This window comes from Paenibacillus gyeongsangnamensis, from assembly GCF_027533625.1.
Classification (GTDB): domain Bacteria; phylum Bacillota; class Bacilli; order Paenibacillales; family NBRC-103111; genus Paenibacillus_G; species Paenibacillus_G gyeongsangnamensis.
In genome coordinates this window covers 230,685-288,355 of the sequence record NZ_JAQAGZ010000007.1, presented here as the reverse complement: position 1 = coordinate 288,355, position 57,671 = coordinate 230,685, and the positions used below count along the sequence as shown (strand labels likewise).

The 57,671-nt window shown below is 57.3% G+C and carries 53 protein-coding genes, 1 riboswitch and 1 other annotated feature (2 of these 55 cut by a window edge); of the genes, 8 read left to right on the top strand and 45 right to left on the bottom strand.

Features of this window, described 5'->3' with window-relative positions; genetic code table 11:
- A protein-coding gene (locus tag O9H85_RS13255) for a BofC C-terminal domain-containing protein (RefSeq protein WP_269881873.1) crosses the window boundary here: on the bottom strand, positions 1-673 show its 5' portion. It extends 29 nt beyond the left edge of the window; 673 of the gene's 702 nt are visible here — the first part of the coding sequence; it begins with the start codon at positions 671-673; its stop codon lies beyond the left edge, outside the window.
- A gap of 135 nt (positions 674-808) precedes the next feature.
- On the opposite strand from O9H85_RS13255, the gene lepB reads away from it, so the two are divergent.
- The gene (gene lepB / locus O9H85_RS13250; RefSeq protein WP_269881872.1) at positions 809-1,357 is read left to right on the top strand and encodes a signal peptidase I; all 549 of its coding nucleotides are present in this window, start codon (positions 809-811) and stop codon (positions 1,355-1,357) included.
- Positions 1,358-1,434: 77 nt separating this feature from the next.
- Here lepB and O9H85_RS13245 read toward each other — a convergent pair whose 3' ends face one another.
- Complete coding sequence (locus O9H85_RS13245; protein ID WP_269881871.1) at positions 1,435-3,165, bottom strand: LysM peptidoglycan-binding domain-containing protein; 1,731 nt, start codon at positions 3,163-3,165, stop codon at positions 1,435-1,437.
- Between the two features lie 279 nt (positions 3,166-3,444).
- Positions 3,445-3,617, top strand: a riboswitch (M-box (ykoK) riboswitch).
- 412 nt (positions 3,618-4,029) lie between these two features.
- On the opposite strand from O9H85_RS13245, the gene mgtA reads away from it, so the two are divergent.
- Positions 4,030-6,624, top strand: a complete 2,595-nt coding sequence (gene mgtA, locus O9H85_RS13240; protein WP_409348138.1) for a magnesium-translocating P-type ATPase — start codon at positions 4,030-4,032, stop codon at positions 6,622-6,624.
- A 367-nt stretch (positions 6,625-6,991) separates the two neighbouring features.
- Here the strand turns inward: mgtA and ilvE are convergent, their stop codons facing one another.
- Complete coding sequence (ilvE, locus tag O9H85_RS13235; RefSeq protein ID WP_269881870.1) at positions 6,992-7,870, bottom strand: branched-chain-amino-acid transaminase; 879 nt, start codon at positions 7,868-7,870, stop codon at positions 6,992-6,994.
- 6 nt (positions 7,871-7,876) lie between these two features.
- On the bottom strand, positions 7,877-8,752 hold the full coding sequence (pheA, locus tag O9H85_RS13230) for a prephenate dehydratase (RefSeq protein WP_269881869.1): 876 nt from the start codon (positions 8,750-8,752) through the stop codon (positions 7,877-7,879).
- A gap of 208 nt (positions 8,753-8,960) precedes the next feature.
- Here pheA and O9H85_RS13225 point away from each other — a divergent pair, with 208 nt between their 5' ends.
- On the top strand, positions 8,961-9,185 hold the full coding sequence (locus tag O9H85_RS13225; protein ID WP_269881868.1) for a spore germination protein: 225 nt from the start codon (positions 8,961-8,963) through the stop codon (positions 9,183-9,185).
- A 77-nt stretch (positions 9,186-9,262) separates the two neighbouring features.
- Here O9H85_RS13225 and thrB read toward each other — a convergent pair whose 3' ends face one another.
- The 4 genes from thrB to O9H85_RS13205 all read right to left on the bottom strand — a co-directional run bounded on the left by thrB (position 9,263) and on the right by O9H85_RS13205 (position 13,195).
- Complete coding sequence (gene thrB / locus O9H85_RS13220) at positions 9,263-10,243, bottom strand: homoserine kinase (protein WP_269881867.1); 981 nt, start codon at positions 10,241-10,243, stop codon at positions 9,263-9,265.
- 16 nt (positions 10,244-10,259) lie between these two features.
- Positions 10,260-11,321: a threonine synthase gene (gene thrC, locus O9H85_RS13215; protein WP_269881866.1), complete on the bottom strand. Its 1,062-nt coding sequence runs from the start codon at positions 11,319-11,321 to the stop codon at positions 10,260-10,262.
- A gap of 6 nt (positions 11,322-11,327) precedes the next feature.
- Entirely contained in the window at positions 11,328-12,614 is a 1,287-nt protein-coding gene (locus O9H85_RS13210; RefSeq protein WP_269881865.1) for a homoserine dehydrogenase, read from the bottom strand.
- 107 nt (positions 12,615-12,721) lie between these two features.
- Positions 12,722-13,195, bottom strand: a complete 474-nt coding sequence (locus tag O9H85_RS13205) for an ACT domain-containing protein (RefSeq protein ID WP_269881864.1) — start codon at positions 13,193-13,195, stop codon at positions 12,722-12,724.
- A gap of 225 nt (positions 13,196-13,420) precedes the next feature.
- Between O9H85_RS13205 and O9H85_RS13200 the strand changes: the two genes are divergently transcribed.
- On the top strand, positions 13,421-13,924 hold the full coding sequence (locus O9H85_RS13200; protein WP_269881863.1) for an NUDIX domain-containing protein: 504 nt from the start codon (positions 13,421-13,423) through the stop codon (positions 13,922-13,924).
- Between the two features lie 19 nt (positions 13,925-13,943).
- Complete coding sequence (locus tag O9H85_RS13195; RefSeq protein ID WP_269881862.1) at positions 13,944-14,756, top strand: ABC transporter ATP-binding protein; 813 nt, start codon at positions 13,944-13,946, stop codon at positions 14,754-14,756.
- On the opposite strand, the gene O9H85_RS13190 is transcribed toward O9H85_RS13195, so the two are convergent.
- From O9H85_RS13190 to O9H85_RS13090, 21 genes are all read right to left on the bottom strand, one after another.
- The gene (locus tag O9H85_RS13190) at positions 14,753-15,823 is read right to left on the bottom strand and encodes an anthranilate phosphoribosyltransferase (RefSeq protein ID WP_269881861.1); all 1,071 of its coding nucleotides are present in this window, start codon (positions 15,821-15,823) and stop codon (positions 14,753-14,755) included. The genes O9H85_RS13195 and O9H85_RS13190 overlap by 4 nt on opposite strands.
- A gap of 18 nt (positions 15,824-15,841) precedes the next feature.
- The gene (nasC, locus tag O9H85_RS13185; protein ID WP_269881859.1) at positions 15,842-17,971 is read right to left on the bottom strand and encodes an assimilatory nitrate reductase catalytic subunit NasC; all 2,130 of its coding nucleotides are present in this window, start codon (positions 17,969-17,971) and stop codon (positions 15,842-15,844) included.
- A gap of 15 nt (positions 17,972-17,986) precedes the next feature.
- Positions 17,987-19,219, bottom strand: a complete 1,233-nt coding sequence (locus O9H85_RS13180; protein WP_269881858.1) for an MFS transporter — start codon at positions 19,217-19,219, stop codon at positions 17,987-17,989.
- A gap of 305 nt (positions 19,220-19,524) precedes the next feature.
- Positions 19,525-20,826, bottom strand: coding sequence for a GTPase ObgE (gene obgE, locus O9H85_RS13175; RefSeq protein ID WP_269881857.1), 1,302 nt, complete (start codon positions 20,824-20,826; stop codon positions 19,525-19,527).
- 12 nt (positions 20,827-20,838) lie between these two features.
- On the bottom strand, positions 20,839-21,312 hold the full coding sequence (locus tag O9H85_RS13170; protein WP_269881856.1) for a hypothetical protein: 474 nt from the start codon (positions 21,310-21,312) through the stop codon (positions 20,839-20,841).
- A complete protein-coding gene (locus O9H85_RS13165) occupies positions 21,299-21,493 on the bottom strand; it encodes a Spo0B domain-containing protein (RefSeq protein ID WP_269881855.1) in 195 nt (64 codons plus the stop codon). Before O9H85_RS13165 ends, O9H85_RS13170 begins: the two co-directional genes overlap by 14 nt.
- Positions 21,494-21,774: 281 nt before the next feature.
- Positions 21,775-22,086, bottom strand: a complete 312-nt coding sequence (gene rpmA / locus O9H85_RS13160) for a 50S ribosomal protein L27 (protein WP_269881854.1) — start codon at positions 22,084-22,086, stop codon at positions 21,775-21,777.
- 6 nt (positions 22,087-22,092) lie between these two features.
- Positions 22,093-22,434 carry a ribosomal-processing cysteine protease Prp gene (locus O9H85_RS13155; RefSeq protein ID WP_269881853.1) on the bottom strand — a complete coding sequence of 114 codons (342 nt, stop codon included), beginning with the start codon at positions 22,432-22,434 and terminating at the stop codon, positions 22,093-22,095.
- A 9-nt stretch (positions 22,435-22,443) separates the two neighbouring features.
- Complete coding sequence (rplU, locus tag O9H85_RS13150) at positions 22,444-22,755, bottom strand: 50S ribosomal protein L21 (RefSeq protein WP_269881852.1); 312 nt, start codon at positions 22,753-22,755, stop codon at positions 22,444-22,446.
- A 12-nt stretch (positions 22,756-22,767) separates the two neighbouring features.
- Positions 22,768-22,859, bottom strand: a sequence feature (ribosomal protein L21 leader region).
- 80 nt (positions 22,860-22,939) lie between these two features.
- On the bottom strand, positions 22,940-24,178 hold the full coding sequence (locus O9H85_RS13145) for an Rne/Rng family ribonuclease (RefSeq protein WP_269881851.1): 1,239 nt from the start codon (positions 24,176-24,178) through the stop codon (positions 22,940-22,942).
- Between the two features lie 32 nt (positions 24,179-24,210).
- Entirely contained in the window at positions 24,211-25,110 is a 900-nt protein-coding gene (locus O9H85_RS13140) for a M50 family metallopeptidase (RefSeq protein ID WP_269881850.1), read from the bottom strand.
- Complete coding sequence (locus O9H85_RS13135; RefSeq protein ID WP_269881848.1) at positions 25,103-25,987, bottom strand: M23 family metallopeptidase; 885 nt, start codon at positions 25,985-25,987, stop codon at positions 25,103-25,105. Before O9H85_RS13135 ends, O9H85_RS13140 begins: the two co-directional genes overlap by 8 nt.
- A 412-nt stretch (positions 25,988-26,399) precedes the next feature.
- Positions 26,400-27,551, bottom strand: a complete 1,152-nt coding sequence (locus O9H85_RS13130) for an FtsW/RodA/SpoVE family cell cycle protein (protein WP_269881847.1) — start codon at positions 27,549-27,551, stop codon at positions 26,400-26,402.
- Positions 27,552-27,557: 6 nt separating this feature from the next.
- Positions 27,558-28,355, bottom strand: a complete 798-nt coding sequence (minD, locus tag O9H85_RS13125; RefSeq protein ID WP_269881846.1) for a septum site-determining protein MinD — start codon at positions 28,353-28,355, stop codon at positions 27,558-27,560.
- Positions 28,356-28,367: 12 nt separating this feature from the next.
- Entirely contained in the window at positions 28,368-29,033 is a 666-nt protein-coding gene (locus O9H85_RS13120) for a septum site-determining protein MinC (RefSeq protein ID WP_269881845.1), read from the bottom strand.
- A 75-nt stretch (positions 29,034-29,108) separates the two neighbouring features.
- The gene (mreD, locus tag O9H85_RS13115) at positions 29,109-29,633 is read right to left on the bottom strand and encodes a rod shape-determining protein MreD (protein ID WP_269881844.1); all 525 of its coding nucleotides are present in this window, start codon (positions 29,631-29,633) and stop codon (positions 29,109-29,111) included.
- 11 nt (positions 29,634-29,644) lie between these two features.
- Positions 29,645-30,490, bottom strand: a complete 846-nt coding sequence (mreC, locus tag O9H85_RS13110) for a rod shape-determining protein MreC (protein ID WP_333474200.1) — start codon at positions 30,488-30,490, stop codon at positions 29,645-29,647.
- A 41-nt stretch (positions 30,491-30,531) separates the two neighbouring features.
- A complete protein-coding gene (locus tag O9H85_RS13105; RefSeq protein ID WP_269881842.1) occupies positions 30,532-31,563 on the bottom strand; it encodes a rod shape-determining protein in 1,032 nt (343 codons plus the stop codon).
- A gap of 183 nt (positions 31,564-31,746) precedes the next feature.
- Positions 31,747-32,436 (bottom strand): RadC family protein, encoded by a 690-nt coding sequence (radC, locus tag O9H85_RS13100; protein ID WP_269881841.1) that lies wholly within the window; start codon positions 32,434-32,436, stop codon positions 31,747-31,749.
- Between the two features lie 72 nt (positions 32,437-32,508).
- Complete coding sequence (locus O9H85_RS13095; protein ID WP_269881840.1) at positions 32,509-33,120, bottom strand: Maf family protein; 612 nt, start codon at positions 33,118-33,120, stop codon at positions 32,509-32,511.
- Between the two features lie 80 nt (positions 33,121-33,200).
- Complete coding sequence (locus O9H85_RS13090) at positions 33,201-33,443, bottom strand: DUF4321 domain-containing protein (RefSeq protein WP_269881839.1); 243 nt, start codon at positions 33,441-33,443, stop codon at positions 33,201-33,203.
- 157 nt (positions 33,444-33,600) lie between these two features.
- On the opposite strand from O9H85_RS13090, the gene O9H85_RS13085 reads away from it, so the two are divergent.
- Complete coding sequence (locus tag O9H85_RS13085; protein ID WP_269881838.1) at positions 33,601-34,878, top strand: N-acetylmuramoyl-L-alanine amidase; 1,278 nt, start codon at positions 33,601-33,603, stop codon at positions 34,876-34,878.
- Between the two features lie 75 nt (positions 34,879-34,953).
- Here O9H85_RS13085 and O9H85_RS13080 read toward each other — a convergent pair whose 3' ends face one another.
- From O9H85_RS13080 to O9H85_RS13050, 7 genes are all read right to left on the bottom strand, one after another.
- A complete protein-coding gene (locus O9H85_RS13080) occupies positions 34,954-36,312 on the bottom strand; it encodes an SPOR domain-containing protein (protein WP_269881836.1) in 1,359 nt (452 codons plus the stop codon).
- Between the two features lie 220 nt (positions 36,313-36,532).
- Positions 36,533-37,912 (bottom strand): UDP-N-acetylmuramate--L-alanine ligase, encoded by a 1,380-nt coding sequence (gene murC / locus O9H85_RS13075; RefSeq protein ID WP_269881835.1) that lies wholly within the window; start codon positions 37,910-37,912, stop codon positions 36,533-36,535.
- A gap of 7 nt (positions 37,913-37,919) precedes the next feature.
- The gene (locus O9H85_RS13070) at positions 37,920-39,293 is read right to left on the bottom strand and encodes a bifunctional folylpolyglutamate synthase/dihydrofolate synthase (RefSeq protein WP_269881834.1); all 1,374 of its coding nucleotides are present in this window, start codon (positions 39,291-39,293) and stop codon (positions 37,920-37,922) included.
- A 7-nt stretch (positions 39,294-39,300) separates the two neighbouring features.
- The gene (locus tag O9H85_RS13065; protein WP_269881833.1) at positions 39,301-41,973 is read right to left on the bottom strand and encodes a valine--tRNA ligase; all 2,673 of its coding nucleotides are present in this window, start codon (positions 41,971-41,973) and stop codon (positions 39,301-39,303) included.
- A gap of 814 nt (positions 41,974-42,787) precedes the next feature.
- The gene (locus O9H85_RS13060; RefSeq protein ID WP_269881832.1) at positions 42,788-43,810 is read right to left on the bottom strand and encodes a LysM peptidoglycan-binding domain-containing protein; all 1,023 of its coding nucleotides are present in this window, start codon (positions 43,808-43,810) and stop codon (positions 42,788-42,790) included.
- 111 nt (positions 43,811-43,921) lie between these two features.
- Positions 43,922-44,794, bottom strand: a complete 873-nt coding sequence (locus O9H85_RS13055) for an RluA family pseudouridine synthase (RefSeq protein WP_269881831.1) — start codon at positions 44,792-44,794, stop codon at positions 43,922-43,924.
- Complete coding sequence (locus tag O9H85_RS13050; RefSeq protein WP_269881830.1) at positions 44,791-44,955, bottom strand: hypothetical protein; 165 nt, start codon at positions 44,953-44,955, stop codon at positions 44,791-44,793. Before O9H85_RS13050 ends, O9H85_RS13055 begins: the two co-directional genes overlap by 4 nt.
- Positions 44,956-45,177: 222 nt before the next feature.
- Here O9H85_RS13050 and O9H85_RS13045 point away from each other — a divergent pair, with 222 nt between their 5' ends.
- The gene (locus O9H85_RS13045) at positions 45,178-46,803 is read left to right on the top strand and encodes a phosphodiester glycosidase family protein (protein ID WP_269881829.1); all 1,626 of its coding nucleotides are present in this window, start codon (positions 45,178-45,180) and stop codon (positions 46,801-46,803) included.
- 249 nt (positions 46,804-47,052) lie between these two features.
- Here the strand turns inward: O9H85_RS13045 and hemL are convergent, their stop codons facing one another.
- Complete coding sequence (hemL, locus tag O9H85_RS13040; RefSeq protein WP_269881828.1) at positions 47,053-48,354, bottom strand: glutamate-1-semialdehyde 2,1-aminomutase; 1,302 nt, start codon at positions 48,352-48,354, stop codon at positions 47,053-47,055.
- 134 nt (positions 48,355-48,488) lie between these two features.
- On the opposite strand from hemL, the gene O9H85_RS13035 reads away from it, so the two are divergent.
- Positions 48,489-49,151, top strand: coding sequence for a Crp/Fnr family transcriptional regulator (locus tag O9H85_RS13035; protein WP_269881827.1), 663 nt, complete (start codon positions 48,489-48,491; stop codon positions 49,149-49,151).
- A 77-nt stretch (positions 49,152-49,228) separates the two neighbouring features.
- Here O9H85_RS13035 and hemG read toward each other — a convergent pair whose 3' ends face one another.
- From hemG to O9H85_RS12995, 8 genes are all read right to left on the bottom strand, one after another.
- Entirely contained in the window at positions 49,229-50,662 is a 1,434-nt protein-coding gene (gene hemG / locus O9H85_RS13030) for a protoporphyrinogen oxidase (protein ID WP_269881826.1), read from the bottom strand.
- Between the two features lie 3 nt (positions 50,663-50,665).
- Positions 50,666-51,607, bottom strand: a complete 942-nt coding sequence (gene hemH, locus O9H85_RS13025; RefSeq protein ID WP_269881825.1) for a ferrochelatase — start codon at positions 51,605-51,607, stop codon at positions 50,666-50,668.
- Between the two features lie 3 nt (positions 51,608-51,610).
- Positions 51,611-52,684, bottom strand: coding sequence for a uroporphyrinogen decarboxylase (hemE, locus tag O9H85_RS13020; protein WP_269881824.1), 1,074 nt, complete (start codon positions 52,682-52,684; stop codon positions 51,611-51,613).
- Positions 52,685-52,993: 309 nt separating this feature from the next.
- Entirely contained in the window at positions 52,994-53,989 is a 996-nt protein-coding gene (gene hemB, locus O9H85_RS13015) for a porphobilinogen synthase (protein WP_269881823.1), read from the bottom strand.
- A 28-nt stretch (positions 53,990-54,017) separates the two neighbouring features.
- Positions 54,018-55,550 (bottom strand): uroporphyrinogen-III C-methyltransferase, encoded by a 1,533-nt coding sequence (cobA, locus tag O9H85_RS13010; RefSeq protein ID WP_269881822.1) that lies wholly within the window; start codon positions 55,548-55,550, stop codon positions 54,018-54,020.
- An 11-nt stretch (positions 55,551-55,561) separates the two neighbouring features.
- Entirely contained in the window at positions 55,562-56,500 is a 939-nt protein-coding gene (gene hemC, locus O9H85_RS13005; protein ID WP_269881821.1) for a hydroxymethylbilane synthase, read from the bottom strand.
- A gap of 88 nt (positions 56,501-56,588) precedes the next feature.
- Entirely contained in the window at positions 56,589-57,314 is a 726-nt protein-coding gene (locus O9H85_RS13000; RefSeq protein ID WP_269881819.1) for a precorrin-2 dehydrogenase/sirohydrochlorin ferrochelatase family protein, read from the bottom strand.
- Between the two features lie 15 nt (positions 57,315-57,329).
- Positions 57,330-57,671: the 3' portion of a cytochrome C assembly family protein gene (locus tag O9H85_RS12995; RefSeq protein ID WP_269881817.1), read on the bottom strand. 483 nt of this gene lie beyond the right edge of the window; only the last 342 of its 825 coding nucleotides appear in the window; the start codon falls outside the window, past its right edge — the gene reads right to left on this strand; it ends in the stop codon at positions 57,330-57,332.

Sequence of the window (57,671 nt, the reverse complement as noted above, 5' to 3'; positions counted from 1 at the left end):
TCTCCGTCTCTTCCACCGCGAAATCGCTGAGCGTCGACAGCACGCTGTTGTAATCCTCCAGGTCGCGCACGCGAATGCCCGAATACAGCTGCTTGACCGTTTCCCGCGGCAGACTGCTCTCCAAATGCTGGATATTCAGCTGGAAAAATGTCCGGATGACATTGCTTCCGCTCTCGCCCGGCAGCCCCTCGAACAGCGAAAGGTTCCCGCTCGCATCGAGCCCGAAGTAGGCGTTCGTTTTGCATTGCGGCGACAAATCCGGGATGTGCTCGGTAAAATAAACGCTTCCCCCGTCTCCCAGGCTCACGATAAGAGCGGGATGAGCTTGATGGTAAGACAGTATATCGGCCGAGCTCATGGACCCGATCCACTGTACTTCTTCTCCGCAAATATAAGCCCGCTTCGTATAGCCTTCCCGTTTGCCGCTCATTCCGCCCACCATAGCCCGCACTTCTTCCTCCGGTTGCAAAGTTACCGCCGGCTGCCGTCCGAACACCATCCGCTCCGGCCCCTTGCCCTCCGTACCCGCGGCTTTCTCCTGACGGAGCCAGAGCATCACCGCCGAAGCTCCCACGAGTAGAATGATGGCGGCCAGATTGAGCCAACGGCGTCTTCGGCGCAGCTTTTTTTTCAATTGCTTCTTCAACTGATTCCAGAAGCCCTGAAGCATCATGGCGATCCCCTCTAGTCGTCTTTTCTCAGTGTGTGTCGTTTTTACTATTTTTCCCATGGGGATCGACTATTATACTTTTGCCGTGCTATACTTGGACTACTGTTCGAACTCTACAGAAGAAAGGCGGATGTCTGCTTGCAGCCGTATTTTAAAGAAGCGCTGGCCTGGATCAGGTCCATCGTCGCCGCGTTTGTTCTGACGCTCGTGATCGGGGTATTCGTCTTCCAACCCACCAAGGTGCTTGGACATTCCATGGATCCCACCCTTCATAACGAGCAGCGCATTTATGTTTCCAAGCTGTCCCATACGTTTCATTACGAGCCGAAATACGGCGATATCGTCATTATTGACAGCCGCGTCGACCGGGCCCGCTCCTGGATGGACGATCTCATGGAGCATCCGCTGTTCAAGCTGATCACCGGAGATACCGACCAGAACATGTATGTCAAGCGGGTGATCGGCAAGCCCGGCGACGTGCTGGAGATGAAGGACCATCAGATGTTCAGGAACGGCGAGCCGCTGAACGAACCCTATATAAAAGAAACGATGCAGTTTGCGCAGAATCGCACTTGGACGGTGCCGGACGGCCACTTGTTCGTCATGGGCGACAACCGCAACAACAGCCGCGACAGCCGCGATATCGGATTTGTTCCGCTGGACCATGTGCTGGGCATCAAGATGTGAATTTCTTAATAATCTAATAACACGACGAAAAAATCCCGATCGCCCCAGGCTATCGGGATTTTTGTCATTAGCGCGGCCTAGTGGCTAAGCCACGGAGTATTTTTGCTGCGCGAAGACGAAGGTCTCGATCTGCGGCTGTTCCGCTCGATCAAAGAGCTGATCGCGGCGCGGGCCGCGCTTTGCTTCGGACGTTGCGCCGGTGCTTTCGAAGGCGGCGCGGCATGAAGCTTGACAGGCGCTTCGTGCGTCGGAGATTCGGCCGCTTTCGCTTCGCCGGCCTCTTGTTCGGCTCGGCCTGCCCCTCCGCACCCGCAGTCGTGATATCCCCAAGCTCCGTAAGCAGGATAAGGCATGTAAGGAATCATACCATGTATTCCGTGATGGAGATAGGGTGAAGCCGGGTAAGCATGCGCTCCTGCGACCATATCCCATGGTCCGTGATCGGGGCAAGGCCATCCCGGGACGGCGCTTATGCCTGCGACAGGCTGCCAAGGCATGTTAACGAGCGGCATTTCATGAAGCGGATATCGCGGGTGCTCTCCATATGCGCCAAGCGGTCCCATTTCCGGAAAATATCCGGTTGGATGTGCTCCGAACCACGGCTCGGGCTGGCCGCACCCGCAATCGTGATAAGCAGCCGGGGATACCGCACCCGGATAGGAGGGAGCCCCGGCCGGCTGCCCCCAATAAGGAAGCTCCTGAGCTGCCGACATAGGAGGAACGGTCGGAAGCTCGGGCTCCTTCCACATATCCTTCCCGAAGCCGGTATCGTAGGACATCACTTCTGTAGCAGGAACATTGTACGGCATGAAGGGATGCTGGGCGGGCTGTTGAGCGAGACCCTCCAGACCTTGCTCGGCATGATGCCAGTAAGGAAGCGGCTCGGTCACCCCCGGATATTCCAGTTTGCCCGCTGCGGGGTACTCAGGCACGTTCATGAAAGGCGAGATCGGCTCGTAGTGGGACTTCTCATGGATCGGCATCTCGGCGGCAGGCTTTTCATATACGGGCTGTTGATATACGGGCGCTTCGTACATTGGCATTTCATATTTGGGCTTTTCATATACGGGCGCTTCGTGCACAGGCATTTCATATTTGGGCTTTTCGTATACAGGCGCTTCATACACAGGCATTTCATATTTGGGCATTTCGTATGCAGGAGCTTCATGTACGGGCTTTTCCATGATGGGCTTTTCGTATACGGGCGCTTCATGTACGGGCTTTTCCATGGGCTTTTCCATAGGCTTTTCCATGGGCTTTTCCATGTGCTTTTCCATGTGCTTTTCCATGGGCATTACGATGTTCGGTATGTTCGGCATCTCAACATTCGGATATTCCACATTAGGCTTTTGAGGCACGTAAGTGTATTCCGGCATTTCTTTCAACGGCGCCGCTTCCACCGGCAGCTGTGCCTGCGGCTGAATAACCGATGTTTCCTTCTTCTTGTTCAGATTCGGGTTGGGGCCCGGGTGCGGTTTATGCTTGGGAATGTAGATTACCTCGCCGGTCATCAGCACATTCGGATTTTTCAGCTGGGGATTGGCGGCAATCATGTCGGGCAGCGGAACGCCCCAGGCCTTGCCCAGCTTCCAGAGCGTATCCCCTTGGACGACCGTATGTTTATACAAATAATCGGTCGGCGGAGCGATCGGCGTCGGATCATGCGGGATTTTCACCTTCATCCCGACATCGAGAACGTTCGGATCCGCAAGCTGCGGGTTGGCGGCAATCAGTTTATCCAGCTCGACATGATATTTTTTGGACAGCTCATAAAGGGTGTCGCCTTTTTTCACAATATGGATTTTCAATGATCAAACCTCCTCCAGGATCTACGCAGCGGACCCGGACGGAATCGGGTCGTTACCCAAGCGCCCTTTCTCCCGCCGGACCGCATTCGTCAACACGCCTATGCGTTTATCGCCTTGAAGCTTGGGGCTCACTGCCCATGCCGTAACAGACAATACAGTTTATGCAGCAAAGTGGGCAATTGACCATCCAAAACCGAAAAAAAGTGGGCGACCGGAAGTATTGAAAAAAATACCTATTGACAAATCGTATCGGTCAGGCGTAGTATTTGTCTGTATTTCATAGGTCCTCGTTAGGTGAGGCTCCTATACAAACACAGGCCACTGCCCGGAAACATCGAAAGATGCCAATGGGTATAACAGGAACTGCCGGACTAAGGCTTTTCTTAACGTGGCTAAGAGAGATGCATTCTCTTTACGTTGTATAGTGCCAAAGCTCGACAAGGGGGAAATGAATGTGTTTTTTTGCGCGCGTGATGAACCCCCTAGGTGTAAGCCTCGGGGGTTTTTTATATGAACTAAACGGCAAGACCGTTAATTCAACGGATCCGAAAGGGGGAAACATGCTCATGGACGATAGCAGTAGTCCGAGTAGTCGATTATTAAACTACAAGTCCATATCGTGCGAGAAGGAAGAGCCTTGTCTCAAGGGCCTCCCATGTTCCCCATGCTTTCCGCATATATACCCCATGGGGTATATATGCGATTGAAGCTGTCTTTAACATGCGGTCGGTTCCTTTGAGAATAGGTAGTCAGAGCGATGCTCTCCTTGTTGCAGGGGGAGTTTTTTTTTGCGCCTATTTTGATAACGAAAGAAGGAAACCGCCATGAAAAAAAAACAAATTCGTCCGCGAAACAACAACTCAAATGGATATCGCCGCTCGGCTGATCGAAGCCTCCAAATGCGATACCGACGATTTGATGAATGAGCTCGGTACAAGCCCTCAGGGCTTAATGGACCCGGAAGTAAAGGCCCGCAGAGAACAATACGGCAAGAATCAAATCGCTGGCGAGAAGCCGCCCGTCTGGTGGGTTCAGCTCCTCCTTTGCTTTAAAAATCCTTTCATTCTCATTCTGCTGGCGCTCGGCGTTTTCTCGTATTTCACGGATGATATCGAGGCCGTCGTCATTATTTGCACTATGGTTACCATCAGCGTATTGATCACCTTTACGCAAGAATACCGCTCCATCCGGACGGCGGAGAAGCTGAAGGCCATGGTGAAGACGACCGTCACCCGCCAATCCGATAAGCGGGAAATCGATATGGAGGAGCTCGTGCCCGGCGATATGATTCATCTGTCTGCCGGCGACCTGGTGCCTGCCGATGTCCGGCTGCTCCATTCCAAGGACCTGTTCGTCAGCGAGTCTTCCTTGACCGGCGAAGCGCTGCCGGTAGAGAAACAGGATACCGTCCCCCGCCGTTCCGGCCAGAGCAATGCGAAGACGAATAAGCCTTCAAACGCGATGGAGCTCGGCAATATGTGCTACATGGGTACGAACGTCATCAGCGGCTCGGCTATGGCGGTCGTCGTGGCAACCGGCGCTTCCACCTATTTCGGCTCCATGGCCAAAACGTTGACCGGCAAGCGGCCGCTGACCAGCTTCGATAAAGGCGTGAACAGCATTACTTTTCTCATTATCCGGTTCATCCTGATCATGGTCCCGATTATTTTCCTCATCAACGGATTTACGAAAGGCGATTGGGTGGAGGCGTTCTTCTTCGGCCTGTCCGTCGCCGTCGGGCTGACGCCCGAGATGCTGCCAGTCATTGTGACCGCGAATTTGGCGAAGGGCGCCGCAACCATGGCGCGCAACAAAGTGGTCGTCAAGAAGCTCAACGCCATTCAAAATTTCGGCGCAATGGATATTTTGTGTACGGATAAAACGGGTACGCTCACGCAGGACAAAATCATTCTGGTCAAGCACCTCGACATTCACGGCACGGAAGAAAAAGACGTATTGGAGTATGCCTTTCTGAACAGCTATCATCAAACCGGGCTGAAGAACCTGCTGGACGTTGCCGTGCTGGAGCATGCCGATCAGGAGAACATCGCGGGAGCATCTTCCGCCTACAAGAAAATCGATGAAATTCCGTTCGATTTCAATCGCCGCCGGATGTCCGTCGTACTGGAGAAACTGGGGAACGGCCACCTGCTTATTTGCAAAGGAGCCATGGAAGAAATCGTCAGCGTCTGCTCCCATGTGTCCGATCAGGGCCACATCGTTCCGCTCACAGCGAAGACGACCCAGAAGGTCCAGCAGCTGGTACACGAAATGAATACGGACGGCCTTCGGGTCATCGCGGTCGCCATCAAGCCTTGTGAGCCGACCGACGCGGCTTACGGCATTCAAGACGAGAAGGATCTCATCCTTGTCGGCTACATCGGATTTCTGGACCCTCCGAAGGACTCCGCAAAGGCGGCTCTCGACGCGTTGAAAGAGCACGGGGTCGAGGTAAAGGTATTGACCGGCGACAATGCAGCCGTTACCCGGAAGGTGTGCCACGATGTAGGCTTGCCGGCGGAACGCATCGTCCTCGGCAGCGAGATTGAGGGACTGTCCGACGGGCAGCTCGCGGAGCTCGCCGAGCGGACGACGGTATTCGCCAAGCTGAATCCGCTGCAGAAGGCAAGAATCGTCCGAGCGCTTCAATCGAAGGGACATACGGTCGGCTTCATGGGCGACGGCATCAACGATGCCGCCTCCTTGCGGGATGCCGATGTAGGCATATCCGTCGATACGGCCGTCGACATCGCCAAGGAATCGGCCGATATCATTTTGCTGGAGAAGAGCCTGATGGTGCTGGAGGAAGGCGTCATTGAAGGACGCCGGACGTTCGGCAACATGATCAAGTATATCAAGATGACGGCTAGCTCCAATTTCGGCAACGTGTTCAGCGTGCTTGGCTCCAGCGTGTTACTGCCGTTCCTGCCGATGCTGCCGATTTATCTGCTGATTCAAAATTTGTTTTACGACATTTCGCAGCTTTCGATTCCTTGGGACCGGATGGATAAAGAATTTCTGCGCAAGCCGAAAAAATGGGATGCGCAGTCCGTAGGCCGGTTCATGGTCTTCATCGGCCCGATCAGCTCCATCTTCGACTACGCAACCTACGGCGTGATGTACTTTGTCTTCTCCGCCAACTCGCCGGAGCAGCAGTCGTTGTTCCAATCCGGCTGGTTTATCGAAGGACTGCTGTCGCAAACCTTAATCGTCCATATGATCCGGACGGAGAAAATACCGTTCATCCAGAGCCGGGCCAGTCTGCCTGTCATGATGCTTACGAGCCTGATCATGATCGCGGGCATCTTCGTTCCGTTCTCTGCGTTCGGCTCCAGCATCGGACTGCAGCCGCTGCCTTGGTCGTATTTTCCATGGCTGGCCGGTATTCTGCTCTGCTACTGCATCCTGACACAAGCGGTTAAAACGTGGTATATCCGTAAATTCAACGAATGGCTTTAATAAAAGGCCCGTTCGGCCGCAAGGACGATGAAGGAGATCATGAGCTCCCGCCTCGTCACCTGCTCCGTGGATACACCTCAGCATGAAGTTATTGATCTGGTAAAACAGTACGGGCTGCTGGCTCCCTGTGATTTCTCATGAAGGAACGCTGGCAGGCATCGTGACGTTCGATGACGTGCTGTCCCTTCTGTAAAACCAACTTTACCAGGATAAACGGCTACGCCGTCCTTGTCTTACAAGGACCAGCGCGTTTATCAAGGTTGATGCGAAGCTATAAGTTGCGAAAAACTTATAAATTCTTATCAACTGAAAAAAGCTGCTTGGAGGCGTCCCGGGACGGGGACGTTCCTCTTCGCAGCTTTTTTCATTACTCGTATACTTTGACGCCGTCCAATTCAACCAGCTTGCGGAATTCCTTCAGCAGGTTCGTCGTAATCGGGCCGGCCTTGCCTTCGCCGATGATGCGGGAATCGACCTCGCGGACCGCGATGACTTCGGCGGCTGTTCCCGTGAAGAACACCTCGTCGGCCACATAGACGTCATGCAGCGTGAACGGCTCTTCCTTCAGCTTGTAGCCGAGCTTCTCGCACAGCTCGATGATGGCGGCACGCGTGATTCCTTCCAGCGCGCCGACATAGCAAGGCGGTGTAAAGACTACGCCTCGCTTAACGATAAATATGTTATCGGAGGAGCCCTCGGCTACATACCCTTGGGAGTTTAGCATGATCGCTTCGCCGACTCCCGCCAGGTTCGCCTGGATTTTGACAAGGATGTTATTCAGGTAATTCAGCGACTTGATCTTCGGATTCAGCGCATCCGGCACATTGCGCCGGGTGGAGACGGATACCGTCTTCAGCCCGTTGATATAGGCTTCTTCCGGATAAATCGAGAGCTGCTCCACGATAATGATGACGTTCGCTCTCGGCGAACGGCGCGGATCAAGCCCCAGATCTCCGGGACCGCGGGAGACGACAAGCCGGATATACCCGTCCCGCAGGCCGCCCCTGCGAATCGTCTCGTTCAGCACTTCCTGCATCTCGGCCTTGCCGAGCGGAATCTCCAAGGCAATCGATTTGGCCGAATCGTAGAGCCGGTCCAAATGCTCCTTGCTCTTAAAGATGTTGCCGTTGTAAATCCGAATGCCTTCAAATATCCCATCCCCATACAAAAAGCCGTGGTCGTAAACCGAGATGAGCGCATTTTCCTTCGTTACGTATTCTCCGTTTAAGTAGATGACTTGTGCCACGCTTCATTACACCTCCGAGGTTTCGGGTTCATAAGAATAGGTCGGGTAGCAACCCAAGATGCGGACCTGGCAGCCGATCGCTTCAATTTCCTGAAGAGCCGCAGGGAGCAGGACGGAATCCATGGAAGCTTCGATGTCGATATAGAAAAAATAATTGCCGAGCTTTTTCTTCGTCGGACGGGATTCGATCCGCGACAGGTTGATCCGGCGCCAAGCGAAGGCGGACAGCACTTGATGCAGCGCTCCCGGATAGTCCTCCGGCAGCGTGATCAGGATCGTCGTCTTCCGGGTATCCGTCGGTCTCACGACGATCGGCTCCTGCCCTACGAGCACGAACCGCGTATGATTGTTCTGATGATCCTGTACTCCATTAGCATAAGCCTCAAGCCCGTAGAGCGTACCCGCAGCCAAGGGAGCAAGCGCCGCCACCTCCGGATCGTTCAGCTCGGCGACCATGCGGGCCGCCTCTCCGTTGCTGCCGACGCTCTCGAGCTCGACATGCGGCAAATGCTCCCGCAGAAAATCCCGGCATTGGGTCAGCGTCACGGAGTGGGTAACCACTTTCCGGATGCGGGCATTCCGCTCGGCGAGCGGGGCATGACCGTCGGCTACGCCGAGAAGACTGACCTTGATCGGATAAACCCATTCCGTCCGGATCGGAAGATCCACTTCGTGAAACAGCCAATCCAAGTGATGCGTAACGGAGCCGTCGAACGTATTCTCGATCGGAATGACGCTGTAATCCGTTTCGCCGTTAACGGTCGATAGGAACACATCCGAGATAGACTTGCAAGGAACGTATTTGAAATTCGATTCGCCCAGAAAATAGTGTGCCGATTCTTCGGTGAAAGTACCCGGTCCGAGGAGCGCGATACGCTTCATCTGCGGATCTCTCCTTTGATGTTTTCGATACATGTTACCACCGCGGATGCGAAAAGACAAGACTTTCCGTACGCGGTTTTCGCTTCATGCCGATACCGGCGTTGTGCCGGCTGTCATCGATCGGCGAATCCGCCCTAAGCAAAAGGAAATAAATGCCCATGTTCGACATAGAATAAGGATATCCGCTTGTTAAAAAGGAGGCCTTGTCATGCCGGCCATCGTCCTTTCGCCCATAAAAATAACCAACGTGAGCGGCGACGCTACCATATTGTTTGGAGATACCCTGCAAATTACGCCGAAATCCGTACTCAAATCGTACAATGGAGCCAACAGCGGTCATATCGGCGATTTCTCGATCAATAATAACTTAATCAGCTTTACCAACACGTCGGATCCTGATATTGCTGACTCTACGATAGCCGGAAATAATTAGCGCTGCCGCTCAGTCTCCGTAGAGGAAAGCCATCCCTCGTTCCGGCCGATAACCCCTTGAGCCTGCCGCTTAAGGGGTTATCGGCCTATCCGCGCTTCGCCTTGGATTTCCTCGATCAACGCCCCGCCCCCAGCCGGCACGGAACGGACTTGCACGCCCTCGCGATCCGGCTTCAGCCACATCGTCGTGGACTCGATTCCCTCCTGCTGCAGCGTACCGCGCAGGAACCGCTCCAGCTCCGCCTTGCGGGGGCTGCTTCGGTCCACCAGCGCGAGCATGGTCGGCCCCGCGCCGCTAAGCGCGACGCCGAGCGCGCCGTGGTCCGTCGCCTCGGCGAGGATGCGGGCCAGTCCGGGTACGAGCGGCGCCCGGTACGGCTGATGCAGCGCGTCCTTCATCGCTCGCGCGATCATGTCGAGCCGCCCCGTACAGAGGGCGGCGACGAGCACCGAGGAATGCCCGACGTTGAAGACGGCATTCTCCAGGCTTTGTTCGCGCGGCAGGATGTGCCGCGCTTTCTCAGTCGACAGCTGGAAGTGCGGGATCGCCACCAGCACTTCCAGCCTGTCGTCAGGCTCGACGCGGATATGCTCCGCCCGCGTCCCGTCCCAGAAGGCGACGATAATCCCGCCGAACAGCGAAGCCCCGACATTGTCGGGGTGCTTCTCGAGCTCCGTCGCCATCTGGAACAGCTCATCGTCCGCGAGCGGCGAGCCGATGAGCGCATTGGCCGCAGCCAGCGCGCCCACGATAGCGGATGCGCTGCTGCCCAGCCCGCGCGTGAGCGGGATGTCGCTGTACATGGCAATGTCCAGCTCCGGATGCTTCACGCCCGCGCGGTCGAAGACCATTTGAGCCACTTCATAGATCAGGTTCGTTTTATCGGTAGGCACGCCTTCCATCTGATCGCCGTACAGTGTAATTGTCGTCCGTTCGGCGATGCCCATCTCAATCCATGCATACAAGTCCAGCGCCATACCCAGCGTATCGAAGCCGGGGCCGAGGTTGGCCGTGCTGGCCGGGATCTTGACGCGAACTTTCGTGCTCCGGTTGTCCATGATGTTCGGCCCGCTCCTAACCTTCCAGCTTCCGGATCGCTTCCATGACCGCTTCTTCCGAGTCCTTCACGACGAGCGGCTCGGCGCTCACGCTCTTGATAGCGATGTTCGGATCCTTCAATCCGTGCCCGGTCAGCACGCAGACGACCGATTGGCCCTTCTCGAAGTAGCCTTCCTTCTTCAGCTTCATGACGCCCGCGATGGAAGCGGCCGAAGCCGGCTCGGCGAAGATGCCTTCGCGCGCCGCGATCGTTTTATAAGCGTGCAAAATTTCGTCGTCGGTAACGAAGTTGATCTGGCCGCCGGAATCTTTGGCCGCCGCTTCGGCGCCCTTCCAGGTTGCCGGATTGCCGATGCGGATCGCCGTTGCGATCGTCTCCGGATTCTTGATCGGCTCGCCGCGGACGATCGCCGCCGCGCCTTCGGCCTCGAAGCCGATCATCTTCGGCAAGGATTTGGACTTGCCTTGCTCGTAATATTCCTTGAAGCCTTTCCAGTAAGCGGTGATGTTGCCCGCGTTGCCGACCGGAATCGCCAGGTAGTCCGGCGCTTTGCCGAGCTGGTCGACGACCTCGAACGCCGCCGTCTTCTGGCCTTCGATCCGGTACGGATTCACCGAGTTCACCAGCGTGATCGGATGCTTCGCGGTGATCTCGCGCACGATCTCAAGCGCCCGGTCGAAGTTCCCTTCGATCGCGATGACCTTCGCGCCGTAAATGATCGCCTGCGCCAGCTTGCCAAGCGCGATGTTGTTGTTCGGGATCAGCACGATGCAGTTCAGGCCGCCGCGCGCCGCATAAGCCGCCGCCGCCGCGGAGGTGTTGCCGGTGGAGGCGCACATGATCGTCTTGCTGCCTTCCTCCATCGCTTTGGCCACCGCCATGACCATCCCGCGGTCCTTGAAGGAGCCCGTCGGGTTCAGCCCTTCATATTTGAAATACAGATCGAGATCGAGCTCGTTCGATAAGTTCTCGGCGCGCACGAGCGGCGTGTTGCCCTCCTGCAGGGTAAGCAGCGGCGTGTTGTCGTTAACAGGCAAATATTCTTTATAAGTCTGCAGCAGTCCCATGTATCTCATGATCGGTTAGCCCTCCACTCGGTATATGCTCTTGATCGCATGAACGACGTCCATCGACTCGAACTGTTGTAATACTTTCTTCATCGACGCTTTATTGGCGTCATGGGTAATGATGATGATTTCGGCCAGCGGGTTCATGGCGTTCGGATGCTGCAGCACGGATTCGAGGCTTACTTCATGGGCCGCGAACACCTGCGTGATTTGGGCCAATACCCCGGCCTTGTCCGCCACATGCAGCAGTATGAAATTTTTCGACGCGATCTGCTCGTCCGTCTTCAGCTTCTTTTCTTTATATGGAACGAAGGCGCGGCGGCCGTTGATCCCGAGGTTCAGGTTGCGGACGACAGCCACCAGGTCAGCGACAACGGAGGTGGCCGTCGGCATTTCGCCGGCGCCCGGTCCGTAGAACATCGTTTCGCCCACGGCTTCGCCGTAGACGTACACCGCATTGAACACGCCGTTGACGGAAGCAAGCGGATGCGACTGCTTCACCATCGTCGGTTGGACGCTGATGGAGATGGAATCGTCCTGGCGCTCGGCGATGCCGAGCAGCTTCACTTCGTAGCCAAGCCGCTTGCCGTACGCGATGTCTTCCTTCGTTACGCCGGAGATGCCTTTGACCTCCACGTCGTCGAGCGCTACATTCACGCGGAAGCCGAGCGTGCCGAGAATCGTCATTTTGCGGGCGGCGTCGAAGCCTTCCACGTCCGAGGTCGGATCGGACTCCGCATAGCCGAGCTGCTGCGCTTCCTTCAGCACGTCCGCATAAGCGGCCCCTTCCTGGCTCATCTTGGTCAGGATATAGTTCGTCGTTCCGTTCACGATCCCCATGATTTTCGTAATCCGGTCGGAGGAGAAGCCCTCGACCAGCGTGCGGATGATCGGAATGCCGCCGGCGACGCTCGCCTCATACAGCACGTCGCAGCCCTTCTCGGCCGCCTTCGCGAGGATTTCGGCGCCGTGCACCGCCATCAGGTCCTTGTTGGCGGTAACGATATGCTTGCCCCGCTCCAGCGCGCCCAGCATATACTGCTTCGCAAGCTCGATCCCGCCCATGACTTCGACGATGACGTCGATGTCGGGATTCTCGATAATATCCCACGGATTCTCCGTCAATTTGTCCGGGGATACGCTGATGCTGCGCGCTTTGCTCTTGTCCTGCACGAGAATTTGCGCGATCTCGATCGGGGAGCCGGTCTGGCTGACCAGGTCCTGCTGGTGCCCCTCTACGATACGGACTACGCCGGTACCGACGGTACCCAGTCCGAGCAAGCCTACTTTGATTGGTTTCATAATCCTTCTCCTCCTTGGGGCGTTACCCGGGTTTCTCGTCAATCTGGAGGGCCTCCGCCCGTCTTTCATTCCCCTTTTTCGCGTTTAAGCCGGGTAACGTCTCTATTCTACCCTTGACCTATGAGCGCTGCACGGGTGACGCCGTCCTGGCTGCGCAGCTTCTCGAGCAGGGTTGCGACATTCTCGTTCATCTGCGACGTTTCCATTGAAATCACCACATTGGCTACGCCCTGCAGCGGAATCGTCTGGTGAATCGTCAGCACATTGCCCTCGAGCCCTGCGAGCATGGCGAGCACTCTCGATAGGATTCCCGAGCGATGCTCCAAATCCATCGAGATCGTGACGATTCGTTCCCGCTCCAGCTTGCTTAAGGGATAAATGCCGTCCTTGTACTTGTAAAAAGCGCTCCGGCTCAGCTCCACCAGCTCCACCGCTTCGTGAATCGTCTTCACCTCGCCGCGGGCCAGAAGCTCCTTCGCTTGGACCGTCTTGATCAGCGCCTCCGGCAGGATATCCTCCCGGACCAGAAAATAACGCTCGGAGCCGAGCGGTCTTCCTTCGACAGTTTGTTTGTCCTGCACGGCTACAGTCCTCTCTACAAAGACGATTGTTTTCACCTAGTGGACATTATAACGTAAACTCCCCTCTTCAAGCAATAGGCATTTTCCGGCCGCGGATCCTTGGCCGGTCCTCCCGTTTCGGCGGACGTTTCCATCCGGGGCTCATCCGTGATAAAGTGATAATCATCTTGATTCATTCTCGTCCCTAAGGCTAAAAAGGGACCCCGCCCGAAGGAGAGATCCCATGTGTTAAAAGCCCGCATGATGGCGACCGCCATGCTGTTTAACGGCGGCGACATGCTGATGATGAAGCGTTCTCCGACCCGCACCCTCTCCCCAGGCCAGTGGGCCGCCGTCGGCGGGCATCTGGAGCCCCATGAAATCAACGACCCGCAAGCGGCCGTGCTGCGGGAAATTCATGAGGAAACCGGCTTGCTGCCGGAAGAACTGTCGGACCTGCGGATGCAGTATATTCTGATCCGGCTCAATCAGAACGAGGTCAGGCAGCAGTTTATTTACACCGCTTTCGCGTCGCGGAGGGATATCCGGCAAAGCGACGAAGGCGATCTGCACTGGATTCCGAGAGACCGGGTGCTGGACCGGGATATCCCATTTATTTTCCGCTCGCTGCTGGAGCATTATTGGGAGCAAGGCCCTTCGTCCCACGTGTGGATCGGCACGGCCGGATTTACCGCATCGAAAGCGGCCACGGTGCATTGGACACAGCTCATCGATCCGCAGCAAATCTAAACCGATCGGAGGAACGCTTATGACAGCACATTCAGAAAGCCAAGAGACGGAGCCCGTCATCGATATCCGACACGTGTCTTACCGCCGCGACAACCAAACGTTACTGAAAGATATTAACTGGCTTGTCCGCCTGCGCGAGCACTCTGCGATTCTGGGCTTGAACGGCTCCGGCAAAACGACGCTGCTGAACATGATCAACGGCTACATTTGGCCGACGGAGGGAACGATCCGGGTACTGGGGGAAACCTACGGGGAGACCGATCTGCGCGAGATGCGCAAGTCGATCGGCTGGGTCAGCTCTTCCTTTCAGGAGAAGCTGTACGGCACCGATAAGAGCCAGCATGTCGTGATCAGCGGCAAATTTGCCACGATCCGGCTGTTCGATCACGTGGAGACCGCAGACCTGGAACGGGCCGATGAATATATGCGGCAGCTGGGCTGCCTCCATCTGTGGGACCGGGCTTATCAGACCTGCTCGCAAGGGGAAAAGCAGAAGCTGCTCATCGCCCGCGCCTTGATGGCCTCGCCCCGGCTGCTCATTCTGGACGAGCCGTGCAACGGCCTCGACGTGTTCTCACGGGAGCAGCTCCTCTCGAGCATCGGGGAATGGGCCGGCCGGGACGATACGCCGACGGTGCTCCTCGTAACGCATCATACGGAGGAAATTCTCCCGCTTTTCCGGAGCACTCTGCTGATCCGGCGCGGGGAGGTCTTTGCCTCCGGCGCTACGTCGGAGCTGCTGACTTCGGACCGCCTGAGCCGGTTCTTCGAATCGCCGGTCGAGGTGGAACGCCGCAGCGACCGTGCGTGGCTCACACTGCACTCTGTTTAACCGCTTGCCTGCTGCCCTTGCGCCCGAAGGCGCGGAGGGTGTTCGGTGCGGTTGCTCATCTCGCGCCACTTGACGAGCAGCTTCTGCGCTTCCTTGCGCTGGAGGAGCGACCGCGCCAGCTGGAAGCCTTCCTCGTAAGAGGCGACCTTGTCGAACCAGTACAAGCGCAGTCCCGCATTAAAAATAACATGTTCTCGCTCTCCTGCGATATCCGACGAATCGTCGCCATGAATGATCCGGTTCAGCAGCTCCAGCTGCCGCTCCTTGCTGCATTTCTCCAGGGGCAGGCCCTGGAAGCCGAAGGTTGCCGGATCAATGGTGCTCGATTCGTCGCCCCAAGGCGTCACTTTACGAATGGAGGTGTTCTTGTATATAGGCAAATCTTCAGAGCCCTCGATTCCCTGAACGATATAAGCCGTTTCGAACCCCGATTTGGGCAGCAGATGAATCAAGTGCTCCATAGCCGTCCGGTGGTTGACCCCAATGATAACGTTCAGAGAATGGACAGGATTTATCACCTTCTCCACGGTATTCAGAAACGTGCGCAGCCCGATCTCCTCGCGCACATGCCGTACCCGCCCGAACGGCGGACAGAGCATGTCGGTCCAGATAAAGCCGACATGAAGGCTTAGAAATATTTTCTCCCATTCCTTTGCCTCCAGTTCCACCCGGATCCCGAGACCTTCAAGCAGCTCCTTCAGCGACTTCCCCAGCTTCGGCGGGAGCGATTCGCTGCCGTGCAGCACCTGAGGAAATCCGACCGAGGCGAGCAGCAGACTGACAGGAATCGTTATGGGAAAATAAAGCCGGCCGTCATAGGGCCCCGCGCAGTTGAGCGAGCCCGAGAAGGACCGGTACGGCAGGGAGTAGCGGCGGAATACGTCGATAAACCCCATCAGTTCCTCATCGGCTTCGCCTTTCATCCGCATCGCCATCAGAAAAGCCGCCGTCTGGGCGTCCGTGGATTCCCCTCTGGCAATGGCGTGCGCCGCCGCGACGGCCTCGTCATACGTCATATGACGGGAGCCGTTTTTGCCCGTGCCTACAATTTTTATCCATTGCTTCATGCTGTCACCTCCGAACTTTTATCCGGGAAGGATGGCCACGGAGCATACTTTAAATTCCGGCATTCGGCTAACGGGATCCAGCGCGTGGTGAGTCAGCCGGTTGATGCACTGCTCTCCGCCCCAATGAAAGGGCACGAACACCGTATCCTGCCGGATCTTAGAGGAGAGCTTCACCTTCAAGCGGATGCTACCCCTCCTCGAGGTGACCTGCGCTTGTCCGCCGTTCACAAGCCCGATCGCACCTGCCGTATCCGGATGAATCTCCATCATCGGCTCGGGGTATTTGGAATTCAGCTCGGGCGTATTCCGCGTCTGCACCCCGGATAAGTAATGCTGCAGCACCCTTCCGGTCGTCAGGAGATAGGGATATTTCCCGCTTGTGCCTTCCTTCGGCTGCTGGTGCTCGACCGCCGCAAATCGGGCGAGCCCGTCATCGTGGCCGAAGCTTTCGCCGAACATGCGCGGCGTCCCCGGATGCCCTTTCTCCGGGCAAGGCCAGAACATGCCGTGCTGCCGCTCCAGCCGATCATACGTCATCCCGTAATAATCGGCCTTTCCTCCCTTGGAAGCGATGCGCAGCTCGTTAAAAATCTCTTCCGCATTCCGGTAGCGGAAGAACGCTCCTTTCCCCATCGCATCCGCAATATCGCACAGGATGCGCCAATCTAGCCGCGCTTTTCCGGGCAGCGGCTTAACGGCCCGGCGAACCATCACCCGGCCCTCCAGCTGGGTGATGGTTCCTTCGTCCTCCAGGTAAGCCGAGCCCGGCAGCACCAAATGCGCGAGCCGCGCCGTTTCCGATTCGAACAGGTCGATCACCACGAGAAACTCCAGCTTCCGCAGCGCCTTCTCCACCAGCTGAGCGTTCGGGTTGGAGACCACCGGGTTGGAGCCCAGGATGAGAAGCCCCTTGATCTCGCCCCGGTCGATCGCCTCCATCATTTCGTAGGCGGACACGCCTTTGCGAGGCAGCTCCTCCTCCGGCACGCCCCACACGCTCGCGATATAAGCGCGATGCTCCGGATGCTCGATCATCCGGTAGCCCGGCAGCTGATCCGCCTTTTGCCCGTGCTCCCGTCCGCCCTGCCCGTTCGCCTGCCCGGTGACGGCTCCGTAGCCGCAGCCCGGCTTGCCGATTTTGCCCGTAACCAAAACCATATTAAGGAAATTACGGACGTTCGCTACCCCGCTCGCATGCTGCTCCACGCCCCGGGCCGTAAACACCAAGCCCGTCTCCGCCCTTCCGTACATCCGCGCCGCTTCGGTTATGAGCTCCGGCGCGATATCCGTCAGCTCGGCGACCTCGGTAAGCGATACTTTGCTTATATGCTCTGCTAGCTCGGAATAGCCGCTCGTACGCCGCTCGATAAATTCAGGGTCCGTATAGCCCTCTTCGATCAGCACCTTAAGCATGCCGTTCACCAGCGCAGCATCATACCCGGGCCGCACCTTCAAATGAAGATCCGCGATGGAGCAGGTTGCGGTTTCGCGGGGGTCGATCACAATGATTTTACAGCCTTCCTGTCTCGCCTTGCGAAAATATTGCATAATCGTCGGCTGGCATTCCGCCAGGTTCGTCCCTGCGAGGATGATGCATTTCGCGAGCGGCACCTCGGATAAAGGGTTGGTCAGTCCGCGATCCACTCCGAAGGTGAGATTGGAAGCGCCGGCCGCAGCCGACATGCAGAAGCGTCCGTTATAATCGATATACCTGGTTTGCAGCGCTACACGGGCAAACTTGCCGAGCAAATAGCTTTCCTCGTTTGTCAAGGAACCACCGCCGTATACTCCCACCGAATCCGGCCCGTACGTCTCTTTCAACGCCTCGAACCGCTCTTTGATTTGCTGCAGCGCGTCATCCCACGATACAGGGGACAGCCTCCCCAGAAGGCGCCTCATCGGGTAGCGCAGCCTGCGGTCATCCACCGCATGGGTATGCGCCTGCAGGCCTTTCACGCAGAGCCGCCCCTCGGTAACGGGATCGGCCTTGTTGGGAGAGATGGAATAGCGGGACACCCTGATCGTTTGCTCCTCATGCAGGTTCATCGTACATTGCACGCTGCAATAAGGGCATTCGGTTCGGGACGTGCTCACTTTTACCGCCGGCTCTGACTGCAACTGCTGAACATGCTTCAAAAAATTGTTCATCTCGTGAACCTCACTTTAATAATTGACCCCGGAACCGGCCGTGGCCCATGCCTTCTTCCAGCTGCGCGTCACAGCGAAGAAAACAAGCGTCACCACCAGCACGATCGATGCGACTACGATAAAACCGGTGACGTGCGTGCCGGTGGCCTGCTTCAGCGGACCCAGCACATTGTTCGGCAGGAGAAAGCCGCCAAGCCCTCCGAATGCTCCCACGATCCCCGTCACCAGCCCGATCTCCTTCGGAAACCGTTGGGGCACCAATTGAAAGATCGATCCGTTGCCCATGCCGAGGCAGGCCATCATGATGCTGGTCAGCAGGAGCATCACCATAAAGGAACCCGGCATCGTCGAAACGCCGAAAGCGCACAGGGCAATAACCGAATAGAGCACCAGCATGAACCGCATGCCGCCGATCCGGTCCGCGATGAAGCCGCCGATCGGCCGGAAGAAGCTGCCCGCAATGACCGTTACGGTGACCAGGTAGCCGATCTCCACCTTGGACAATCCGCCCGCTACCGCTTTATCCCCATAAACATCGTAGAAGAAAATGCTGAAATAATTGGAGAAGCCGACGAAACCGCCGAACGTAATCGAGTAGAACAGGCTGAACCACCAGGTGTCGATGTTGCGAAAAACAGCCATATAGTCGGACATGCTTTTCGGCGCCGGCTGGTTCGGGCTGTCTTTGGCAAGCAGAGCGTACACCAGAAATACAAGCGTGAGCGGGATAAGAGCCAGACCGAACACGCTGTGCCAGCCCCAATGGCTTGCCATTTGCGGACCGAAGAACGTCGCCAGCGCCGTCCCGCTATTGCCCGCGCCGGCAATCCCCATCGCCAGGCCTTGATACTGCGGCGGATACCAGCGGCTCGCCAGGGAAAGAGAGACGGCGAAGCTTGCGCCCGCGATACCGAGCAGAAAACCGAGCGACTGCACCTGTGTCAATGTCGTTCCGCCGAGCCAGCCCCAGAAGATTGGCACCATGGTGAGTCCCATGCCGATCATCCCGGTTTTTCTGGAACCGATGCGATCGGCGAGAATCCCCATGGGGATGCGGAAAATGGATCCGCCGAGGGTCGGAATCGCCACCATCGTCGCTTTCTGCGCATCGGTTAATCCAAAGTCCTTCGTGATGTACAGTGACAACGCGCCGCAGAGCACCCAGATCATAAAACTGACATCAAAATAGAGAAATGCTGACAACAAACTTGGAAAATGTCCGGACTTTCGAAAGCTTTTCACATCCACTCGTCCCTACCTCCCATAATTGTAACTCATTTTCCATATCTCTGTCTACTTTGTGTTAGAATTAATTACACAACTACACTATACATTCCCAAACCTTAAAGTTCAATGGGTTATTGCAAAAAAGTTCACCTTTTTAAATTATTAAAGGGGATACGTTCACGTTCGTCTATGTATAACACCGTTTATACGAACGTTTATAAAATAATTTTCATTAATCGTTCGTCTTTTTTCGTTAAAAGGAAAAACAAAAAAACACCAACCTCCCATTTATCTCACATGAAAGGATTGGCGTCTTTCGTTCCTTGCTATTCCTGCTCCACGAATTCAAACTCGAAATCTCCGATACGGATCGTTTGTCCGTCTTGGGCTCCGCGGCTCCGAAGCGCTTTATCCACGCCCTTCTTCCGCAAGATCCGAGCAAAACGCATAACCGATTCGTGCGTGCTGAAATTCGTCCGTTTGATAAGCTTCTCGATGCTCGGGCTGTCCACCACGAACACATCGTTATCTCTGCGAATGGTGAAGTCCTCTTCCTCGCTCGTTTCGAGCCGGTATACCTTCCGCTCCGTTACCTCCGGCAGTTCTTCCACCTGCGGCGTTTCCGGGATGGTCTCCAGCAAATCGGCGATTTTATACATCAGCTCTTGAACCCCGGTCTTGGCATAAGCCGAGATCGGATAAATCGGAATGTCCCGACCCTTCTCCGCCAGCTTCCGCTTGAACGCCTCCAGGTGCTCTTCCGCCTCCGGCATGTCCATTTTGTTCGCGGCAATGATTTGCGGACGCTCTTCCAGCTTGGCGTTATACAGCTTCAGCTCTTCATTGATCTTGACCCAATCGTCGAACGGATCGCGCCCTTCCGTAGCGGCCATATCCACCACGTGCATAATGACCCGGGTCCGCTCCACATGTCGTAAAAATTCATGGCCGAGGCCGACGCCTTCATGGGCCCCTTCGATCAACCCCGGAAGGTCCGCCATGACGAAGCTGCGTCCGTCGCCTACGTCGACAACCCCGAGATTCGGAGTCAGCGTCGTGAAATGATAGGCACCGATCTTCGGTCTCGCCCCCGACACAACGGATAACAGCGTGGACTTGCCTACGCTCGGAAACCCGACCAGGCCGATGTCCGCCATCACCTTCAGCTCGAGCACAACCCAACGCTCCTGACCCTCTTCCCCGTTCTCCGCGATACTCGGAGCCGGATTGTTCGGCGTGGCAAAGCGGGTGTTCCCCCGTCCGCCGCGGCCGCCCTTCGCGATAACCACCTCTTGCTCATGATGGGTCAAATCCACCAAAATTTCCTGCGTATCGTCATCTACCACAACCGTACCTGGAGGCACCCGAACAATCAAATCCTCCGCATTGGCTCCATGCTGGCTCTTGTTGCGTCCCTTCTCGCCGCGGTCCGCCTTGAAATGCTTCTGATAGCGGAAATCCACCAGGGTCCGAAGCCCCTCATCCACGCGAAAAATGACGTCGCCCCCATCCCCGCCGTCGCCGCCGGCAGGTCCTCCTTCGGGCACGTATTTTTCCCTGCGGAACGCGACGAGCCCGTCGCCGCCGTCGCCGCCTTTTACATACACCTTCGCTTTATCTACGAACATGGTTTCACCTCTTTAACTATCATGACTTGCCGGCAAACGGACGGTCCACTCCACTTGACCCTCGCCGTAACGCGCCTCGACCGTCCACCCATACCGGTCGATCCCCATGGAGCGGATCGCCGATTCCGCGAATCGGACCCGCTTCGGATCGTACCCGCCTTCATAGCGCGCCGCCAACCCGATCCCTCCGGGATACTTGCTTAAGTGAAGCTGCAAACGATTGTCGTCAGGGAAGCTGACCGCTTCTTTCCTGAAATCGTCCAGCAGGCTGCGAATAAGCGCTTCGGCGGCTTCCGGATGCCGCAGGCTCTGCATACGGATCTCCTCATCCATGTGAAGATCCAGGCGCAGTTCCTTTACCTCCGCCTGAAACGCCAGCAGACTGACGATCAGCGACGGAATGCCCAGCTTGGATATGTAGCTTTCCTGGCGAACCTTTTCGTTTATCTTCTCCATCAAATCCAATAATTTATCATACTTTTTCAATTTCACATAACCAAAAAAGGATTTGAATGTCGTTCATCCAGTCGTGCCGATAATGATTGAACAATCGCAGTAACCGAAGGTTCTGATCCGTCTCATCGTTTGCGCTCTCGCTGCCCGGCAGCTGCCGCAGCCCCTGTCCTAGCTCCGTATTCCGGATAAGCCGATTCGTATCAGACGTCATGATTTCAACCCTTTCGCTTCCGGTTCATCCTGATCCTTACAAGTATAGCACGTTGCCTAAGAAACTTCACTCCAAGCTCGGCCGGCCTGAAATCGGGCACCAAGCTTCATCTTTCCATAGTGCCCAAGATAAACGGCTACGCCGTCCTAGTCTTACAAGGACCAGCGCGTTTACCAAGGTTGATGCGAAGCTATAAGCTACGAATACTTATAAATTCTTATCAACTGAGCAAAAACCCCCCCGGCGAACAAATTCGCCGGGGGGTCTGGGTAGTCCGGATATTAAACTTCTACCGTAGCAGCTACAGGAGCAGCCGCTACAGGGTAGACGCTCACTTTCTTGCGGTCACGACCAAGACGCTCGAACTTCACGACGCCGTCGATCTTCGCGAAGAGGGTATCATCGGAACCGATGCCCACGTTATTGCCCGGGTGGATCTTGGTACCGCGTTGACGAACCAGGATGCTTCCGCCCGTTACGGTTTGACCGTCGGCACGTTTTGCGCCAAGACGCTTGGAGTGGCTGTCACGACCGTTTTTCGTGGAACCTACGCCTTTCTTGGACGCGAACAACTGAAGATTCAATTGTAACATGTCTGTCTACCTCCTTGCTTTTTGATTGTCTTGCATTGCTATATATGCACCATACGATTGTTCGATCGATTGCAGCATAACAACCATCGATTCCAGCAGCAGCTGCACCTTGTCCCCCGTGAGCGGATCCAGTCCGTCCGGAACCTCCACTTGAAGCATCCCGTGCTTCATGCGGTTCTTCAGTTCGAGACCGGCCAGCGCTTCCACGGCATTCACGGTGCCTACGGTAACGGCGGATACGCCGGCACAGACAATATCCTTGCCCGGCTCGTCGTACTGCGCGTGACCGTCCACACTGAAACGTTCGATGCTCCCATCGTGTCTTCGATAAATCGCGACCCGAATCATGGCAGCATCTTAACCTTGGATTTTCTCAATGACAACCTTCGTGTAAGGCTGACGATGACCTTGCTTGCGGCGGTAATTTTTCTTCGCTTTGTATTTGTAAACGATGATTTTCTCGCCTTTGCCGTGCTTCTCGACTTTACCGGATACGGATGCGCCGGAAACTACCGGAGCGCCGAACACCAGACCGTTCTCTTTGGAAACGGCGAGCACGCGGTCGAAAGTTACGGAATCGCCTTCACCAGCTTCAAGCTTCTCGATGTAAACGACATCGCCTTCTTGAACTTTGTATTGCTTGCCACCCGTTTCAATAATTGCGTACATAGTTGCACCTCCCTCATGTCTCAGACTCGCCTAAAGCCAGGTGGCTTGACCGATGAACGGACAAGCGCTTAAATACAACCCGCTTCGTGCGGTTACAGCATGCTATAGCAACACACCTGATTATAATACCACAGATAAGAGAGCGAAAGCAATACTTTTCTCATTCTACACCGCCGGATGATGATTACTGCTCTTCGGATAAGACCCATCCGCTCCCTCCGCAAGAGGGGCACGCCTCCAGGACGGTTGTTTCCTTGCTTTCCCTGACCTTCTTGCGGGTCATTTCGACAAGACCCAGCTTCGTCCAACCGACGACGACGGTTTTGGTCCGGTCCTTTCGCGTTTCCCGTATGAGCTCGTCAAGCACCTGCTGGCGGGACGCCTCCGTCTCCATATCGATGAAATCGATAATGATCAGCCCCCCGATATCGCGCAGCCGGAGCAGCCTCGCGATCTCCCTCGCCGCTTCGATATTCGTGTCGAATACCGTGCGCTCCAAATCGATGGAACCCGTATATTTGCCGGTATTGACATCAAACACGGTGAGCGCCTCGGTGCGGTCGACGATCAGGTAAGAGCCGTTATCCAGCCATATTTTGCGCTTGAGTCCGAGCTCAAGCTGACGTTCGAGCGCCTGATCGGCCCAGAATGTCGAAGCCGCTTTGCGGACCCGTTTGCTCAGAACAGCGGACAGCGGGGAGATCAGAGCCGTAATTTCCTCGTACACTTCCTCGGAATCGACCACAAGCTCCTCTACGTCGTCCCGGAACAAATCGCGGATAAGCCGCGGCAGCATCTCCAGATCGGAGTAAATTTTGCGGGGGACGGCGCCTTCCGCCTCCCCGCTCGCTTCAATCCTTCGCCAGCGGATGCGAAGCTCGTCCAGATCCGCCGCGATGCCCTCCTCGCTCTCGCCCAGCGCGGCCGTCCGCACAATGAAGCCTTCTCCGGCTTCCAAGTGGCGCTCCGCGGTCCGTTTCAGCCGCTCGCGTTCCGCGGCGCTTTCGATTTTGCGGGATACGCCGACGTAATCGGCATACGGCATGTACACTCCGAATCGCCCCGGAATCGAATAATGCGTCGTGATTCGGGCCCCTTTGTCGCCTACCGGCTCCTTCACCACCTGAACCATCAGCGTCTGCCCCACCTTCACCAGATCGTGAATCGACGGCTTTTCCTTCGGCTGCTTCTCCAGATGGGCGGGCAGCAGATCGTCTATGTATAAAAATGCGTTCTTCTCAAGTCCGATATCCACAAAGGCGGATTGCATCCCCTGCAGCACCCTCATGACGCGCCCGATATACACATTGCCGGCAAGCTGACCCTGATCGCGCTTGCCCTTGTAATATTCCACGAGCTTGCCGTTCTCTTGTACGGCCACCTCGGTATACTGTTCACTACTGCGGACCCCAATTCGTTTCATGGCTGCAACACCTCGGCCTTATTGTACCACAATCACAGGAGAAAAAGCTCGGCCAAAGGACGATCCCGACGGCCCTCGTCAAAATAAAAATCCAGCATCGTTTTCTCGGGAACGATATGACGCAGAGCGCCCCTCTCGTCAAGCACGTAGATAAGATGATACCGGTCCCTCATGAAGAGCCGGACGATCTCCGTAACCCGCCGCTTGTCCAGCACGACAATCGGGAGCGCCGCCGTCCCCCGGGACAACAGCCCCTGCTGACGGACAGGGCGGTTCACAAGAAAGCGGACGAACCGGTAAGGAATGCCGCGAAGCTCGTACCAGTTGGAGTATAGCAGGAACAAACCGATCATTAGCAAGTTGAGCTGCAGCCCGCCCTTCTCCGTCAAGAGATGGAGGGCCGAAGCGCAAAGCATGAGCCCGCTGAATACGAGGCTGATCCACACGGTAAGGCGGATCGTTTTCTCATAAGGAAGCCAGAGCCCGAAGAGCGCCAGCAGCACCTTTCCCCCGTCGAGCGGGAAAATCGGGAGCATATTGAATAGCCCGATCAGCAGATTGGCCTGCACGAAGTAAGCTCCCCATACCGGAGGCAGCAGGCCCCAGCCTGCCAGGAGGCTTCCGACCGCCATCATCCATGCGTTTTGAAGCGGCCCTGCCAGCGCTACGGTCAAGTCCTGCCACACGGGAATATCGGAATGCTCCTCCACGACGGCGACCCCGCCGAACGGCAGCAGCTGAACCTCCTTCACCTTCCATCCAAGGCCCTTCGCGGCCGCCGCGTGACCGAGCTCATGAATGAGCACGATGCCGAACAGCGTGATGATTTCCACGAAATACCCCGTCAAGGCAGACAACAGCACGATGATGGAGAACAGCGGGTGGAACCGGAAGCGGATGCCGAACCAGACCAGGCTCCAGCGGTTAATCAAACGAAATCACATCCGTCGGATTAAGAGGCCTGCCGTCCTTCGACAGGGCGAAGAACAGCGTCCCCGATGCAGGGCCCTGCGCCTTGGACAAGGTTCCGACGGTTTCCCCTCCCTTGATCCAGTCGTTCACCTGCACCTTCCCCGCCTCCAAATGGCCGTATACCGACTCCATGCCGTTCGTGTGGCGCAGAACGACGGTAAAGCCGCTGTCCTCTTTGACGCCGGCGAAGGTAACGCGCCCCGTGTCCAGAGCGGCAACGGGAGCTCCCGGCCTCGCTTGGACCAGAATTCCGCTTTGTCCCGGCGTGAAGGCCGCGATCACCTTTCCCTGCAGCGGAACGAAATAATGCTTGCTCTCGGCGCTGACCTTCTCTGCCTCCTGATGCTTTAGCGGATCCATGGCCGGCAGAAACGACGGGCTGCCGCCGAATTTCCGTTCGTACCAGGCCGCTAGCGCCTTGGCGTCGAAGGATTCGTTCAATGCCGAGCGGATATACCGCTTCCCCTCCTCCGACCAAGGCAGCTGGAAGTGAAACCAGCCCCAGATCATGGCCGTCAGCAATCCGCTGATGACGAGCTGCCGTGCGACCCGTCCCGATCTCGGCTCCTTCGTCCGATACCCCGGTGAACGGGAGTAGGCGGACAGGTCCTGCTGCCATTTCCGGTTCCATTCCGTCTCCGGATCGGACGAGTACGCCTCATGGGGTTGGTGCCTGGTCTCGCGATAGGCTGCAAGCTCGCTCTCTCTCCCTCTTTCTTGGACCATAGGAAAATGAAAGTGCGACCGCTCCGCCTCGAGAGGCGTGCGTCCCTGGCCGTCCTGCAGGTGTCGTATTTTCTCCATGCGCCGTTCGCGAATGCTCCGTTTGGAATCCATTGCCTGTCGCCTCCCAAGGCTTGTATATTCCATCCTATGAGCTTGTACGTCGGTTTTATTCGGATCGCGCGGGATTTAATTCGAGGGAAATTCGCTTCAATTCCGCCGAATGAGCTTCAATCAGGTTCAAACTTTTACTTTCCTAATTAAAAAAAACACCCCGAAGGGTGTCCAGATTGAAGAGAAGCCCGGCTATGCAGAAAAATGCAAAGGCGGTAGGTGGGGTATCCCCTGTAGGAGCGATAGCGCCCGCCTTTGTTATCGGAAAATGACCGCTGAATAGCGAATAAATCGAAATTTTCCGATAACAACAGCGGGCGGAAGGGGATACCCCACCGGAGTACCAAGGCAATCTTCTCTATTTCATAGGTTTCTCGGCATGCAAAACACCCCGGAGGGTGTCCAAGCACTGCTATTCTTCTTCCAGAAGCTTGTCGTCGTGGACCCGGATGCTCAAGACGAGACCCATTGCCAGCATATTGATCATGAGCGAAGTCCCCCCGTAGCTGACAAAAGGCAGCGTAATGCCGGTTAAAGGCATAATGCCGATCATCATCCCGATATTTTGGAAAATCTGGAACACGAGCATTGATACGATCCCGACGATCATGTAGGAACCCGCATGGTTATTGCAATAAATGGCGATAAGGATCATCCGGTAAATCATCACGAAGTACAGCAGGAGCAGTACCGACGCACCGACAAATCCGAACTCCTCCCCTACGACGACGAAAATGGCATCCGTATAAGCGACGGGAATAAAGTTGCTGTGAATGGACGTTCCATGCAAATATTTCTCGCCCATCAGCGATCCCGAACCGATGGCCCGAATCGAGTTCATGACCTGCCACTTCGCGTCCCGGGATGCTTCGTCCGGATTAATGAACGTATTAAGCCGTCCGATCCAGTGCTCGGGCACATTCACCGACTTCAAGAAACCGATCAGCGGATCATGATAATGCTGGAATACGTAGAGGAATAAATAGCCTCCGCCCCCCAGCACGATGGCCCCGATCAGCACATAGCTGAACCGGATATTGCCGATCCAGTACATCCCGAGCAGAATCACGAGAAAAATAATCGCATTCCCGAGATCCGGCTGAATGATCACCAGAACGAAAGGCACAAATACGATAAGCCCGATCGGCAGCACATCCCGGAATAAGGTCAGCGACTCACCCTTCCGTCTGGCCATGAAGACCGCCAGCGTCATAATGAGAATAAGCTTGAACAATTCCACGGGCTGAAAGTTCAGCCCCATCGGCAGCTTAAACCAGCCTTGCGCGCCGTTAATGGTTTGGCCGAGCTTGAGCACGATCACGAGAAGAAGAAGTCCAGCGCCGTAATAATAGTACGAGCCTTTTAGCAGAATGCGATAATCGAGCCAGCTGACCGCCAGCATGACCACAAGCGATACTCCGTAAATGACGGCCCATTTGGCAATGTCCACTTTAACGGTATGATCGTCGATGGTAGCGCTGTAAACCAGCAGCATGCTGATCACCAAGAAGATTGCCAATATAAAGATGATGGACCAGTCGATTTTTTTAAATTTGTGAAGCAACGTAGGTCATCCCATCCCGAGAAACTTTTTCATTCGACCGAACATGCCCGGCTTCTCATCCATCTGCATAAGCGGCACGGAGTCTCCAAGCATTCGGCGAGCGATATTGCGGTAGGCAATGGCCGCTCTCGAATTCGGATTCATCACGGTAGGCTCCCCGATGTTCGCCGCTTTGATGACGTATTCGTCGTCAGGCACGATGCCCAGCAGATCGATGGCCAGCACCGAGCAGATTTCGTCGATGTCCAGCATCTCGCCCTTCTTCACCATCATCGGGCGAATCCGGTTGATCACGAGCTTCGGCGAATCGATCTGAGGCTCCTTCTCCAGCAGTCCGATGATGCGGTCGGCATCGCGCACTGCGGCATTCTCGGGAGTGGTCACAACGATCGCTTTGTCGGCTCCGGCCACGGCATTCTTGAAGCCTTGCTCAATGCCCGCAGGACAATCGATAATGACGAAATCGAATTCGCGTTTGAGCTCCGTTACGATCTGTCTGACCGCATCGGGCGAGATCGCATGCTTATCCTTGGTCTGTGCGGCAGGAAGCATGTACAGCTCGTCGAACCGCTTATCCTTCACCAGGGCTTGAGCCAACCGGCAGCGGCCTTCGGCCACATCAATGAGATCATAGATGATGCGGTTCTCCAGCCCCATCACCACGTCCAGGTTGCGGAGGCCGATGTCGGTATCCACCATGACCACTTTTTTCCCCTGCAGCGCCAGCGCCGTGCCGATGTTCGCGGAGGTCGTCGTTTTCCCGACGCCCCCTTTCCCTGAAGTGATGACGATTGCCTCTCCCATGGGCTTCACTCCTCAAGAAATTTGATTTAAGCCAAGCTTGTGGAAATGATGGACTTTGTCGATCTCCATTTTCCCGTTTTTGATATAGGCGAATTCCATATAGGCATCGTACGCCTCGCTGACGTCCCACTCATCCGGCGGCCGGCTGATAATGCCGGCGATCCGCAGCTGCGTAGGGCGCATATGCGAAGCGGCGATGACCGCGGTTTCATCCCCGTCGATGCCCGCATGCGCCATGCCGCGCAGCGAACCCATAATATAGATGCTCCCGGTGCTCACGATGGAGCCCCCGGGATTGATGTCGCCAAGAAATAAGACAGGACCATCATGCGACAGGGTTTGCCCGGAACGTACCATCCCGCGAACCATCTTCACCTCGGTAGGATCCGGCTCCGCCTTCTGGACGGCGGAATCGGCGGTTTCGATGGACTGCACGAGCAGGTTGCCCTTGCGGCTTATAATTTCGCGAACCTCGCCCTTCTGCTCTTCGGTCGCCGGCCTGCTGCCCAGCTGAACCCGGACGTGAATGATCGGTCCGGTCAATATTTGCTGGTGCGTCTTCTCCAGCTTGTGCTTCAGCTCCGCCAGCACTACATCGAACTCGCAAGCATCGTCGAGCAAAAATACAAGGCCGTCCTTAACCCCTTTGATCGTCACATGATGTTTTGTTGCCGTCATAAGCGTTTCTACCCCCTAAGCCTATACCATTCGGCTTCGTACGCGCGTTCTCCTGCCGTCATACCGCAAATTTTACTATTCTTCGGCCGCGGAGGACGAGATGGCATGGCTCTCGAACATTTTTCGGAGCGGAACGTATACGGCTAGGGCGAATAGCAGGTTAATGAGCATGCTGGGCAGCATCTGGTGAAAGAACGCCCATTGAAAGTCCAGATGCGTCACCCGGAACAACCGGTATAAACCGAAGATGATCATTTCATAAGACAAATTGCCGAGCGCAATGACCAGCATGCTGACAACGATACTGGAGTACAGACGGCCGTTCATGAGCCCCGCCAAATAACCGGTTAAGCCCATGCTGAACGCAACCGGACCGAGCATGGGCGAGAAATGAATGATATCGTTCAGCATTCCGAAAAACAAGCCGTACAAGAGCGCGGTATGCCGGTTGGCGAAAAGGCCGATGAACAGGACGATCACAAGCGAGAAATGAGGGCTTACAAGCACCTTCGATTGCCAAGCTACCGGAAGGATCCAGGGCAGAACGGTGCTCTCAAGCAGGAAGAGGGCGGTGAGCAGCAGGCAAAGTCGTCTATGCATGCGTCCTCACCTCACTTCAGCTCCGGCACTTCGATGATGAACACTTCCCGAAGGTGGTTGAACGCTGCGAACGGTTGAATGGTTGCCACGTAGGTGATGCCGAAATCGCCTTCGTGCTTCTCGACCACCTTGCCGACCTCAAGTCCCTGCGGGAATACCAGCCCTCTGCCGGAGGTAATGACCGTATCGCCGGGCTTGATCGGATCCCTCGGGTCAATCTTGCTCATGACTAGCAGCTGCTTTTCCTTGTCATAGCTCTCGATATATCCGTATGACTGGTCGTTCTCCTTCACCGTAACGGATATCGCTTTGGATTCGCCGGCCGCCTTGTCGTCGATGCCCGTCAGCAGCTGCACGTCGGAGTGGAACGGCGATACGGCGACCACCCTTCCTACAAGGCCCGCTACCGACATGACGGCCATATTCGTCCGGATCCCGTCCTTCTCTCCCAAGTTGACGGTAATCAGGTTGTTGGCCAAATCGAATTGAATGACCTCGGCGGTCCGGAACTGGTAATTGTTCATCTGCTTCTGCCGTTCGGTGAACCCGAGCGCGTCCTGCAGGCGCTTGTTCGTCTGCTCCAGATCGTTCAGCCGCGAGGTATCCCGGGCGTATTTGGACAAGGTCTGGCGCAGCACTTTATTTTCTTCGTAAATGGTCGTCAGGCGGCTCATATCCTCGAAGAAGCCGACCACGGCTCCCGTGGGCCGGTACAGCACGCCCTGCGCCCAGGATACGGTATCCTTCAAGAACTTCTCAGGCCATGTCCCGTAACCGCGGCGGCCGAACGTCAGCCCCATCAGGACGATGAAGCAGATCAGGCCGAGCATGAGGATCAGCAGCCTTTTATTCCCCATTAATTTCACAACTTAGCACCTTCTAACCTAGAGCATGGACGTCATGAACGACGCGCTTTGCTGGCCGGACCCGATCTTGTTCGGAACAGGTGGATGTTCTCGAGCGCTCGCCCCGTGCCGATAGCCACGCAGTCGAGCGGATTATCGGCCACAAGCACCGGCATCCCGGTCTCGCGGGAGAGCAGCTTGTCCAGGTTGCGAAGCAGGCCGCCGCCGCCCGTCAGCACGATGCCGCGGTCCATAATATCCGCAGCGAGCTCCGGAGGACATTTCTCCAGTGTCACCTTCACGGCTTCCACAATGCTATTCACCGTGTCGGCGAGGGCGTCCGTGATCTCATCCGACGTCACGGCCATCGTCTTCGGAAGACCGGATACGAGATCGCGGCCGCGAATTTCGAGCCGGGTAGACGGCTCCAGCGGCAGAGCCGAGCCGATCTCCATCTTGATCTGCTCTGCGGTGCGTTCCCCGATCATGAGATTGTACGTCCGCTTGATGTATTGAATGATCGCCTCATCCATTTCGTCTCCGGCCACGCGGATCGAACGGCTTGTTACGATGCCTCCGAGCGAAATGACGGCGACCTCCGTCGTACCCCCGCCGATGTCCACGACCATGCTTCCTGTCGGCTCCCATACCGGCAGGTCGGCGCCGATGGCAGCGGCGAACGGTTCCTCAATGGTATACGCATCTCTTGCTCCGGCTTGGCGCGTAGCGTCCTCCACGGCACGCTTCTCGACGGCGGTAATGCCCGACGGCACGCATATCATCACGCTCGGATGGCGCTGGAACAGCACCCGCTGCTTCTGGGCTTGGCGGATGAAATATTTGATCATGGTCGACGTTGTGTCAAAGTCGGCGATGACGCCATCCTTCATCGGACGGATGGCGCGGATATTGCCCGGCGTGCGTCCGATCATTTTCTTCGCGTCGTTGCCCACCGCTTCAATCGTCTTCGTATCCGTGCGAATGGCGACGACCGAAGGCTCGCGTACGACGATTCCTTTTCCTTTGACGTAAACTAATGTGTTGGCTGTCCCCAGGTCGATCCCGAGGTCCTTCGTTCCGAACATATGTGTGGTGCTCCCTTCTCTATTTCAAGCGTCTTGTGCGCTATGTATCCATGGATTGGTCCGGCTCCTGACCGGTTGTTTGGTAGAGAAGCCTGATCGCCGGTGCTTCCGGACGGATTCCAGCTTCCTCTTGTCGATTCTTGCAGAATAACAGCGGCTCTCCAAAACCTGTTCCCTATTATATTACATCCATCCGAGCTCCTTCAAACTGACGAAGCCGCGGTCGCCGATGACGATGTGATCCAGCACCTCGATGCCGATAATCCCGCCGGCTTCCACAAGTCTCCGGGTGATCTCGATATCTTCGGAGCTGGGGGTCGGGTCCCCGCTCGGATGATTGTGCGCGCATATGATCGAAGCGCTGCTGCGCTTGATGGCGGCACGGAACACCTCCCGCGGATGAACGATCGACGCATTCAAGCTGCCCATGGAGAGCGTTTCTTGGCCGATCACGTGGTTCTTGGTGTTCAGGAACAGACAGACGAAGTGCTCCTTCTGCAAATAACGGAGCTCCTCGGTAAGCAGCGCTGCGACATCCTGCGGCGACCGGATGGTCACCGTATCGCTTAGCACGCTGCGGGCCATTCTGCGGCCGAGCTCTATGCCGGCCTGCACCTGCAGCGCTTTGGCTTCGCCGATCCCCTTGATCTCCGTCAGCTGCTCCAAGCTCATGTCCGTCAGGCTGCGAAGCCCGCCGGAGCTGCGAAGCAGGCGCTGGGCCAAGGCTACCGCCGATTCCCGGTACGTTCCCGTGCGGAGCAATACCGCGAGCAATTCTGCATTGCTTAATGCTCCTGCCCCATACTGCATCATGCGTTCTCTCGGTCGTTCGTCGTTTGGGACATCGCGCAATGTGGTATTGAGCGATTCCATGCATTCCCCTCTTTCGTTCGTAGGATAGGCTGTTGCTGATGTTACGAATCCTCATTATATCATGACGCCTCTTCAAAAGACAGCGACGCCCAGGCGGGCGAGCGAATCCGACAGCAGCGACATCGGGAGTCCCACGACATTGAAATAATCGCCCTCGATCCGCTCGACAATGGTCGCTCCCAGCCCTTGTATGGCATAAGATCCGGCCTTGTCCTTCGGTTCTCCGGTCTGAATGTAGGCGGCGATTTGCCGCTCGGTCAGGGGCTTCATATGCACTTCGGTCATCCGGTGGCCCGATACGGTCTCGCCGGTGGCGAGATCGATGCAGACGACGCCGCTGAACACCTGATGCCGGCGTCCTTGAAGCGCCTGAAGCATCCGCTTCGAGTCCGCTTCATCCTTCGGCTTCCCCAGCACCTGGTCGTCCAGCACGACGATCGTATCCGAGCCGATGACCACGCCCTGCTCGCCTTGAGTACGGTCTACCTTACAACATTCGTAGACGGTGCGGGCTTTGCGACCCGATAATTCTTCCACTATTTGGGGAGGTTTCCATCCCGGTTCGACCGTCTCGTCCGCATCGCTGGCCACGATGCGGTAAGGCAGGTTCAGCGACCGGATGAGCTCTTGGCGGCGCGGGGAGGAGGAGGCAAGGATCAGCGTTTTTTCTACAATTGTCGACATAAATACATTCCCTCGTTTCGAATGTTCTAAGAGCGGGTGCGGGGCCGCGCGATCGGACGGAGCAAAAGGTTCGGAGCGGATTACAGCCTGCGGTACATCCAGAATCCGGCAGCGAGGCCGAGGATGCCGATCAGGTTTAAACGGATTTGCAAATTCAGATCGTATTTGACGACAAGCAGGTCGGCCTTGGGCTGCCAAGAGAGCTCCACCGAACGGATGAGGAAGGAAAGCGCCGGCACGCCCGACAGAAGCTGGCCGATCAAGGTTCCGGCCACCAGGCCGAGCAGCAAAACGAGAATGAGCGTGAACGTGTTCTTTTTCAAATGTAGGATACCTCTCTCAGGCGATTTACAAACCAAAATAAAGTAAAATTGCCACTCGCTATTATAGCATATTTCGGCCAAGGATTGGGCAATGTTCCCTGCTTACATAACTAGCGGCATGCCTGTACAATAAGACCCGAAGAGGAGTGAAACATCGATGAAAAAGCCTTGGGTGCGGGCTGCGGTGCTCGCCCTTAGCCTGTTTGTGCTTCCGCTGCCCGCGGAAGCCGCCAAAATCGTCGTCGACCCCGGTCACGGCGGGATGGATTCGGGGGCCGTCGGCATAAACGGTCTGATGGAGAAAACCGTCAATCTCGATATTGCGCAGAAATTGAGGGATGCTCTCGTCCAGCGGGGATATGAAGTGGTCATGACCCGGCAGAGCGACGTCTACTGGTCCCTGAAAGAGCGGGTGGATTATACGGATGTGCAGGATGCGGATTTGTTCGTCTCCGTTCATGCCAACTCCTACTCGAATCCGAATACGCGGGGCTCTATGGTGCTTTACTACGATGACGCCTCTCCTCAGGAGAGCTATCCTGCCAGCGAGCGCATGAAAGCGCTGACCCCGCAGAGCCGGGAGCTGGCGCAAAAGGTGCTGGATGCGTTCGTCCGGAAGACGGGGCTGCCGAATCAGGGGCTCACGCAAAGCGCCGTGTACGTCGTGCGGATGGGCTCGATTCCGAGCATTCTCGTGGAGACGGCATTCTTGTCCAACAAAACGGATGCCGCGCTGCTCGCGAATTCCGATGAGCGGACGCTCATGGCCGGTGCGATTGCCGAGGGCATCGAGGCGTATCTTCCGCCGGACGAGCTGTTCCCGGACCTCAGGGGACACTGGGCCCGGGAGGCCGTGCTGCGGCTGCAGGCGCAGCACGTGGTGGAAGGAACCGGTTCGCACTTCGAGCCGAACCGGATGCTGACGAGAGCGGAATGGGTGACGCTGCTCGGGCGGGTGTTCGACCTGCCGGCGGGTGCGGCAGGGAGTTGCGGCGCCCCCGGCACGGTGGGGGGTGCGGTCTACGGCGGCGGCTGTGGGAGCGGAGCCGCCGGCGGGCTGTCCGCGTTCCGGGACGTGAACGCGGGGCATTGGGCCTTCGCCGCCCTGGAGAAGGCGGTGAAGGCCGGCGTGCTGGAGGGCTACCCCGACGGCACGCTGCGGCCCGACCGCCCGGTGACCCGGGCGGAGGCGGCCGCGCTTTTGCAGCGGCTGGCCGAGGCGCCGCAGGCGCCGGCGGGACGCCAGCCGTTCCAGGATGTGCCGGCGGGTTATTGGGCGGCGCAGGCGATCGCCGGCCTGCAGGCGGCCGGCTGGGTGGACGGCGTGACGGCGGAGCAGTTCCGGCCGGAGCGCTCCATCACGCGGGCGGAAGCCGCCGCATTGATCGACCGCTATGTCCAGAGCGCACCGAAAAAGCCGAAGAACCAGCCTTGATAAGGGAACAGCATGCAGGAGCAGGCTTCCCCTTACTTCAGGCCGGTTCTCCGGCTTTTTTTCGTTGTATTCCTGTTATTGTACGGAAGCGGTCTTGAGCAAATCCTTCTCCGCCACCAAATACTGCATCAGCGCCGTCTGTGCCTGCCATAGGTAAGATACCGACGGATTCTTCTTATATTCCTCTAGCGAGACGAGCGCCGTGCCCAGCGCGCTGTTCATCTTGGGCAGGGATGCTTTTCCCGCTTCCCCGAGGCCGTCGCTGACCGCGGAAGCGGACGAGGACCACGCTTGATGTGACGACTTGATTGTTTGGAACGCCTTGTCGTCCAATCCGGTCGGCTTGACCTCGTTCAGGTGCTGCGTCGTTTGGACGGAGATAAGCTGCAGGAGCTTCTCGCCCTGGGAAATATAGGAGGTGAACACGTCCGCGCTCTTCCCGTTCCAGCGGATCTTCGAAGCTCCCGGCACGTCGAAGGTTTTCAGCAGCACATCGATTTTCTTCTGCTTATACTGCTGGCTGAGGGCCTGGGCGTCGTCACGGCTCACAGCCATTCCGACGTAAACCGGGTTCTTGTCTCCCCCATCGCCGGCTGCGGCGAATCCCTTCTTGCGAAAATCCGCTTGGGCGGCCTCCGCGCTTTGAGCCGTGCTGAACACGCCGCCCTGCAGGAACGTGTAGGATTTGGGCTGTACGTTCACAGCAGCAGTGCCCATACCTGCGATCGCGGCGGAAACGGGCGAGGCGCCGCCTGCCGCCGGGTCTGCCGGCTTCGCCGCTGCGGCTCCGGCCCCGTCCGCCGGCTTCCCTTGGGCGGCGGCGGGAGCCGCCGTATCCCCGGACTTCTTGGCCGGCTGCTGGGAGGATACTGGGACATCCGCCGGCTTCGCCTTGCCCGGATCGCCGCCTCCGGAGAACATCGACAGCACGAGAAATCCGAAGGCTACCCCCGTGACGACCGCTCCCGCGACCGAGGCGGTGACCTTGAACCAGGACCCGTTCGAGGGTCTCGTATAGTATCCCGTGTTCTTGGGCTCGTACCAGCGGTGATCCCGCAGCTCTTCCTCCCGCTGCGGCCCGCGTTCCCGCTCGACGTAGCCGGTCTCCGGATTGACCGCCGGCGCGCCCGTACCCCGGATCAATCGCTCCACCCGCTGCGTATCGGTATCGAACGAGCTCTGCCACCCGCCGTAATCGGTCGTATATTGGTTAAGCGTCTGTCCGTCGACGATCAGCGGCTCCTTGGGTTGTACGGGCTTCGTGCCGGACGGAAGGACGCTGCGCGCCTCTTGCTCGGGATGAGCTTCCGCTTTTTCTTCGATAATCCGGTATTCCTCCTGATGCAGAGGGATCACCTTCGCTTCCCGCTGCGGCGCAGGCTTCGATCCCGGCGAGGTCTGCTCGAAACGAAACGTCATCTTGGCTTTGTTCATAGCTTCAACTCTCCCCTTGTCCCATATCGTATTACTAGACTATGAGAGACCGGGGGCAAATAGAACCAAGCCTTTGCGTTTCATCCGTACTCCGCCGGCGATCCGCTCCTTATGCCGCGCTTCCCGACACCCGGCAGCCGGCGCATCCCTTCTTGCGCCTTCAACGCACGAAACCCCCGGGTTCCAAGCATCGCTTGAAATCGGGGGTTTTAACGGCTGCTCATCCCGTACGGGCTACGAGCGCCTTGGCCAACCCGTCGGCGGCCTTCCATATGTCGCCCGCTCCCATCGTCAGGACGAGGTCGCCCCGGCTTACAGAATCGTACAGGTACGCCTGCACCTCTTCCTTCGTCGGAATATATTTGACGTTCGGATTGCTGTTCTGCCGGATCAGGTCGACCAGCTTCGCGGAATGGATCCCTTCGATCTGCTTCTCGCCCGCCGGGGAGTAGATGTCGGTGATGATCACCTCATCGGCATCCGGGAACGCCCGGCTGAATTGCTCGAACAGAAAGTACGTGCGCGTATACCGCTGCGGCTGGAACACGGCAACGATGCGCTTGCCGGTCGCCCGGGCCGCTTGAATCGTCGCTTCGATCTCCGTCGGATGGTGGGCGTAGTCGTCGATGACCAGAATGTCATCCACCTCGCCCAGTACTTGAAACCGGCGCTTGGCGCCGCGGAAATCCGTAATCGCCCCCGCCACCTGCTCGAACGAAAGCCCCGCTTCCATACAAGTAATCAGCGTCGCCAGCGCGTTATAAACGTTATGTCTTCCCGGTACGGAAAGGTGAATCGTCCCGAGCACGGCTCCGCCATGCGAGACGTCGAACGAAACCTTCCGGTCGCCTAAACAAATGTTCTGCGCCCGGTAATCCGCGTCCTGGTCAATCGCGAAAGTGATGACCTCGCTCTTGATCGACGGAATCATCTCCCGCAGGTAGGCGTCATCCTTGCAGACGACCGCTCTTCCCTCCGACTTCACTTGGCTCAGGAACTGCGAATACGCTTTTTTCAAATTGTCGAAATTGCCGTCGTAGTTCTCCAGGTGGTCCGCTTCGATGTTATTCACGATCGCAATCGAAGGCTGGTACTGAAGGAACGAGCCGTCGCTTTCATCCGCCTCCGCCACGACCCATTCGCCTTGTCCGGCCTTGGCGTTGCTGCCGACGTTCATAATCTCGCCGCCGATGATGAAGGTTGGGTCCTGCCCGCATTCCTCCAGCACCAAAGCGATCATGGAGGACGTCGTCGTCTTTCCGTGAGCGCCGGCAACGGCGATGCCTTTCTTCGCATTCATGAGGCGTCCCAGCATCTGAGAGCGGTGCAGAATCGGAATATTGAGCTCCTCCGCCGCCACCATCTCTACATTATCTTTCGGGAGCGCCGTGGAATAAACGACGACATCGGCTCCTTTTACATTCTCCGCCTGATGTCCGATGTACACCTGCGCCCCCTTGGCCGCGAGCTTCTCCGTCAATTCCTGCTGCGCCAAATCGGATCCCGATACTTGGTAGCCCATTTCCAGCATCACTTTGGCAATCGCACTCATGCCGTACCCGCCGATGCCGATAAAATGGATATGCTCCGATGTATTCACGCGCGTCTCACCAGCCTTTTTCAGAATCGGATTGATGCTTGATCCAGGAACGTACATCCCCTATTAAATATAACGTGCCGGTTACGACAGCCAGGTCGTCCTGTGCCGTCAGGCGTTGTAAAGTTTCCAGCGCAGTTTTCCATTTCGGCTCCACGATCACTTCCACATCCGTGCGCCCGATCTCCGCAAGCAGCCTCTCGGCAAGCGCCGCCAAATCGGAGGCCGCTGCCTTCTTATGCCACTCCGGCTCAGTCAGGATGAGGGTATCCACTATTGGTAGTATATGCCTGAAAACCTCCGTATGATTCTTATTTGACAGCATTCCCATCATCAAATACAGCTTTTTGAACGAATACGTGGTTTTAAGCGCCTCAGTGAGTGTTTGCGCCCCTTCTGGGTTATGCGCGCCGTCGATCAGAATGCGGGGCTCCTGCGAGATCAGCTCCAGCCGGCCGGGCCACTGGGCCCTGTTCATCGCGCGAAGCAGATCCTCGTCCTCCGCCAGGAAAGCGTAGTATTGACGCAGCACCTCGATCGTCATCAAGGCGACCGCCGCATTCTTGAGCTGATGCCCGCCGTTCATGGAAATGGCCACATCCGGAATCGTACGGAACGGACCGGTAAAATGAAATTTCTGCTCGTTCTCCCGGACGGACAGCGTCTCGTAACGGAACGTGCGGTTCATCAAATACAGCGTCGCGTGCTTCGCCTTGGCCGCCAGTTCGACAACCTCGATCACTTCCGGCTGCTCCACGGCGCTGACGACGGGAACGCCGGCCTTGATAATAGCCGCCTTCTCCGCAGCGATCTGCTCAAGCGAATCGCCGAGCAAATCCATATGGTCGTGCCCGATGTTCGTAATGACCGAGACGATCGGGGTGACGATATTGGTCGAATCGAGGCGGCCGCCGAGTCCCGTCTCCCATACGACAAAGTCGGGATAAGCGACGCGGGCGAAATATTCGATCGCCGCCACCGTCGAGATCTCGAACATGGACGGTTGTCCGTGTTCCTCCGCGACGGCTTCGATCACCGGCTTGATTTTGTTGATTACGGCCAAAAGATCCTCGTCGGAGATGTTCTCCCCGTTGATCCGGATCCGCTCGTTATATTTCTCGATGTAAGGGGACGTGAACGTCCCCACATCGTACCCGCACTGCTTGATCACTTCGGATAAATAGGAGCAGACGGAGCCTTTGCCGTTCGTCCCCGCGATATGAATGAACTTGAGCCGGCGGTGCGGATTGTCCAGCAGCTCCATGATCCGCTGCATCCGCTCGAGGCCCGGCTTGATGCCGACGAGGGGGATGAAGCGGACAACCCAATCGACGGCTTCCTTGGCCGTTTGGAACGGCGCTGCGGTTTGCTTCGTGTCGCTCATGCCCGGCTCATCCTCTCAACTCGGCGATGCGCGCCGTTACTTTATCCCGCTTGTCGGCGTAATCGGCAAGCTTCGCTTTTTCCTCGTCGATGACCTTGGCCGGCGCCTTGGCTACGAAGCCTTCGTTCGACAGCTTCTTCTCGATGCGCTCAACCTCGCTGTGTAAGGTGGCCAATTCTTTCTCCAGACGCGTTATTTCCTGGGCAATGTCGATCAGCCCCGCCAGTGGCAAATACAGCTCTGCGCCGGTGACGATGCCTGTCATCGCTTTATCCGGCGACGACAGCGCCGCATCGATTTCCAGCAGCGACGTGTTGCAGAAACGGCGAATATATTCTTCGTTGCGCTTCAGCACGGCAAGCGTCTCTTCGCCGGCCGGCTTGACGAGCAGCTCGATCTTTTTGCTCATCGGCACGTTCACTTCCGCGCGGATGTTACGCACCGTCCGGATGATGTCCATCAGGAGCTCCATCTCGCGGACCGCGTCCGCCGCCTCGAAGCGGGCTTCCTCTACCGGCCAAGGAGCCAGCGTGATCGTGTCTCCTTCATGCGGCAAATGCTGCCAGATTTCTTCGCTGATGAACGGCATGAACGGATGAATCAGACGCTGTGTCCGGTCCAGCACGTATGCCAGTACAGACTTCGTCGTCCGCTTCGCCGCTTCGTCCGTACCGTACAAGGAAAGCTTGCTGAACTCGATATACCAGTCGCACAAATCGTCCCAGATGAAGTTGTACAGCAGGCGTCCTGTCTCCCCGAATTCATAAGCGTCGATGAGCCGGGTCACGTCGCGGACGGTTTCGTTCAATCGGTGCAAAATCCAGCGGTCGGCCGTGCCCAGCTTCCCGCTCAGGTCGATCTCCGAAGCCTGAAAGTCGCCGAGGTTCATCAAGGCAAAGCGCGAGGCGTTCCAAATCTTGTTGGCGAAATTGCGCGCCTGCTCGACTTTTTCCCAGCGGAAGCGCAGATCCTGCCCCGGCGTGGAGTTGGTCGAAATCATGAAGCGCATGGCGTCTGCGCCGTACTTCTCGATGACCTCCAGCGGATCGACGCCGTTGCCGAGCGACTTGGACATCTTGCGGCCCTCGGAGTCGCGCACGAGACCGTGCATCAGCACGTCCTTGAACGGAATCCGATCGGTGAACTCCAGACCGCTGAAGATCATCCGCGCGACCCAGAAGTAAATGATATCGTAGCCGGTCACCAGCAGATCGGTCGGGTAATACCGCTTCATATCTTCGGTTTGGTCCGGCCATCCGAGCGTGGAGAACGGCCACAGCGCGGAGCTGAACCACGTATCTAGCACGTCTTCGTCCTGTCTGAGGTGCGTTCCTCCGCATTTCGGACAAACCGTCGCATCCTCCCGGGCGACGATCACCTCGGAACAGTCGCCGCAATACCAGGCTGGAATGCGGTGACCCCACCACAGCTGACGCGAGATGCACCAGTCGCGGACATTCTCGATCCAGTGCAAATAAATTTTCTCGAACCGGTCCGGCACGAAATTCACGCCTTGACCGGCTTTTTGCGTTTCGATGGCGCGGTCGGCTAGCGGCTGCATCCGCACGAACCACTGCGTGGAGAGGTAAGGCTCGACGACCGCGCCGCTGCGCTCGCTGTGGCCTACCTGATGTACGTGCTCCTCGATCTTCAGCAGCACGCCCTGCTCCTTCATGTCCGCTACGATTTGCTTACGGCAATCGAACCGGTCCAGTCCCTGGTATTTGCCGGCGTTCTCGTTCATTTTGCCGGATTCGTCCATCACGAGCACTTGCGGCAGGTTATGGCGTTTGCCGACCTCGAAGTCGTTCGGGTCGTGCGCCGGCGTAATCTTGACCGCGCCGCTGCCGAACTCCTTCTCAACGTATTCGTCCGCCACGATCGGAATTTCGCGTCCGATGATCGGCAGCACGAGCGTCTTTCCGATGAGATGCTTGTAGCGCTCGTCCTCCGGATGCACCGCTACCGCCGTATCGCCCAGCATCGTCTCCGGACGGGTCGTCGCCACGACGATAAACTCCCCGCTGTCTTTCACCGGGTACTGCAGATGGTACAGCGCCCCCTGCACCTCTTTATATTCCACCTCGATATCCGACAGCGCCGTACGGGCCGCCGGATCCCAGTTGATAATATATTTGCCGCGGTAAATCAGGCCCTTCTCGTAAAGGCGTACGAACACCTCGCGCACAGCCTTCGACAGCCCTTCGTCCAGCGTAAACCGTTCGCGGGAATAATCCAGCGAGAAGCCCATCTTGGCCCACTGCTCGCGGATGGTTTCCGCGTACAGCTCCTTCCATTCCCATACCTTTTCCAGGAACTTCTCCCGACCAAGATCGTAGCGGGTGACGCCCCCCTCGCGAAGCTTCTGCTCCACCCGGGTCTGCGTGGCGATCCCGGCATGGTCGGAGCCCGGCAGCCACAGCGCGTCGAAGCCCTGCATCCGCTTCGTGCGGATCATGATATCCTGCAGCGTGAAATCGAGCGCGTGCCCGATGTGCAGCATCCCCGTTACGTTCGGAGGCGGGATAACGATCGTGTAAGGCTCCGCATCGGGCCTCGCTCCCGCTTTAAAGTACTGGCCCTTCAGCCAGTAATCGTACCATTTTTTCTCGGCTTCCTTCGGGTCGTACGTGGTCGGCATCGACGTTTCCGGCGCTGTAGTGGTTTTGGTTTCTTCCATAGGTGCAACCTCCGATACTTTGCTATCAATATGATTTGTTCTTTCTACAAAATACCCAGTGAGCGGGTATGTCCTGCAGGAGCGGAGCGTTCCCCTTTAAATTCGGCCTCTTACCGTTCAGAAGTTCGGTGAATAAGCAGTGGAGCGGGCGGAATCGTTCTGGAGAAGCGTTAGTGTTCGCCTTTGTCCCCGGATTCTCACCACTCAAGGAGTTAGGTAATCCAAGAATCTGGCGTCGGGGCCCGCAAAGTACCCGGAGTTGCTTCTTTGAAAGGACTTCACTTTGCGGGGCAGAGCAGCGATCGGAAGAACGATCCGCACGCGCAGCGGCCTCTTTTTCACCGGACTTGTAAGTAATAATCCGAATGAGGCTGAATTTAACAGGGACCGGAAGGACATACCCTGAACGTAGAAAAGGCCTCCCGTCCGTAAAGGACGAAAGGCTCTCGCTTCCGTGGTACCACCTTTATTCCGCGGTTCAGGCACAAGGAACAAAATTTCCCTCGCGCTGAGCAACCTGCGGCTCTTGAACAGATAACGGCTGCGGCCGGCCCGGTCTAAGCTCGCGCTTCAACAAGGCAACTCCGGGGCGACTTCGGCAGCTTGAGGTCCTGCGGCTCCTTCCAGCATAAAGACGGTCCGCTCTCTGTAGGTTTCGCTGCCTACTATTCCCTTTCCACGTTGTTGTAGGTTCTATGCGTAATATGATAAACAACATTAAGAGTAGAGTCAATAAGCAGTATAACCAAAAAATCCCCGTTCAAGCCGCTGCGGGCTTGGACGGGGACCATTTTTTTCAAATAACATGCGGGCTTTATTTGGGAATACGGACGATTTGGCCTTCCGATACCTCATGATCTCCCAGGCGGTTGAACAAAGCGATCTCCCTCGGGTTCAGCTCGTATCGTTTGGCGATCGATTCGAGGGTCTCCTCCTTCTGGACGATGCAGAGCCGTAACCGTTTAAATTCCTGCTGTTCGCCCCGGGAGCTTAGAAGTAAATTTTTCCACTGCACCTTGTCCGCAGACGCAGCGCTGCCGGCCGAAGCTTCCTCTTCCGCCTGCTGCTCCACTCTCGCATGCGATGCCGCCGCGTGATTGAGCAGAGACGACAGACCGTAGGACTTGACGGTCGGCACCTCAGGGGCGGGGGCGGCCTCCGGCTCCGGCTTTTTGCTGCCGAAGGCCAGCTTCAGCTCCTTCTTCTCCTCCGCCGTGGAAATCGTGAACTCTTCCGCCGCATTTTCTGCGGGGACGGGCTCGAATGCGCTCGCGGCGGCTGGGACCGCCTCCGGCTCCCCAGAAGCGGTTACGCTCTCGGAAGCCTCTCCGGCGAAAACATTGGAATCCGCGCTCGACGTTTCTCGGGAGGCAGGCTCCGGTTCAGCAGCAGGCGGGGGAGAGCCGGAGCCGGCTTCGTGCACGAAAACGACTTCCTCTTCCGTTTCGCGCCATGCTTCCTCGTCGGGGGCCGGAACCGCCTCCAGCCCGTTCAAGGAAAGCACGCCCGTGATGTTCAGGCTGCGGGCCGACAGCAGGTCGACATCGAAGTTATCAATTTCTACCGCAATATCCTCCACCCGGCTCACCCGGTTAAGGGGCAGCGTAATTTCCACCGGAATAAGGTGCTCGAGCGTCTGATCCGTACGGTCCAATTCATCCACGTAGGTTCCCGTGAGCAGCAGGTTGCCCCGCAGCAATGCTTGTTCCCCTTGAGGGAGCACCTGAATGTGGGGCACCAGCTCGATGCCCTCCAGCTCTTTAATTCCCGCAACTCCTTCGGATAAATGCACGCGTTCGTAAATATCGAATCGCAGACCTTGTTGTTCCGTTGTCAATGTAAGTCCTCCCTCCATCTTTCCACGTTTCCAAATGGGCTTCGAATACCGAATGGGGCCCTCGCCATTGTCTTTACAATTTATATGGTCCGGGAGAGAGGAGCATGACTACTATTTTTTCAGACGGTTCAGCAGGGCGGCCAAATCCGCAGGGAGCGGCGCTTCGACTTCAACGGGCTCTCCAGTCCAAGGCTGAGGAAACACCAGCCGTTCGCCGTGCAGCGCCTGGCGGGACAAGCCCTCGCTGCGCCCGCCATAGAGCGCGTCTCCGAGGAGCGGATGACCGAGGTGGCTCATGTGGACGCGGATTTGATGCGTTCTGCCGGTTTCCAGCCGCAGCCGGACAAGCGCCGCATCGCGGTAGCGCTCCAGCACTTCATAACGGGTGACCGCCCGATCGCCTCCGGGCGATACCCTGCGCCGGACGGCGTGGTGCCGGTCCCGTCCGATCGGCGCGTCCACCGTACCCCGGTCCGATCGCGGCCGGCCCTGCACGAGAGCGATGTAGATACGCTCGACCTGCTTCTCCCGCATCGCTTCATCCAATCGAATTTGCGGCCATTCGTACTTTGCGAAAAGCACCGGCCCCGTCGTATCCTCATCAAGCCGGTGAATGTGCCTCGGACGGCAGGCCTGGCCGGTGCTCTCCAGATGCCAGCCGACCGCCTGCAGCAGCGTACCGGTCTCCCCCGCTTCCGTCGGATGCACCTTCATCCCTGCAGGCTTCAGCGCAACGAGGCAAAAATCGTCCTCATAGCCCACTTCTACCTCGGCCCATTCCGGCATATATTGTAGCGGCTCGGACGGAAACAGCCTCAGCCTCGCACGCTGTCCCTGGAGCTGAATGCCGCCTTCTCGGCCGAGCTTCGACACGAATTTGGGCGTAAAGCCCGGCAAACCCCGCAGCGCGTCAGGCCCCGGCAATTCCTCGGGCAAGGTCCATTCTAGCCATTCACCCTTGCGCTTCCAGCCGGCCCCCTTCATTCGGCCGCCTCTTTCCTTACGGCAGGATCGCGCCGCCGCTTCGCCTTGCGTCCGGTTTCCCATACGCCATAGATCATAATCAAGACGAACGCTCCGAAAAAGACGCCCAGCACGGCAATCAGCTCCAGCGTCATTCCAAAAAAGCTGTAATGCTTCAGCATGATGTTTCCTCCAAATGGTCCCTATCGTCTGTGTCCCATTGTAGCAAATAATGTCTCTCCTCTCAAAAGCGGTTTCACTTCCATTGCCGCCTGGAACTGCCGCAGCCGCCGGTCTATCAAATCGTGCTATACTATGGTAAAATAGGAGAGATGTTTGCTAGATTGTAGAATGTTTTCCTTGAAAGCCTCGGCAACTTCATTTTGTATGGGAGAGGACTAATTTTGAATACTGCCTTACGAACCCTCCGTCATTGGAGCTGGTTGAAGAAGTCTATGTTTTTAATCGCAGCGTTTACGTTCCTGACCTCCAGCTTTCTGTTTCTGACGCCGCCGGGCGGCCAAATTCGCGAGTGGCTTGCGCAAACGGTCATCACCACGCAGCACCGCAGCTGGGCATGGATCTTCGTCGGTGCGGAGCAGCGCGACATCATGGTTCAGCGCATGCAAACCTCCATCGAGGAAGCGGCCATGGAGAAGCAGGATATGAACATGGTCAAGTACAAAGCGACCCACCGCAAAGCCCGTTCGATCGACGAGCTGATCAAGGTCGAGGATATTTCCGGCCAGTTCTGGAAAGGCAAGAAGATGACCGTGTATGACCCGACGACCATTCGCGTCATGACGCCGTCCCATTCGGGCGAAGGAGAGAAGATTTCGTCCATGGTCACCCGTACGGGAGCGGTGGCCGGGGTCAACGGCGGCGGATTTGACGATCCGGAAGGACTCGGCAACGGGTTTGCGGCCATCGGAGCCATTCTCTCCGGCGGAGAAGTGGTCTATACCGACCAGGACGGCAGCATTCCGCAGCACATTGTCGGCTTCACGAAGGACGGCACGCTTGTCGTGGGCAAATATAATATATTCGAGCTCAGAGATATGGGCATCTCGGAAGGCGTCTCCTTCTACCCGCGCCTCATTGCGAACGGCAAGCCGCTCATTACGAGCGGCGACGGCGGTTGGGGCCGCGGCCCTCGCACGGCGGTCGGACAGAAGGCCGACGGTACCGTCATTTTCATCGTCATCGACGGGCGGCAAGCTCACAGCGTAGGGGCAACCCTGAAGGAAGTGCAGGACCTGTTCCTCGAAGATGGCGTAGTAAATGCCGGGAACTTGGACGGAGGCGCTTCTTCGGAGCTGGTTGTCGACGGGCAAGTCGTTACCAAGCCGTCGAGCCGGTACGGCGAACGCCGCTTGCCATCCGCCTTCCTCGTGTATGACAAACCGGAGCTCGTTAAGGCGAATCATGTCTGGGACGGCATTGATAAGATCGACGCAGGCGGCTCCTACGATCATCCGGACTTCCTGAGGGAACAGGCAGAGCTGAAGGCGAAGCAGAAGAGCAACCCGCCGCCCGCTGCACCTAAGACCGAAACGAAAACCGACACGAAGACGGAAACAAAGACGGAGCCCAAATCAACCGAAACGAAAACGACGGAGCCGAAGGGCGACGTCAAGACCGATACAGGCAAAACAGGCTCTGCCGACCCCGGAACCGGGGCCGCTCATCCTCCCGCCGGAACCGGAGCAGGCAAAGAGCCTGCGGCGGGGCCCGGAGGAGCAGGCGAGCCCGGAAAAACGCAGGGCACGGGCGCAGCCGTTCCGGGAAGCGGCAGCCCTCCCGCCCCGGGCGGCGCTGCCGTCCCGCAAGGCAGTACGCCTCCTGCAGCCGGCGGCCCAACGGCCGGAGGCGCAGGACAGACGGCGCCTTCCGCCGGATCCGGGAGCAGCCCGGCGACAACCACTCCGCCGGCAAAACAGACCGACACGACGTCTGCGGCTCATGAGAGCGTGAACAACGGAACACCTCCAGCCGCCGGTCAAGCTCAAGGCACCGTGAAGACGCCATAACATCTACATACATCCATCTCGGTAAACCCGACTGTTAGGTACGCTTGAACCGGGATGGGTACTGAAGAGACAAGGTATGAACACATATATTCCGTCCAGGATAAACGCGCTGGTCCTTGTATTACAAGGACCAGCGCGTTTATCAAGGTTGATAAGAATTTATAAGTTATGAAAACTTATAAATTCTTATCAACTCAAAAATAGGCCCGGCCGGGCGAGGTACACCTCGCCGGCCGGGCCTTTACTGTGCTACAACGATTTCAGCGCTTCATAATGCGCTTCGATCGTACGCTCGATATCTTCGTCCGAATGCGCGCCGGAAACGAACATGCCCTCGAACTGCGAAGGGGCTATGCTGATGCCGCGATCCAGCAGCGCTGCGAAATAACGGTTGAATTTTTCCAGATCGGAGGTCTTCGCCGTTTCGTAATTGACAACCCGCTGCGAGGTGAAGAACGGGCAGACCATAGAGCCTACGCGATTGATCGTGCTCTCCACGCCAAGCTCGCGGGCGTTCGCCAGGAAGCCTTCCTCCAGCCTTGCGCCCTTGCGCTCCAGCTCCTCATAAAAGCCCGGTGCTCCGATCAGCTTCAGCGTCGTATAGCCGGCCGCCATCGCAAGCGGATTCCCCGACAAGGTGCCCGCCTGGTAGATCGGCCCGGAAGGAGCCACCTGCTCCATGATGTCGCGCCGGCCGCCGTAAGCGCCGACAGGCAGTCCCCCGCCGATCACCTTGCCGAGACAGGTCAAGTCCGGCTTGATGCTGTATAGGCCCTGCGCGCTGTGCAGACCGACGCGGAAGCCCGTCATCACTTCGTCGAAGATCAGCACGCTGCCGTACTGCTCCGTGACCGCGCGGAGTCCTTGCAGAAACCCTTCAGCAGGAGGCACCACGCCCATGTTCCCGCCGATCGGCTCGACGATAACGGCGGCGATTTGTTCTCCGAACTTCTCGAACGCCAGCTTTACCGATTCGATATCGTTATAAGGCACTGTAATCGTATTGGCGGCTACGCTCTCCGGCACGCCGGGGCTGTCGGGCAGACCTAATGTAGCGACGCCGGACCCGGCTTTGATCAGCAGCGAATCGGCATGGCCATGGTAGCAGCCTTCGAACTTCAAGATTTTGCTTCGGCCCGTGAAGCCTCTGGCCAGCCGCAGCGCGCTCATCGTCGCCTCCGTGCCGGAATTGACCATCCGCACGAGCTCGATCGAAGGAATGCGCTCCGTCACAAGCCGGGCCATCTCGGTTTCCAGCTCCGTTGGCGCGCCGAAGCTCGTTCCGAGCTCGGCCGTACGTTTGACCGCCTCGACCACCTCAGGATGGGCATGGCCTACAATCAAGGGACCCCAGGAGCCGATATAATCGATAAACTCGTTTCCGTCGATGTCGATCACTTTGGACCCGATTCCCTGCTTGATGAATAAAGGGGTGAGGCCTACTGATTTGAAGGCGCGCACCGGGCTGTTCACCCCTCCCGGAATAACCTGCTTCGCCTCCGCGAAAGCTTGCGCCGAGCGCGCGTCCGAACGTGGGTTAAGCTGACTCATCTTCCCTCTCCTTTACCATAATATGACTTGCCGTGGCGAACCAACCCGATATATAATAACCGCGAACTTAAATGCCGCTATCCACGGGACAAGCCTGATACAGGCCCTGAATCCTAAGGTAACAAGGAGAAGCCATGATCGATTTCCTGAACAAAGTATCCTTATTCGCCAATTTAAACGAACAGCAGCTGAATGCCATTGCCGGGCTTTGTTACAAGAAATCGTTCAAAGCGGGCACGGTCCTCTTCCAGGAAAAAGATCCCGGCTCCGTCTTCTATATCGTCTTCAGCGGTTCCGTGAAAATCTATACGGCCTCCGGCGGCGGAGAGGAAAAGATCCTCTCGCTCATCCGTTCCGGCGACAGCTTCGGCGAGCTCTCGCTCATCGACGGCAAGCCGCGTTCCGCTTCGGCCCAGACGCTTGAGGACAGCGTGCTGATCGCCCTCAACGCCGGGAGCTTCCTGGAGCTATTGCGCAGCAACTTCGACATTTGCCTCATCATCATGCGCGAGCTGTGTGACCGGCTGCGGGACACCAATCAGCAGGTGTTCGAACTGACGTTCCTCGATGCCCGCACCCGGGTGATCAAGAGCCTGATCAAGCTGGCCAATAAGAACGGGATCCGCCAAGGCAGCGCAATTCATATCCGAATGAAATTGAACTATGATGAAATATCGCAAATGGCCGGCGTACAGAAGCCTGATCTGATGCGGGTCATCCGGGATTTCCAGGATCGACAAATCCTGACGTTCCAAGATCAGGACATGAAGCTTGATCTAGCCAAGCTGCGGGGCTGAAACAAACGGCAGCCTAATCCGAAAGCCCGGCCAAACGGGCAAGCCGGGCTTTTTCTTCGTTGATCAGCTGCTCCCGGTTAAGCTTGTTCCAGATACGCCGCCGTCGCCTCGGCAGCGTACTTGCCCTGCTTGATGCAGTCCGGCAGACCGACGCCGTGGAAGGCCGCGCCGCTGATCTGCACCCCCGGCATCCTGCTGCGGAGCGCCTCGCGAACGCCGCTTATCAGCTCCAGATGGCCAACGGGGTACTGCGGCATCGACCGTTTCAGGCTCGTCATCTCCGTGAACAGCGGCTCCGCCGTAATGCCCATCAGATCCTTCAAATCCTTGCGCACCGCTTGGATCACTTCGTCCTCAGTCATGCCGAGCCACCGTTCATCCCCGGACCGTCCTACATAACACCGGATCAGCACCTTCCCGCTCGGGGCGGTATGAAGCCATTTCTCCGAAGTCCACGTGCTGGCGGTGATGAATCTGCCCTCGCTGCGCGGAACCAGGAAACCGGAGCCTTCGAGCTCCCGGGTCATATCCTTCTCGTCATAGGCCAAAATCACATTCGCTACCGATACATATTCGATCCGGCCGAGCTCCTTGATCTCCGGCACGCTTTCCTCCAGCATGGACGTCAGCGCAAAGGCCGGCAATCCCGCGATCACCGCGTCCGCTTCCTCGACCCCGCCGTCCTCGCGAACGATGCGGTACACGTTGCCGCTTCGCTCGATACGGGCGACACCGCACTGCTTCACGAAGCGCACATCGTCCAGCGCATCGAGGAGCCCGTGCACGACCGTCCCAAGCCCTTCCTTGAACGTCAGGAACGTCGTCGTTCTTGCCGCCTGCGGCAGCGTGCGGGTTTCTTCGCCTCCGGACTTGCGGTTCCTCATCATCCCAAGAACGAGACTCCGATGCTTTTGCTCGATCGCATGAAACTGTGGGAACGTCGCCTTCAGACTCAGGTTGTACGTATCCCCCGCATATATCCCTGCAAGCAGCGGCTCCGCCACTTGCGACAGCACCTCCTTGCCCAGCCTCCGGGTCAGGAAGTGACCGAGCGATTCGTCCGCCGGATCCGTCCGCTTCGGCAGCACGAGATCGAGCGCCGCACGCGCCTTGCCTTTCATGGTCAGCAGACCGCTCCGCATGAAAGGAGTGATCTCGGTCGGTATGCCCAGCACCAGACCCGGCGGCATCCGGTGCAGCTTCCCTTTGTTTAAAATGTAAGTCTTCTTCGCATTCGGATTCGTGCCGACGAGCTGATCCTCGAGCCCCAGCTCCCGGGCCAGCTCGATCATCGGAAGCTTGCGGGCCAGGAACGAATCCGGGCCCTTCTCAATGACGAAGCCGTCCCGCTTCAGCGTTTGGATTTTGCCTCCGAACCGCTCACCCTTCTCCAGCACTGTAATTTGCACGGTCTTTCCCAGACGTTTGGCCGCCTGCTTCAAATAGAACGCGGAGCTCAGTCCGGTCAGTCCACCGCCGACTATAACGACCCGTCCCAGCGATTCTCCCATGGTCTAAACCCTCTCTGCTTGAGCATACACGACGTCGCTCAATGCTTCCATGTAGAGCGGGTCCGTGTTCAAAGACAGGGTGCGCTCAAGGTGCAGCCCGAGCTCCTTCGCCGTCTGCTGCGCTTCGATGTCGAGATCGTACAAGATTTCCAGGTGATCGGAGACGAAACCGATCGGACACACCAGAACGTTGTCCGCTTGATTCTCTGTGCGAATGGTTTGCAATACATCCAGAATGTCCGGTGCGAGCCAAGGCACGCCGGTCTTGCCCGCGCTTTGCCAGCCGAACTGCCAGTTGGTTAGGCCCAAGCGGTCCACAATCGCTTTGGACGTTTCCAGCAGCTGCTCCGGATACGGGTCCTTCATCTCGAGAATCTTCTCCGGCAGGCTGTGCGCCGTAAATACCACGCGCACCTGATCCTTGTCCACACCCTCGAACCGGCGGAGTCCTTCCTCCACCCGCTCCGTCAGCGCGTCGATCAGCTTCGGATGAAGCTGGTAGCTGCGGACGAAGCTCATTTTCAGCCCAAGCTCCTTCGCCTTCTCCTCCGCGCGTTTGATATACCCGCCAACGCTCATAACGGAATAATGCGGCGCCAGCACGACGCCGACCGCCTCCTCAAGGCCGTCCTGCACCATCCGCTCCACGCCGTCCTCGATAAAAGGAGCGGCGTGCTTCAGACCCTGATAGCAGATGAACGCCGTGCCGGGATGTTTTTCATTGAGACGCGCTTCGAGCGCCTTGACCTGCTTGTCGGTATTCTCGCGGAGCGGGAAGACGCCGCCGACAATCGCCTCATAGCGATCCTTCAGGTCCTGCAGCTGCTCCGGCGTAGGAGGATGCCCCCGGCGGATATGCGTATAGTAAGCTTCGATCTGGTCCAGACTTTCCGGCGTCCCGTAGGACATCACCAGCACGCCAACGCGTCGTATCGGCTGAGACATGGCTTATACCCCGCTTTCCTGCTTCAGGTTCCCTTGGGCCTTAAGCGCCTCGCGGGAATAATCGTGAATAAAATCGGTCAGCTCCTTCAGCTTCTCAAGGGATGCTTCCGGGAACAGCCCGTGCCCGAGGTTGAACACATACCCCGGCTCTTGAATGCCTTCGTCGATGATTGCCTTCGCCTGCGCTTGAATGACGTTCATCGGCGCAGTCAGCACATAAGGGTCCAGGTTGCCCTGCACCGCGTATTTGCCGCCCAAACGGCGGCGTCCTTCGGCGATCGGCACCCGCCAATCGAGACCGATCACGTCGGCCTGAAGGCCCTGCAGATGCGGCAGCAGCTCCCCGGAGCTGACGCCAGGGAAATAAATTTTCGGCTGGTCCAAATGGTTCAGCCCGGCAAAAATCCGTTCGATCGTCGGCAGCACGTACTTCTTGAAATCCGCCGGCGACAAGGCGCCTACCCAGCTGTCGAACAGCTGCACGGCCTTGGCCCCCGATGCGATATGCGCCTTCAAATATTCGATGACCATGTCCCCCAGCTTCTCCATCAGCAGGAACCAGACCTCCGGTTCTTCGTACATGAGCCCTTTGGTCCGGATATAGCTCTTGGAGGGTTTGCCTTCGATCAAGTAGCTCGCAATCGTAAAAGGCGCTCCCGCGAACGTTATGAGAGGCACCTCCAGCTGCGAAGCCAAAATCTCGATCGTCCGCAAAATATGCGGCAGATCCTGCTCCACCTGAATCGGGCGTAGCTTCCTTACATCCTCGGCCGAACGGATCGGATTGTGAATGACGGGGCCGATATTTTTCACGATGTCGAAGTCGATGCCGATCGAAGCAACTGGATTCATAATATCGGAATATAAAATGGCAGCGTCAACCCCAAGCTTCCTTACCGGCATCAGAGTGACTTCCGCGGCCAGCTCCGGCTGCCGGCAAATTTCAAGCAGGCTGTACTTCTCCTTGATCTTGCGGTATTCCGGATCGTAGCGCCCCGCCTGCCGCATGTACCATACAGGAAGGGTATCGACCGGCTGCTTTTTACAAGCCCGGATAAAACGATCGTTGTAGCTCATCTTGTGCATTCCTCTTTTCCGCAAACTACCATAGTCTACTTCCCATTATGCCCTATTTAATATCGCGTAACAACTCGTGTAAGCTCTTGTTTCCGACAAATCTTTGACAAGCGCGCCCATCTTTCGACGCATGAAACCATCCAGGATAAACGGCTACGCCGCCCTTGTCTTACAAGGACCAACGCGTTTATCAAGGTTGATGCGAAGCTGTAAGCCCGCGAAAAACTTATAAATTCTTATCAACAGAAAAAACCACCCGTTTCTCGAAAAGAGAAACCGGATGGCAAAGGGACGGGCTTAGGGCCCGGATTACGATTGCTTCAACCATTTGACGATGTCTTTGGCAAAATAAGTAATGATCATATCCGCACCTGCACGCTTGAAGCCAACCATCGTCTCCATCACGACCGCCTGCTCGTTGATCCAGTTATTCTGCGCCGCGGCTTTGATCATCGCATATTCCGCGCTGACGTTGTAAGCGACGAGCGGCAGGTCGAACCGGTCGCGCAGCATCCGGATGACGTCCATATAGGCAAGCGCCGGCTTGACCATCAGGAAATCGGCTCCTTCGGCCACGTCGGATTCCGCCTCGCGAATCGCTTCGCGGGAGTTCGCCGGATCCATTTGGTACGTTTTGCGGTCGCCGAACTGCGGCGTCGAATGAGCCGCTTCGCGGAACGGACCATAATAAGAGGATGCATACTTCACCGAGTAGGACATGACCGGCACATGCTCGTAGCCGGCCTCATCCAGCCCTTGCCGGATGGCGTAGACGAATCCGTCCATCATGTTGGACGGCGCAATAATGTCCGCCCCCGCTTCCGCTTGAGAGACGGCGGTTTTGACGAGGAGCTCGAGCGAAGGATCGTTCAGCACCTCGGCGCGCTGCTTCTGCTCGTCGTAATGGACGACGCCGCAATGTCCGTGATCCGTGAATTGGCAGAGGCACGTGTCGGCGATGACCAGCAGCTCCGGGTTCCACTTTTTGATCAATCGGGTCGCCTCTTGGACAATGCCGTTGTGGTCGTAGGCCGAGCTGCCCTCCGCATCCTTATGCTCCGGCACGCCGAACAGCAGAATCGCTTGGATGCCGAGCTCGGTCACTTCCCGAATCTCTTCCTCCAGCCGGTCGAGCGAGTAATGATAAACGCCCGGCATCGAGGAGATTTCCTCCTTGATATCGCGGCCGTGCGTCACGAACAGAGGATAGATCAAATCATGAACGGTTACCGCATTCTCCCTGACCAGATTGCGAAGCGCATGGGAGCTGCGAAGCCGGCGGTTGCGAATTAACGGAAAACTCATGGGTGAACCCTCCTTATCAATGTACCTTTTATTGGACTGCGTATAAGCTTTCCACCAAAGAAGCGACCGTCGCTTCTTTGGCCAAATAGTCAACGGTGAGTCCCGCCTCTTCGGCGGTCTGAGCGGTAATCGGACCGATGCACGCGATACGGCACCCGCGAAGCAGCTCAATCGGGTCCTCTTCGCCCAGCTCCCGCAGGGCGCTCAGCAGGTTCGTTACGGTGGACGAGCTGGTGAATGTAATGATATGAAGCTTGCGTTCCTTCAGCAGCTCGATCACTTCGGCTCCGCCGTCGGTATCCAGCACCGTTTCGTAGACGTCGAGCTTCGTTACGTGAAGCCCCAGTTCCGCCAGCCGTTTCGGCAGGATATCCTTGGCGATGTCCGCGGTCGGCAGCAGGACGCGCTCGCCGGCGCGCAGCTCGGACTCCAGCGTGCCCAGCAGAGCGTCCGCCTGGAACTCGGCCGGCACCATCTCGGCCAGCAGGCCGCGCTGCTCCAGCGCTTCGGCGGTCTTTGGACCGACGGCCGCGATGCGGGCCTTCGCCAAGGAGCGGATGTCGATGCGAAGCTCCTGCATTCTTTTGAAAAAGTATTCGACGCCGTTCACGCTGGTGAACAGCACCCAGTCGTATTGATGCAGCGAACGAAGCGCCTCGTCTCTTGCATCCTGCGCCTCCTGGCGAACCGGCTCCCGGGTCCGGATGACTGGGAACTCGACGGCTTCCCCGCCGAGCTCGTCGATCTCCCGGACAAGCCCGCTCGCCTGGCTCCGCGCGCGGGTGACGAGAATGCGCCGCCCGAAGAGCGGCTTCTTCTCGATCCAAGCCAGCTTCTCGCGCAGCTTCACGACCTCGCCGACGATCGTGACCGCAGGCGACTGGAAATTAGCCGCTCTTACCTTCTCGACGATATCGGACAACGTGCCCGTGAGGGTTTCCTGCTCCATCCAAGTCCCCCAGCGGATGAGCGCTACGGGCGTCTGCGGCGATTTGCCGCAGTTCATCAGCTGCGAGCTGATAAATTCCAGGTTGGCCACGCCCATCAGGAAAATCAATGTGCCCGAAGCCTGCGCCAAATTGTCCCAATTGACGTTGGAGTAAGTCTTGTTCTTGTATTCATGCCCCGTAACGATGGAAAAGGACGACGTGAAATCCCGGTGTGTAACCGGAATGCCCGCGTAAGCCGGAACGGCGATGGCCGAAGTAATGCCGGGTACGATCTCGAACGGGATTCCGTTCTCCGCGAGCAGCTCCGCCTCTTCACCGACACGTCCGAAAACGCTCGGATCCCCGCCCTTCAGCCGGGTAACCGTCTTTCCCTGCAGCGCCAGATCGACGAGCAGCTGATTGATTTCATCCTGCTTCATCATGTGCTTGTCCGGCAGCTTGCCGACAAAAATTTTCTCCGCCCCCGGCTTCATGTGCCGGAGAAGACGCGGACTGGCCAGACGGTCGTATACGACGACGTCCGCCCTTTGAATGGCTTCCAAGCCTCTGACCGTGATCAGCTTCGGATCCCCCGGTCCGGCACCTACAAGATATACGACACCCTTCTTCACGAGTATCTCCCCTATTCCTTCGCGATTGCGAGCAAATCTTCAGCGCCTCGGACCAGCAAGGCCTCCGCCACGGCCAGGCCGAGCCGGTCCGGATCGGTTCCCGCCATCGTTTCTTTGAGCAGCGCGCTTCCATCCGGCGCGCCCACCATCCCGGTCAGCGTAATCTCGCGTCCTTCGGCGGTCTCGCGGATTTGTGCGTAGGCGCCGATCGGCACCTGGCACCCCCCGTTCAACCGGCCGAGGAAGCTGCGTTCCGCCGAAACGGCGAGCGCGGTGTCCGGATCGTTAAACTTCGCCAGCAGCTCCTGCACGAAAGGATCGTTATCCCGGCATTCGATGCATAGCGCCCCTTGTCCGACGGCCGGAAGACACACTTCCGGATCGAGATAAGCGCTGATGCGGTCGCGCCAGCCGATCCGGTGCAGTCCCGCGCCCGCCAGCAGAATCGCGTCAAAGCCTTCCGTTTCGAGCTTGCGCAGCCGGGAATCGATGTTGCCCCGTAAGGATTCGATCTGGAGGTCTTTTCGGTAGTGCTGAAGCTGGCAGGAACGGCGAAGACTGCTGGTACCCACCTTAGCGCCCTGCGGCAGCTCGTCCAAGCCTCGCCCGTCCGCCGTTATCAGGCAATCGCGAGGATCCTCGCGCTCCGGCACCGCGCCGACCGTGAGGCCTTCCGGCAGCTCGAACGGCATGTCCTTCATGCTGTGCACCGCCAGATCCACTTCCCCGTCCAGCAGCGCCTGCTCGATTTCCTTCACGAACAGCCCCTTGCCGCCTACCTTCGACAAGGTGACGTCCAGAATCCGGTCTCCCTTCGTGACGATTTTCTTCAGCTCGAATTCCACCTCAAGCCCTTCGCGCGCACACAGCTCCCGGAGCTTATCGATCACTTGCCCCGTTTGCGTAAGTGCCAGCGCGCTCTGTCTAGTGCCTACTACGACCTTCCTCATACGCCCACCCCCAGGTTGACTCTTTTCCAGTCCTATTGAACCTTTATTATGTAACCGTCATTTGTTATGACGTGCCGAACGCTTACCATTATTGCCCATTCTGTCTCAAAACTTGCCTGATCCAGTCTTCGGCCTCCATCATTCCTTGCATCGTCGGCTGCCGCCGTATATGGGCCAGCAGCTCTTCGCTCCGCTCCGCCGGCCACCGGCCGTCGCGCATCGGACCAAGCAAGTCCCAGGCAAGGGCGGCCCGCATCATCTGCTGCCTCTCCCGCGGGAGCGCCACCTGGCTTTGCAGCATCGTTCGAAGGCGGTACAGCAGGTCCAGATAGGGCTCATAGGCATCGTCGAACGTCTCCTCCAATTGGGAGCGAAGCCGGGAAGCCAGTCCCGGGCTCGCTCCGCCGGTCGAGACGGCAAGCGTGAGCCGTCCTCTGCGGACGACTGCGGGGAGAATAAATCCTCCCTCGCCGCCGTCGTCTGCGGCGTTCACCAGCTTTCCCAGCGCGGCGGCTTCCCTCCGTACCCGTTCATTCACATCGGAACGGTCCGTTGCGGCAAAAATAAGCACTGCGTCCGCCAGCTCAGGAAGGCCCTCGGAATACTCCGCTTTATGGCAGCGGATCACCCCCGCGTCCGCCCATGCGTTCAGCTGCTCCGTACATTCAGGGCTGACGACCGTAACCTCCGCTTCCGCTTCCAGCAAGGAGGCCGTTTTCCGTTCCGCCACCGCACCGCCGCCGATCACGATACAGGGCTTGCCCTTCAGGTCCAGCATAACGGGGTAATACGTTGTCCGTTCCGGTTTGGGCATCCGTACACCGCCTCTCTACGACCATTGGTGAAACGTAGAATAATAGTTTGCGAGGACAAAATTCAACACCATGATCAGAAAAGCGGCGAAATTCCACCAAGCCAGCTTATAACCGGACGTCTTCATCACCAGCCGCTGGAACAAGTAAAAAATGTAGGCCAGCAGCACGAACCAGGAATTCAGCACCTTCGGATCGAAGAACAGCTGCAAGTTTCCTTCCAGGGCGATCCATACGAGCCCGAGCGACAACGCCAGTACGAGCAGCGGCAGGCCGATGACGACGGACACGAACGCATAGCGGTCCGTTTTCTCCAGGCTCGGCAGCCTCAGCATTTGCTGGCTCCACTGCTTCTCTTT

Coding starts and splice junctions, on each gene's coding strand:
- mgtA (WP_409348138.1), top strand. CDS start 4,030: ATGGATATCGCCGCTCGGCTGATCGAAGCCTCCAAATGCGATACCGAC.
- pheA (WP_269881869.1), bottom strand. CDS start 8,752: ATGAAGCGTATCGCGCTCCTCGGACCGGGTACTTTCACCGAAGAATCG.
- O9H85_RS13225 (WP_269881868.1), top strand. CDS start 8,961: ATGCCGGCCATCGTCCTTTCGCCCATAAAAATAACCAACGTGAGCGGC.
- thrB (WP_269881867.1), bottom strand. CDS start 10,243: ATGGACAACCGGAGCACGAAAGTTCGCGTCAAGATCCCGGCCAGCACG.
- thrC (WP_269881866.1), bottom strand. CDS start 11,321: ATGAGATACATGGGACTGCTGCAGACTTATAAAGAATATTTGCCTGTT.
- O9H85_RS13210 (WP_269881865.1), bottom strand. CDS start 12,614: ATGAAACCAATCAAAGTAGGCTTGCTCGGACTGGGTACCGTCGGTACC.
- O9H85_RS13195 (WP_269881862.1), top strand. CDS start 13,944: ATGACAGCACATTCAGAAAGCCAAGAGACGGAGCCCGTCATCGATATC.
- O9H85_RS13190 (WP_269881861.1), bottom strand. CDS start 15,823: ATGAAGCAATGGATAAAAATTGTAGGCACGGGCAAAAACGGCTCCCGT.
- nasC (WP_269881859.1), bottom strand. CDS start 17,971: ATGAACAATTTTTTGAAGCATGTTCAGCAGTTGCAGTCAGAGCCGGCG.
- obgE (WP_269881857.1), bottom strand. CDS start 20,826: ATGTTCGTAGATAAAGCGAAGGTGTATGTAAAAGGCGGCGACGGCGGC.
- O9H85_RS13165 (WP_269881855.1), bottom strand. CDS start 21,493: ATGACGTCTGATACGAATCGGCTTATCCGGAATACGGAGCTAGGACAG.
- rpmA (WP_269881854.1), bottom strand. CDS start 22,086: ATGTTACAATTGAATCTTCAGTTGTTCGCGTCCAAGAAAGGCGTAGGT.
- O9H85_RS13155 (WP_269881853.1), bottom strand. CDS start 22,434: ATGATTCGGGTCGCGATTTATCGAAGACACGATGGGAGCATCGAACGT.
- rplU (WP_269881852.1), bottom strand. CDS start 22,755: ATGTACGCAATTATTGAAACGGGTGGCAAGCAATACAAAGTTCAAGAA.
- O9H85_RS13145 (WP_269881851.1), bottom strand. CDS start 24,178: ATGAAACGAATTGGGGTCCGCAGTAGTGAACAGTATACCGAGGTGGCC.
- O9H85_RS13135 (WP_269881848.1), bottom strand. CDS start 25,987: ATGGATTCCAAACGGAGCATTCGCGAACGGCGCATGGAGAAAATACGA.
- minD (WP_269881846.1), bottom strand. CDS start 28,355: ATGGGAGAGGCAATCGTCATCACTTCAGGGAAAGGGGGCGTCGGGAAA.
- O9H85_RS13120 (WP_269881845.1), bottom strand. CDS start 29,033: ATGACGGCAACAAAACATCATGTGACGATCAAAGGGGTTAAGGACGGC.
- mreD (WP_269881844.1), bottom strand. CDS start 29,633: ATGCATAGACGACTTTGCCTGCTGCTCACCGCCCTCTTCCTGCTTGAG.
- mreC (WP_333474200.1), bottom strand. CDS start 30,490: ATGGGGAATAAAAGGCTGCTGATCCTCATGCTCGGCCTGATCTGCTTC.
- O9H85_RS13105 (WP_269881842.1), bottom strand. CDS start 31,563: ATGTTCGGAACGAAGGACCTCGGGATCGACCTGGGGACAGCCAACACA.
- radC (WP_269881841.1), bottom strand. CDS start 32,436: ATGGAATCGCTCAATACCACATTGCGCGATGTCCCAAACGACGAACGA.
- O9H85_RS13095 (WP_269881840.1), bottom strand. CDS start 33,120: ATGTCGACAATTGTAGAAAAAACGCTGATCCTTGCCTCCTCCTCCCCG.
- O9H85_RS13085 (WP_269881838.1), top strand. CDS start 33,601: ATGAAAAAGCCTTGGGTGCGGGCTGCGGTGCTCGCCCTTAGCCTGTTT.
- O9H85_RS13080 (WP_269881836.1), bottom strand. CDS start 36,312: ATGAACAAAGCCAAGATGACGTTTCGTTTCGAGCAGACCTCGCCGGGA.
- O9H85_RS13070 (WP_269881834.1), bottom strand. CDS start 39,293: ATGAGCGACACGAAGCAAACCGCAGCGCCGTTCCAAACGGCCAAGGAA.
- O9H85_RS13065 (WP_269881833.1), bottom strand. CDS start 41,973: ATGGAAGAAACCAAAACCACTACAGCGCCGGAAACGTCGATGCCGACC.
- O9H85_RS13055 (WP_269881831.1), bottom strand. CDS start 44,794: ATGAAGGGGGCCGGCTGGAAGCGCAAGGGTGAATGGCTAGAATGGACC.
- O9H85_RS13050 (WP_269881830.1), bottom strand. CDS start 44,955: ATGCTGAAGCATTACAGCTTTTTTGGAATGACGCTGGAGCTGATTGCC.
- hemL (WP_269881828.1), bottom strand. CDS start 48,354: ATGAGTCAGCTTAACCCACGTTCGGACGCGCGCTCGGCGCAAGCTTTC.
- O9H85_RS13035 (WP_269881827.1), top strand. CDS start 48,489: ATGATCGATTTCCTGAACAAAGTATCCTTATTCGCCAATTTAAACGAA.
- hemG (WP_269881826.1), bottom strand. CDS start 50,662: ATGGGAGAATCGCTGGGACGGGTCGTTATAGTCGGCGGTGGACTGACC.
- hemH (WP_269881825.1), bottom strand. CDS start 51,607: ATGTCTCAGCCGATACGACGCGTTGGCGTGCTGGTGATGTCCTACGGG.
- hemE (WP_269881824.1), bottom strand. CDS start 52,684: ATGAGCTACAACGATCGTTTTATCCGGGCTTGTAAAAAGCAGCCGGTC.
- hemB (WP_269881823.1), bottom strand. CDS start 53,989: ATGAGTTTTCCGTTAATTCGCAACCGCCGGCTTCGCAGCTCCCATGCG.
- hemC (WP_269881821.1), bottom strand. CDS start 56,500: ATGAGGAAGGTCGTAGTAGGCACTAGACAGAGCGCGCTGGCACTTACG.
- O9H85_RS13000 (WP_269881819.1), bottom strand. CDS start 57,314: ATGCCCAAACCGGAACGGACAACGTATTACCCCGTTATGCTGGACCTG.